The sequence below is a fragment of the Streptomyces qaidamensis genome (assembly GCF_001611795.1).
Lineage (GTDB): Bacteria > Actinomycetota > Actinomycetes > Streptomycetales > Streptomycetaceae > Streptomyces > Streptomyces qaidamensis.
The window spans coordinates 8,943,304-9,000,974 of the sequence record NZ_CP015098.1 but is presented as its reverse complement, the minus strand read 5'-3'; the positions used below and the strand labels follow the sequence as shown (position 1 = coordinate 9,000,974).

Sequence of the window (57,671 nt, the reverse complement as noted above, 5' to 3'; positions counted from 1 at the left end):
GATGGAGTCGTAGCGTCGCCGAACCGGTGAGACGGGACTTACGCGGTTCTGGCGTTGTCCAGTTGCAGGGCCGCGCGCAGCCAGTCGTCCGCTGAGCCCGGGGTCGGCCGGGGACTGCTGCCTGGCGGCGTCAGAACGACGGCGGCGAGTTCCCAGTACTGGTTCAGGCGCGCCTCGGCAGAGAGCCGGGCAGCCAGAGAGCGCCGGAACTCGTGGGTGTCGCGGCTGCGAAAGGCACTCGCGTACGCGGCGACATAGGCATCGAGGGCCTCACCCGGGTGCGGGTCGTGTGCCCGGCGCAGGTGTGGAGCCGCGAGTTCGAATGCTTCGGCGAGGCCCGCGTACAGCAGCACGGCGCCGTCGGCACCTGCTGCTCGGTGCACCTCCGGTTGGGGCTGTCGACCGTCCGGGCAGGGGGCGGTCGTCATCGCATGCAGCCGGGCGAAGGCGAGTACCTGGGTCGGGTGCGGCTCGTCGGGCGGCTGGGGAACGGCCGCCTCCAGGAATGCCGCAGTTGCCGGGCGCGGCATCCGTGGTGGCAGCCAGGCGCGCCAGAACCTGGCCAGTGGTGCGGTGCTCGGCGGGGTTCTCAGCGCGCTGAGCAGCCTCAGCCGGCCCGCGCGCTGAGCCGGCGGGCAGTCCCGCACCAGTTGGAGTGCGGCTTCCCGCCAGCGCAGGGTCTTCAGCTCGCTGCCGAGCCCACGCAGGCGGCTGTCGAGGGCGTCCTCCAGCACATGGTCGGCTGCCTCTTCGTCGTCGAGGATGCGGCGTATCTCGGGCAGGGGCAGGTCGAGGGCGCGCAGGGAGCGGATCAGCTGCAGTCGTTCCAGTGCCTGGGGGCCGTAGCGGCGGTGTCCGCCACTGCTGCGGGCGGCTTCGGGGAGCAGGCCTTGGTCGGAGTAGAAGCGGACGGTCTTCACCGTGGCGTCGGCGCGCTCTGCGAGTTCCCCGATGCTCCACAACAGCTCGTGTGACGTCGACAGTTGAACCTCCCTTAAGGGGAGTTCCTACGGTACCGGTGCGCGGGCGAGGCAGGCACGGCGGCCCGCGGACACGGCGTTCGCGACCCGCGCGGCGTCATGGGGCGAGTTCGGCGAGTTCGGCGAGTTCGGCGAGTTCGGCGAAACCTGAGAGTCCGGGGAGGACTTTGTGAGCGTGTTCATCATGGTTGCGGGTGTGTTCACCGGGGCCCATGTCTGGGAGGAGACGGCCGCACGGCTGATCGCGGCGGGCAGCACGGCACACGCCGTCCCGCTGACGGGCATCGACCCGGCTCGGCCCGCCGCACCATCGCACGTCGGTCTGGAGACGCACATCGAGGACGTGATCGCGGCGATCGACGCGGTGGACGTGGCATCCGGGCGGGAGATCGTGCTCGTCGGTCATGACTACGGGATCCACCCGGTGCTCGGCGCCGCTGATCGGCGAGCGGAGCGCATCGCACGCGTCGTGTACCTGGACTGCGGGATGCCGCAGAACGGTGTACCGGCGCTGGCCGCCGTGCCGGACCAGGCGCTGCGCGCGCAGCTGGCAGCACGCGCCGAGGCGGGCGAGCGCGAGGGCGTGCTGGCGCCACCGGGACGTGACGAGTGGGAGCGCTGGGGCAGTACCGCCGACGTCGGTGAGGCGGGCCTGGAGCGGCTGACCGCCCTGTCGGCGCCACAGCCGCTGGGCACTCTGCTTGAGCCGCTGCGGCTGACCGGGGCGGTGGCCGCGGTTCCTGTCAGCGGCGTGCTGTGCGCCCGCAACGGCGCCGGTATCGACCAGGTGCAGAGGCTCGTCGACTTCGGCGACCCCGCGCTGGCCGCCCTGACCGAACCTCAGGTCACCTTCTTCGAACTTCCCACCGGGCACTGGCCGATGCTGTCCTGTCCCGACGCACTGGCCGACGTCCTGCTGCGGGCCGCCGCCGGTGAGGGACACCGCCTGCGGCCGGCCGGCGACGACGCACCGGCGCCTGCCCACCTGCGCCCGTTCCCGCTGGACGTCCCCGAGCTGCCTCGCGACCGTCAAGGTCATGTCGATCTGTACGTCCCCGACGGCGAGGGCCCGCGACCGGCCGTGGTCTTCGTGCACGGCGGACCCGTACCCGCGGGAGCGCGGCCGCTCCCGCGCGAGTGGCCGACCCTGGTGGGGTACGCCCGCTGGGCCGCCGCCGAGGGAATGGTCGGCGCGACGCTCGACCACCGCCTCCACGACGTCGCGGACTATGACCGCGCGGCCGCGGACATCGCCACCGGGGTGGACCTGGTGCGGTCCGACGCCCGGGTGGACGCCGACCGGATCGCTCTGTGGTTCTTCTCGGGCGGCGGCCTCCTCACCACGGACTGGCTGACACGGCCGCCCGCCTGGCTGCGCTGCCTGGCCGCGTCCTATCCCGTCCTGGCGCCCCTTCCCGCCTGGGGCATGGCCGGCAGCCGCTTCCACCCCGCCCGGGCGGTCGGACAGGCGGGCTCCCTGCCCATCGTCCTCCTCCGCGCCGGGCGAGAGGCTCCCGAGCTCGCCGCGACGGTCGATGCGTTCGTGACCGCGGCGGACGAGAGCGCTGCGCGACTGGAGTTGGTCGATGTCCCCAACGGCCACCACGGGTTCGAGACCCTCGACGCGCCGGAGGAGACGATCCCCGCCCTGCACGAGGCGATGCGCTCGGTGGTCACCCACCTGACCAGGTGAATCCCCAGCCGCGTCAGGTCTCCCCTGCGCGGCATGTCAAGCCGGGCGGATCGCGCCCTTGATGGCCGACTGCCCGGCGAAGAACACCGACTCCTCACGGATGAGCGCTCCCGGGCCGGACGCGTGAATCATCATGCCGTCGCCGCTCCAGATGCCGACATGGCCGAGGTCGTCGTGGAAGAAGACCAGGTCCCCGACCTGGGCATCAGCGAGCGAGACCTGCTCCCCCGCACTCCACTGGGCCTGGGTGGTCCGGGGAAGCATGACACCGACAGCCTTCCAGGCGGCCTGGGTGAGCCCGGCGGCGTCGTACGATCCCGGCCCGACCGCGCCCCATACGCACGGCAGACCGATCTGCGCGCGGGCGAAGGCGATCACCCGCTCGGCCTGGCTGCTGCGGCCGGCGGCCGGCGTCAGCCAGGATGCGCCGTGAGTGTCGGGCAGACCGGCGCCATAGGTCGTCATGGTCATGTCGGCCGGTGGACCGGAGGCTTGGTAAGCGGTGAGATCCGCTGCCAGGGGCCTGACATACGGTGCGGTCGCGCCGGTCACTGGACCGGAACCGTACGCCTCCGTCCCGCTTGTCAGAAGATCCACCTGGTAGGCACCCTCGGTGGGAGCTGGGACGGCGGGCAGCGCCGCGAGGGACGGTGGGCCGGACTCCAGGGCGGGCGCTGGTGCGGGCTCGTACAGGGGCCAGGCCGCCAGATCGCCGTAGAGACCCGGCTGTGCGCCACCTGTCGCAACCGGTGCGGCACGCTGGTCGGAGAGCTCCGGGAGGACTTCGGCGGCAGGCGCCTGAGCTGATCCGACGGGCAGCTCCCACGCACCACCGGTGGGCGCCGGGGGCGCTTCGAGGGCGCGGAGTTGCGCGGGGCGTTCCGCCGGGGGCACTTCGAGGGCGCGGGATTCCGCGGCGCGTTCCGCCGGGGGCGCTTCGAGGGCGCGGGATTCCGCGGGGCGTGCCGCCGGGGGCACTTCGAGGGCGCGGAGTTGCGCGGGGCGTTCCGCCGGGGGCACTTCGAGGGCGCGGGATTCCGCGGCGCGTTCCGCCGGGGGCACTTCGAGGGCGCGGGATTCCGCGGGGCGTGCCGCCGGACGCACAGGTCGTGCCGCCTCGGGTGCGCGCTCGGGCCGGACCGGCACCTTCCGGTCCGACTGCCACGCCGGCACGGACGGTCCCAGCTTGGCGCGGGCGACGTCGAACCACTGCCGGGCAAGGGCTCCGACCGCCGGCGGTGTGTCCCCCTCGGACCGGCCGCGGGCGACCGTGCCGCGCTGACGCGGTATCGCGGCGGCGCGGGTCGCGTTGAAGGTGCCGGTGTCGCTCTCGGCCCGGTCGTAGAGACTGTCGATCCTCCGCCGGACCTCGTCAGGGCTCGGCCCCTCGCCGTCATGCGCCAACGCGGGCACCAGCCAACTGCGAGAGCCGGGCCTCGGTCACTCCGAGGCGCGAGGTTCGTTCCAGCGCCATGGAAAGGGCACTCCTTCAGTCCGGGAGCGCACGAAACCACCTACCCATCGGCGGAAGTCGTGCATGCTGTAACCAACTTAGCCAACTTGTGAGCCTTCCGTGAAGATCGAAGTCGCGAATTGCCCGATATGCCGCTGTGACGTTCACCCCTACTCGGCGGGTTCGGCGATCAGTGCCGTTCCGACCCTGCGGAAGCCGAGGCGGGCGTAGAGCCGTGCGACATCGTCGTCACTTGCCGACAGGAAGACGGTTGCCGCTCCCCTCGATCGGGCGTCGGCCACCAGTGCCTCCGTGACCGCGAGTGCGAGACCACGGCGGCGGGCCGCGGGGAGCGTTCCGACGCCGACGATCTCACTGACTCCTGCGAGCGGTTGGTGCTGGCCGGCGGACAGAACCGACCCGTGCTCGACGGCTGCCGCGACCACGGTCAGACCTGCCCGGATACGTACGATCGCGCGTTCCACCGATCCGTCGGCGACACGGGCGTTGATCGCTTCCGTCAGTTGTGGTGTTCCCGCGAGACCGACGTGGGTCCCGGGCTCGGCGAAGGCGAGCTGAGGAACGGCCAGGGCGCCGGGCAGGATCGGATCGTCCGCGCCGATGATCCGCACGGACACGTTGCCGGACGATCCGTCCACACCGGCTGCCGGAGTACCGGGATCGAGGACCATGAGCGGGTGTTCGTGGACCACGAGTCCCGACTCCTCGGCTGCTGCCCGGAGCGTGGGTGTGGTCTCGGCGACCCATTCGAAACTCTCCGGGATCCCCAGTTCCCGCTGGCGAGCACGGACCTTCTGAACGTCGGTGGGCCGCAGCGGTCCGGACCCTCCCCGTGCGGGACGTGCGTAGAACGGCCAGCCCTGGCCCTCAGGCACGAACAGGGTGAGCGGCCCGTGGTCCTCGACGCGGGCGCTGTGCCGCGGGACGTCGTCGTAGTACTCCTCGAGCCGGTCCAGCAGTGCTCGCTCAGGATGGTCGCCAAAGTCAGGAGAAGTCATGTCGGGCATCCAAGCAACAGGGCACCATAGCCGCCACTTTGTTTCATCGCGACGGGGATCGGCGGCTCAGCACAGGACTCGCAGTGCGCCGGGCAGCACTCTGGCCGTCACCGGGAGGACGGCCTCGATCTCGCCGTCCGCGCCGTAGGGGACGTCCCGGTCGGCCTCGATGCGTATCTCCCGGCCGCGCACCACCTGCACCTGGGGGCGGTGGATGTGGGCGCCGGTGTCGAGCTCCTTCATCAGGGCGAAGAACAGGCGGCGCGGGGCGTCGCGGATCATCACGACGTCGAGCAGACCGTCGTCGAGACGGGCCTCGGGAGCGATACGCCGCGCGGAGCCGTAGTAGCTGGAGTTCGCGGCCACCACGGTGTAGCCGCTGTAGGCGTGGTCCCGGCCGTCGACGGTGATCCGGTAGCGGACGGGGCGCCAGGTGCTGATCGCGCGTAGGGCACCTGCGTAGTAGGAGGCCGAACCGCGCAGCATTCGGGAGCGGTTGGCGTGGAGGTTGGCGAGCGCGTCGACGCCCGCGTAGACGCTGCCGAGCACGACGGTGCCGGCGTGGACGGACGACGTGACCTCGATGGTGTCCACGGCGCGTGGTGTGCCGTGGAGCAGCACCCGGGCGACGCCGTCGGGGTCGCCGGGCAGGCCCAGGGCCCGGGCGAAGTCGTTGCCGCGGCCGGCCGGGACCATGCCGAACAGGGCGCCGGTGCCGCTGAGGGCTCCGCCGATGCTTCCGGTGATCCCGTCGCCGCCGACGGCGAGCACCACCCGGCCGCGTTCCCCGGCGCGCCGGGCGAGTTCGCGGGCGTGGGGGAGGCTGCGGCTGTACTCGGTCTCCAGCTCGGCGCCCGCCTCCCGGAGGAGGCGGGCCACCTTGTGCAGCGCCGCAGCGCTGGTGGCTCCGCCCGCGGTCGGGTTGACGACGGCGGTGAACTGTCGCATCGATGTGCCTCCGGGCTGACGGGTGGTGCCGGGCTGTCGTCTGGTCAGGGGTGGTGCGGGCTCGGGCGGAGAGCGGGGCTGCGGTCAGTCGGCCGGCAGCAGGACTCCGGGGTTCAGCAGGCCGTCCGGGTCCAGCCGTCGCTTGACGGCGCGCAGCGCCGCGACACCGAGGTCCCCGGCCTCCCGTACGTACCAGTCGCGGTGGTCGGTGCCGACCGCGTGGTGGTGGGTGATCGTGCCGCCCGCGGCGAGGATCGCCTCGTTCGCGGCGTGCTTGGCACGTGTCCAGTGCTCGACGGGGTCGGCGCCCTGGGCGGAGACGATCGTGAAGTACAGCGAGGCGCCGTTCTCGTAGACGTGCGAGATGTGGCACATGACCAGCGGCGGGGTGCCGTTGTCGGTGAGCGTGGCGGTGAGCGCGTCGCGGACGGCGGCGTACAGGCCGGGCAGTCGCGACCAGTAGGCGGCGGTCTCCAGCGTCTCGGCGAACGCGCCCGCTTCGAGGAGCGAGTCCCGCAGGTACGGCGCCGCATAGCGGCCGTGCGCCCAGCGCTCCCCCGGCTCGTCGCCCGCGAACTCGCCACCGCTGTCGGTGAGTACGGCCGCCGCGGCCGCCCGCCGCCCCGCGGTGTCCTGCTCGGTGCCCTCGAAGCCGACCACGGCGAGGCATCCGGCGCTGTGCTGCTCGACGGCGGAGCCGATGGCCGCGGGCTGGGCGAGGCCGATCAGGGTCTCGGTCTCGTCGGACAGCCTGAGGACGGTGGGGCGGGGGCCGTCCTGTGCGAGGCGGCGCAGCGCGGCGGTGCCCTCGTCGAAGGAGGCGAAGCGCCAGGCTTCGTAGCGGCGCGTCCGCGGGACGGGCCGGATGCGGACGGTCACGGAGGTGATGACGCCGAAGGCGCCCTCCGAGCCGAGCAGCAGCTGCCGCAGATCGGGTCCGGCCGCCGAACGGGGTGCCCGGCCGGTGTCGAGGGTGCCCTCGGGTGTGGCGAGGGTGAGTCCGAGGACCATCTCGTCGAAGCGCCCGTAGCCCGCGGAGGCCTGCCCGCTGGAGCGGGTCGCGGCGAAGCCGCCGATGGTGGCCCACTCGTAGGACTGGGGGAAGTGGCCGAGGGTGAAGCCGTGTTCGGCCAGGAGCGCCTCGGCCTCGGGTGCGCGCAGACCGGGCTGGAGGGTGGCGGTCCGGGAGACGGGGTCGAGGTCGAGCATGCGGTTCATGCGCCGCAGGTCCAGGGCGATGAAGGGTGCCTTGCCGGCGGGGGCGAGGCCGCCGACGACGGAGGTTCCGCCGCCGAACGGGACGAGGGCGAGGCGGTGTTCGGCGCAGACGCGGAGCACGGCGAGTACCTCGTCTTGGCTCTGCGGGAGGGCGACCGCCGCCGGGGCGTCGGTGGTGTCGGCGGCGCGGATGCGCAGCAGGTCCGGGGTGGACTTGCCGCGGGTGTGCCGGATGCGGCTCTCGGGGTCCGTGCGGAGACTCTCCGCGCGATCGCCGAGTGCGGCGTGCAGCGCGTGGCGGGCGGAGTCCTCAAGGGCGGGCGTGGAGATCGTGATCTCCTCCAGCCGGGCTGATGCCGTGGGCTGGGGCTTGACGCCGAGCCAGTCGCGCAGCAGCCCGGTGACGGTGTCGGGCAGCGGCGTCGCCCTGGCCGGGTCGCCCCAGCCGTTCCACAGCATGTCCATGCGTGTCGTCCTCACCGGTCGTCGGGGGTTGCCGCTGGAGCGGCCTCGGGCGTTACACTGTTACACATGACGCCTAATCGTCACAACAGCTCGGCTCAGCAGAAGTCCTCCGACAACGACGTGGTGCTCGACGCCGTCCGGGACTGCGTCCTCGCGGTCGGTGTCCGCCGCACGACCATGACCGACGTGGCCCGCCGCGCGGGCGTCTCACGGATGACGCTCTACCGCCGCTGGCCCGACGTCCGTTCCCTGGTCGGTGATCTCATGACGCGCGAGTGGATCGCCGTCGCGACCGGATCCATGCCCGAGAGCCGGCCCGACGTGGGCACGCGCCCACCGCTGATCGACGGCCTGGTGGCGGGCGTGGAGGCCTTCCGCGCCCACCCGCTCTTCCAGAAGATCGTCGACGTCGACCCCGAACTGCTCCTGCCCTACGTGCTGGACCGCCGCGGCGCGAGCCAGGAGGCCCTGCTGGAGCTGCTCGCCGGGGCGCTGCGGGAGGGACATGCGGACGGCTCGGTGCGGGTGGCCCCCGCCGAACGCCAGGCCCGGACCGTGCTGCTGGTCCTCCAGTCCTTCGCCCTGTCCCTGCGCACCATGACCGAGGAGGACGACGCCGAGCTCACGAGCGCGGCCTTCCTCGCCGAACTGCGCACCGTTCTGGAGAGGACCCTCACCCCATGAGCCTGACCGGCACCCCCGCCGCCGGGGCCTCCCTGTCCGCAGCGCGGCGCACCCGCGACCTGACCGAGGCGACCGACGGCCGCGTGGTGGACGTGCTGGTCGTCGGCCTCGGTGCGACCGGCGCCGGAGCGGCCCTCGACGCCGCCGCCCGCGGTCTCGACGTCGTCGCCGTCGACGCCCACGACCTCGCGTTCGGCACGTCGCGCTGGAGCTCCAAGCTCATCCACGGCGGGCTGCGCTACCTGGCCTCGGCCCAGTTCGACGTCGCCCACGAGAGCGCGGTCGAACGCGGCGTGCTGATGGAGCGGACGGCACCCCATCTGGTGCGCGCCCAGCCGTTCGTGCTGCCCCTGACCGGACTCGTCTCGCGCGGCCAGGCCGCTCTCGCCTGGGCCGGTTTCCGGGCCGGCGACGCCCTGCGGCTGTCGGCCCGCACGGCCCGCGCCACGCTGCCCGCCCCGCGCCGGCTCTCCCCGGTCGAGACCCGGCACCTGGCCCCGGCGTTGCGCCCCGCGGAGCTGCGCGGCGGCCTGCTCTCCTGGGACGGGAGGCTCACCGACGACGCCCGGCTGGTGACCGCCCTCGCCCGTACCGCCGCCGCACGGGGGGCCCGCATATTGACCCGTGTCCGGGCCGTGGAACTCTCCGCGTCCGGGGCCCGGATACGCGACGAACTCACCGGCGAGGAGGGCGAGATCCGAGCCCGAGCGGTGATCAACGCATCCGGAGTGTGGGCCGGTGACCTCGTGGAGGGCATCAGGGTCCGGCCCTCTCGCGGCACCCATCTCGTCCTGCGCTCGCAGGACATCGGCCCGCTGCCCGCCGGTCTGCACATCCCCATCCCCGGCGAGACCAACCGTTTCGTCCTCGTCCTGCCCCAGGACGACGGCCGCGTCTACGTCGGGCTCACCGACGAGCCCCTGGACGGGCCCGTCCCGGACGTCCCCGAGGTGCCGGAGACGGACATCGGCTTCCTGCTCGACGTCCTCGGCTCGGTTCTCGACGTCCCCGTCCGTCGCAGCGACGTCGTCGGCGCGTTCGCCGGGCTGCGGCCCCTGTTGGACACCACCCCCACCGCACAGCCCGGCGCCGCCTCACGCACGGCCGACATCTCCCGCCGGCACGCGGTGCTGACCTCGCCGGACGGCGTGGTCAGTGTGGTCGGCGGCAAGCTCACCACCTATCGCAGGATGGCCGAGGACGCCGTGAACGCCGTGGTCGACGCTCGCGGTCTGACCGCCGGCCCCTCCCCCACCGCCACGCTCCCGCTGGTGGGCGCCGCGGCCCCCCGGACGCTCGCCGCGGTGCGCGCGCCCCGCCGCCTCGTCCAGCGCTACGGCACCGAGGCGCCCGCGGTACTCGCCCTGGCCGACCAGGACCCGCGGCTGGGCGAGCCCGTCGTGCCCGGCCATGCCGTGACCGGCGCCGAACTGCTGTGGGCGCTACGGCACGAGGGCGCCCTGGACGAAGCCGACCTGCTCGACCGTCGCACGCGCATCGGACTGGTCCCGGCGGACCGGGCCGAGGCGCTGAAGGCCGTACGCGGGCTGGTCGGCGAGACCCTGGGCACGGGAAGCCGAACCCGGTGAAGACGCCGGTGGGCCTGGTCTCGCCCGCTCACCGGCCGCTCTGCGGACTGTAGGGCTGCAGGAGCTGGTCCACGGGTGCGTGATCGTCGGTGAGGAGCCGGGCAGCGCCGGTCCAGGAGGTGAGGTCCTCGCCGGTGGCGATCTTCCAGCCGGTGTGGCGGGCGTCGAGCGCTCGTTGGACCGCCCGGAGGTCGACCGGCCGGTCGGAGGCCAGCACCACCAGGTTGCCGCCCTTGGACGCGGCGGCCGGGCCCAGGCCGATGTCGGCGGGTTCGCCGAGGAGCGCGACGTGCGGGAAGGTCTCGCCTAGCGTGGCCACTTCGGCGCGTGCGAAGTCCATGCCACCGTGATCGATGAGGTTGGCCACGTACAGGCCGCCGTCGTCGAGCACCCGCCGGACATCGGCCATCGCTTCCACGGTGGTGAGGTGCCACGGCACGCTGACGCCACCGAAGGCGTCGCCGACGACGAGGTCACGGCTGTCGGTGTCGAGTCGCCGCAGGCCGAGCCTGCCGTCCTCCACCCGCACGTCGATGCCGGCTTCCGGCCGCAGACCGAGTCGCTCGTGGTTGATGCGCACGACTCCGCCGTCGATCTCGGAGACGAGGCTTCGGGTTCCGGGGCGCGTGGCCGCGAGGTAGCGGGGAAGAGTGAGTCCGCCACCGCCCAGGTGGTGGGCCACCAGCGGTTCGCCCTGCGGGAAGCCGGCGTCGACCACCGACGCGACGGCGCGCACGTACTCGAACTCCAGATGGGCCGGGTCGTCGACGTCGACGTAGGAGTGCCGCAGGCCGTCCAGGACGAGCGTGCGGCCGTCGCGCTCACCGGGGTCCGCGACGACGCGTGCGCAGTGGTACTTGGTCTCCACGTCGCAACCCCCGGGCGCGACCGTGGCGGCGAGGCCGCCGGCCGCGACGACGAGTGCCAGGGCCGGGGTGCCGGTCCACCCGCGCGTTCGCCACTCGACCCATGCCGAGCCGGCCACCAGCAGCGCTCCGAGCCCGAGCAGGATGCCGCTGACCGGCAACCGCGACACGAGGACGAAGCCCGTGAGCACGGTGCCGACGATGGCGCCCACCGTGCCGATGCCCGACAGCCGGCCGACCACCGTTCCGGTCTCCGCCAGGCTGGTGAGACGCAGCTTCGTGACGAACGGCGTCACCGCGGAGAGCAGCGCACCCGGCACCAGGATGGTCAGCGACGCGATGACCAGGAGCACCGCCGGTGCCCATTCCGCCGTGCTCCGCAGCACCGCGGGAGTGAGCGCCACCACCGCTCCGGACACCCCCAGCGCAGGACCGATGAGCCGACGCGGATCGACCTGGTCCGCTATGTTGCCACCCAGCCAGGAGCCGAAGGCGATGGCCGTGAGCGCGATGCCGATCACCATGGTGCTGGTCTCGAGGGTCAGGCCGAGGTAGGGAGCCAGCAGCCGCAAGGCGACGATCTCGACCACCAGGACCGCCGCCGAGGACCCGAACACCAGTATCGCGGCGGCACGGGGGCCCAGACCATCACGGGGTGTGCTCTCAACGACGGGCGACGTAGACGATCCGGTCACGGGCGACATTCTCGCACGGGGTCATCGACGGAACGGCACCGTTCAAATCCTCATATGTGCTGTGCGGGTTGAGCGCGATCTCATCCAACTCGCGGAGCCGGGCCCTCCGGTGAGGATCCCGGATCCGCGAGGCCGGGTCAGACGCGGTCGGCCGCGATCAGGACGTACTGGAAGGAGCCGTCCCGGTAGGACTCGATGAACGCCTTCTCGATCCCGGTGACCAGCGAGGACGTGGCCCGCAACTCCCAGTAGGGCAGGGTGTCCGGCGTGAGGTCGACGACGGCCTGCGGCACGAGCCGGTTGTCGGCCATGGCGCGCAGATATTCGCGGCGGGAGTGGATGTTGCACTCGAAGTGGGCGTTGATCTGGGAGACCCACTTCGACGGCTGGCCGTAGCGGGGGTTCCAGCAGCCGGTGATCGTCACGTAGCGGCCGCCCACTCGCAGGAAGCGGGAGTGCTCGGCGAACAGGTCGCCGAGGTCGACGTACATGCTCGACTCGTTGTTCCACGAAGCGGCGATGCTGCCCTTCTCGAAGGGTGTGTCGAGCATGTTGCACACGCGGGAGCGGACGTGGTCCTCGATCCGTAGTTCCCGTGCCCGCCTGTTGCCGAAGTCGGCCTGGGTCGCGGAGAGGGTGACGCCCTCGACCTTGCAGCCGAAGCGTCGGTGGGCCATGACCATGGAGCCGCCGCGCCCGCAGCCGGCGTCGACGAGGGTGTCGCCGGGCCCGATGGGGCCGAGGTGGTTCAGGAGGACCTCGGCCTGTGCCGACTCCAGCCGGTGCAGCTCGGCGATGAGCTTCTTCTCGTACTCGCTGTGGGCCGGGTCGCCGAGCGCGGCCTGGTCCACCTCGCCGATGCCGTAGTGGTGGTGGTAGAGCCCGTCCACGTCACCGAGGCGGAGATTGACCGGCCGTGCCTCGTTGTTCCAGTAGCGGGCGATGTCCCCCTGGTACGGCGTCGCCGGGGCCGGGATCTTCACGGAGGCGGTGGTGGTCGTTTCCGTCGTCATTTCAGTGGTCACAGAAAGGTCCGTTCTTTACCAGAAGTCGGGCAGGCTGTAGCGGTAGGTGTTGGTGCGGTGCCAGTCGTGGTTGCCGTCGACCCAGGCGGCCACGCCCTTGAGGAAGCGCAGCACGGGGGGCAGGGGGCAGTCCGCCGCGAGGTCTGCCGCGGCGGCCTCGAAGGCGTGCTGGAGTTCGTTGTGGACCTCGACGGCCTTCAGATAGGCGTCGCGCTCGGACCGTTGCTCCCGTTCCGCGATCACCACCGGCAGGTTCAGGTGGCGGCCCGGGCTGTTGAGTTCCTTGGTGTACGAGTAGAGGTCGTTGACGATGGTGGTCGCGTTGCCGGCGAGGGCGATGACCCGTTGCATGTCCGGCCGGGCGTGCAGGTCCGCGGGCAGTTCGTAACCGCCGACGGTGTCGGTGATCGTGGGGCAGGGACGGAAGTTGTTGAACTGACGCATCGCCAGGTACTCCCACACCTCCGGGACATGACCGGTCTGCGCCCAGGCGGCCTCGGCGAGGTAGCCCAGGTGCAGCCGGGCCATGTCGTGCCGGTAGCGGTCGGACTGGGAGGGCGTGGCCGCGCGGACGAAGTAGTCCATCGCGCTGCGGTACGCCCGGCGCGGGGCGTCCGACCCGAGCGACTCCAGCCAGGCCGGCGCGTACTCCGCGGTCGTGTGGAAGTGGTCGATCGCCGTGTGCGCGAGGAGGAGGCGCCCGCCGAGACCGACGGGTGACCCGCCGTGGTCCTCGCAGTAACAGTCGTCCACCGCGTTCTCCGCGACCATCAGCCGTGTGGCGAGCATCAGGTGGTCGACCGTCGGGGCGTCGGGATGGCAGGCGACCATGTAGCGGCCGACGGAGAATCCGTCGAACTGCTTCTCCCATTCCTCGGGGTAGAGCTGGACCTCGTCCTCGGCCCAGTGCTTGATCCGGCGGCTCACCTCCTCGACGCGTACGGGGTCGGGTTCCGGGACGGGGTGGTAGTAGAGGCCGGGGACGGCTCGCCCCTCGGCGGGCGGGACGGGGGCCGGGGGCTCCGGATCCGGGAGCGGGGGTTGGAACCTCTCGGCCACGGAGAGCGAGACCGTGCCCGGCCCGGTGGGTCCGCGCAGGATCCGCTGGAGCGCGGAGCCGGCCCCGGCCGCGTCGGGCGTGTCCGGTACGGGGGCGGCCGCCGGGGGCGGTGGCGGGTCGGGGATCGTGACCGGCGGATGCAGTGCGGCGAGAAAGTGCCGCGCGGTCGGCCTGGCCGGAGGGCCTGGTACCACCGGCGCGGGGGCGTCCGGTACGGCGATGGGGGCATCCGGTACGGCAGTGGGCGGCGTCGGCCGCTGTTCGGGCGGGGATGATCCGAGGGGCCCGGAGTCGGGCATCGGCAGCTCCTTGCTGCGGTGGGGTGGGGCTCCGTCGTGCGGGGGTGTGAGGCGTGGACCCTGCACGGCTCAGGGGCTTCAGCGCGGCCTGGAGGCGATCTGCACGTTCTCCATCACGCCGAGGGCGTCGGGGAGGAGCACCGCGGCGGAGTAGTAGGTGCTGACGAGGTAGGAGTTGATCGCCTGTTCGTTGATGCCCATGAACCGCACCGAGAGCCCCGGTTCGTACTCGTCCGGCAGTCCGGTCCGCCGCAGACCGATGACGCCCTGGTTCTTCTCGCCCGTGCGCATCGCGATGATGGAGCTGGTCTGCTCCTTGCTGATCGGGATCTTGTTGCAGGGCAGGATGGGGACCCCGCGCCAGGCGGGCACGGATTGTCCGCCGAGGTCGACGTGGTCGGGGTAGAGACCGCAGGCGTTGAAGCCCCGTCCGATGGCGGCGATGGTCCTGGGGTGGGCGAGGAACATTTTGGTGCCGCGCCTGCGGCAGAGCAGATCGTCCATGTCGTCCGGTGTGGGCGGGCCGGAACGGGGCTGGATGCGCTGCTTGAAGTCGGCGTTGTGCAGCAGCCCGAACTCACGGTTGTTGATGAGCTCGTGTTCCTGGCGCTCCCGCAAGGCCTCGACGGTGAGCCGGAGTTGCTCCTCGCTCTGGTTCATCGGACCGTTGTAGAGGTCGGCGACCCGGGTGTGGATCCTCAGTACGGTCTGCGCGACGGAGAGTTCGTACTCGCGCGGCTGCTGTTCGTAGTCGACGAAGGTGCCCGGCAGTTCGGCCTCGCCGACGTGGCCGGCCGACAGGGCGATCTCGGCCTCGCCGTGCTTGTTCTGCCGCAGTCGTGAGCGGGAGCTGAACGCTTCGACATGGGCCCGGAGGGCGGGCGCCGAGTCCTGCACTGCGGCGAAGTCGGATCGGGAGAGCGTGAGGAGGGTGCCGGAGGTCTCGGCGGTGACCGTGCTGTCGTGACGGGCGTCGGAGTCCAGCAGGGCGTCCTCACCGAAATGGTCGCCGTCCGCGAGGACCGCGATGGCGATCTCTCCGCCGTACTTGCCCGCGGAGGTCCGGCTGACCCGGCCGTGGGCGATCAGGTGGATCCGGTCGGCGGGGCTGCCACGCTCGACGAGGACGTCACCCGCCGCGAAGTCCCGCTGCGTGCAGCGGCCGGCGAGTGCGGTGAGGACGTCGGTGTCCTCGAACCCGCGCAGCAGGGCCAGTTCACCGAGTTCCCTGGGGATCACCCGGACCGTTGCGCCCTCCTGGACGAACTCGATGCGCCCGTCGCCGAGGGTGTGGCGCAACCGCCGGTTGACCCGGTAGGCGCCTCCCTCGGCCTCGACCCAGGGCAGCATCCGCAGCAGCCAGCGGGAGGTGATCTCCTGCATCTGCGGTGCGGACTTGGTGGTGGTGGCGAGGTTGCGGGCGGCGGCGGTGCTCAGCGACTGCTGCGCCGCGTCGGGTGCGGTCCGGGTTTCCGGGATGCTGTCGACGGTCATCGGGAGGGAGTCTCTCCTTGCACGACGGGGCGTCCGGCGCACAAGGGTGCGCCGACCGGGAGACAGGGAGGAGTGGGCAACGGGGCGGGAAGGATCACGGCGATCCGTCCACCTGCAGAAAGCTAGCCGCTGGACGGGCCGCAACCACCGGGGAGACGAGATGCTTACCTCGAAGCAGTGACAATCGGTGGAATGCGGTTTATCGGTCCGTCCCGCGGCATGGCCCCGCCTCCCGGCGCGCCGCTTCGCCGACAGAACCTCGCCGACGGTGAGCCGTGCCAAGTTGAAGACGAAATCTTACGGTTGAACCGTGAAATTCATTCCGTCGTGGGCCACTTGCCACCCGGCTCTGAGCAGCGGAAACTGTAGATACTGACGTAGAGCCCACCGATACCTCGAACTCTGCGCCGCCCCGAAGAGCACGAACGAAGGGGCTGACACGGTGGAGAACGAACTGCAGATCCTCCTCACCGAGGAGGACGCGGAAGCAGAACGCGTCGCCGAGCTGACCGGCTACCTGCGTGAGGAGTTGCTCGATCTCGACGTGGACGACGTAACGACACTCCCCGGCGGGGAGGTCCCTCCCGGAGCCCGGGCCGTGGACATCACTCAGATCGGTGCCCTGCTGGTGACTCTGGGCAGCTCGGCCACCGCCCTGAATCAGGTGATGACCGTCATCCGGTCGTGGTTGGGCCGTCGCCATGACACGCACCCGTCCTTGCACCTGCGGATGGGCGACGACGTCCTGGAGGTGTCCGAGGCGAGCGACGACCAGGTCGCCAAGGCGTTCGAGATCTTCGTCCAGCGCCATTCCCCGGCTGGAGCCGAGCCATGACGGATTCCAGACACGCGCTGATCATCGCCAACGACCGGTACACCGACCAGGGGCTCAAGAAGCTCAGGGCGCCTGCCCAGGACGCCGCGGCCCTTGAGAAGGTGCTGCACGACCCGCAGATCGGCGACTTCGAGGTGGAGGTCGTGCACAACGCGTCGGCGGACGTCATGCGCCGGCGCATCCAGGGCTTCTTCAACGACCGCCGCCGCGCCGATACGCTCCTGCTGCACTTCTCCTGCCACGGCCTCAAGAGCGAGTCGGGCGAGCTGTACTTCGCCGCGAGCGACACCGAGCCCCCGCTGCTGGCCGCCACGGCGGTCCCCTCCCAGTTCGTCCGCAGTTGCCTGTCCGTCACGCGGGCGGGCCGCACCGTGCTGTTCCTCGACTGCTGCTACGGCGGGGCCTTCTCCCGGGGCTCGTCCTCCGTGCGCGCATCCGGAGACGTCAACGTCCTCGAGTCCTTCGCGAAGGACGAGCCGGTCAGCGGGCGGGGCTGGGCGGTCATCACCGCGTCCGACTCCATGGAGTACGCATTCGAGGGCAGCCAACTCGCCGACGACTCCTCCGCTCCGCAGCCTTCGGTGTTCACCCACGCAGTGGTCGAGGGCCTGGAGACCGGCGAGGCCGACCTCGACGCGGACGGCAAGGTCTCCCTCGACGATCTGTATGAGTATGTCTACAGACAGGTGCGGGAGCAGAATCCCCATCAGACGCCGAAGAAGGCGGCGGAGCTGCACGGGGAGCTGCATCTGGCGCACAGCCGGCGCGGCCGCATCAAGATCGTTGCCGTCCCCTCGCCGCCCTCCCTGCGGTCTGCCCTGAACAGCGAAGAGTTCCTGACCCGGCAGGGTGCCGTGCTGGAGTTGCAGAAACGACTGCAGCACACGGAGCTGCCCGTGGCGGAAGGGGCGCGTCAGCACCTGGAGGAGGTCGCGCGCAACGACATCCAGCAGATCGCCGTCATGGCGTCCGACGCCCTGGGCAAGATCCGACTGGCACCATCCCCGGACCACCTGGACTTCGGCGTGATACCGAAGGGTTCCACCCCTCACAAGCAAGCCGTGACCATGCACGGCCCGCCGCTGGCCCGACATTGCGTGGCCCAGCCCAAACAGTCGTGGCTGCGGGTCGACCCGACCGGCAGCGGCCTGGAGGTCCACGTCGACACGGCCAAAGAGGGACGCCTGTCGGGTGACATCGTGCTGAAGGGTGTGGCCGACGAGTCGGTGATCCATGTCGAAGCGGAGGTGGCGCCGGCGCATGGGACCGGGCCCACCGAGCCTGAACCGGGTCCAGCGAGCGACCCCACAACGCCGCCACATGGAACGGACGGCAAGCGCGAGACGGTGGTCATCGACCCCCGGCGTATCCCGTCCCGTCCCAAGACGCCGCCCCTGACCACTACACCCGCCCAGCGAACGGACAGACGGGCCCCCGCCCTTGCCGGTGCCGCACTCGCCCTGGCCGTCGCAGCCTTCGGCACACTCGTACTGGCCATGCAGAGGGCGGTTGCCGCCCTCATGGAACGGGGCGATGCAGGGGTGTACGGCAACGTCGAGGACAACGTCCGCGAGCACGGAGTGCTCACGCCTCTCATCGTGTGTCTGATCACCGGTGCGGTGGCGCTGGTGGTCGGCGCGGTCGCCCGGCACGACCTCGGAACACGGCGGGAGCACTACACGCGGCAGGCGGCGGGCAGTACGCGCACGCTGACCTCGATCGCGAAAGGGCTGGCGATCCCTGCGCTGATCCTGGCCGTCCTCGCGGGCATCGCCTACCTGGTGGGCAGCCCCCATTGGTGACATGAAGTAGGCGCTGAGCGCGCGGTCCAGGGCACGCAGAGCGTCACCGTGGGGGGGCAAGGCAGCTGACCGGCAGCCGTCGAGTTCGATCCTTCTGGCCTCCTCCGCCTTGCCTCGCGCCCATGGGGCCCGTGTTCGTGCGGGGCCCACGTCCCCTGGAAGAGGGTTCAGCGGATCAGTTCGGCGGGCTTGGTCGCCTTGGTCACCAGCCAGTCCAGAGGGCTGGGCCGCAAGGAGCGGCACCAGAGCGTGGCGAGGACGGTCACGGCGAGGGGGGAAGGCGTCCATGGCGGTGAGGCAGCCGGCCAGGACCGTCTCCGAGGGTGTTCAGCGCGCCGGGGAGCAGGTGCAGGGCCAGGAAGGAGCCGCCGTAACCGAGGACGGCCAGGCTGCGCCGGTGATCGCCAGGCGTATGTGTACGGCGGTGGCAGCGAGGTCGAGGCGGCGACCGCCATACCGGCCACGACGAAGGGGATCCGGGTCAGGGCCGGGTAGCTGCCGGTGAAGAGGAGCGACGGCAGACCGTCGCCGCCCGTCGGCCACGTCCAGGGGCCGACGGACTCGCGGCCGGCGGCGACCTGCTGGACGACATACAGGATCTGCGGCCTTACAGAGCAAGCCGAACTCCTGAGTGCCGATTCCGAGTCGGCCAACTCTGCTCTGTGCTCTGTCCGTTGACGCCGAAGGTCGCAGTCGTGAGGCCGGCGCCGGGAAAGAGGACACCATTCAGCGGGAACAACTGGCCCCGCATGTCCGTACCATCTCTCACCAGGGCAGCCTGCGGGACATACAACTCCCCCACCGGGCCGCCGAAGCCCGCCCTGGGACAGGCATCACCCGCAGCATGCCTTCGACGCCGAGGAAAGGTCAGTGCCATGCCCGAGACAAAGATTCCCGCCACCGAACTGGCATCGCAGTACATCGCCCAGGTGACCGGCGATCTCGAAGCGAACGTCAAGGAGCAAGAACGTATCGGTGCGGAAATCACCACCCTGAAGGAGCAGCTCGCCGCTCTTCAGCACGACCACGACGTGCTGAAGAGCATGCAGCAGGCCCTCGGCTTCACCACGCCGCCGAACGGGTCCGCAGCCGAGTCCGAGAGTGCCGTGCTGCCTTCCCCGCGTGGGAAGAAGACCGGTCCGGCGGCCGGCGAGAAGCAGAAGGCACCCAAGTCCACCGCCACGCCGGCGAAGAAGGCAGCCAAGAAGCCGGCGGCCGGTAAGCCCGCAGCCGCGAAGTCCGCAGCAAAGAAGCCCGCAGTCAAGAAGCCCGCGGCCAAGACGGCGGACAGCCCCAAGGCACCCGAGCCCACCCTGGTCGAGCTCATCCGCCGCCATCTCGCCGAGCAGAAGGAACCACGCTCCGCGGCCGAGATCTCCACCGCGCTCGGCGAGGCCCACCCCCACCGCGGCATCGCGGCCAAGGTCGTGCGCGTCACGCTCGAAGGACTCGTGGCCAAGAGCCAGGCCGAGCGCTCCAAGCAGGGCAGGTCCGTCTTCTACACCGCCCCTGCCGCGGAATCGGCGGCTGCGTCCGAGGCCGAAGCCCAGCCCGAGGGCACCGACAACTGACAGTGCGCCCGGCCCTCGAACGCGCCGCGGCGGACTCGGCGCCTCAAGCCAGGGCCTGCACGGCGTAGAGGGTGCCCAGGCCTGCAGCCAGGCCGCCGAGGAGGAGGCGCAGGCCCGTCTCCGGCAGGCAGGGCTGCAGGCGGGTGCCGATGGAGCCGCCTACCAGGCCGCCCGGTCCGCAGGCGAGCCCGAGCCACCGGTCGGGTACGACATCGCCAACGCTGGTCAGGGAGAGCAGCGCATACACAACGGCGCCGACGACACACGTGGCGAACGTCGCCGCGAGTGCAGCCGGGGCCACCCGCGTCATGGGCAGGCCCCGGGCGGCGAGGATCGGTCCGAGGAGGGATCCGCCGCCGATGCCGTAGACACCTCCCACCACGCCCACCGCCACCGCCAGAGCCGTAGGCGCCACCGGGGACGGCTCCGCCTCCGCGACAGCACGGCCGCGGGCCGGGCTGAGGGTGCGGACACACAGCCGCACCCGGAGCGGCAGGAGCAGGGCGGCGATCAGGAGCCGGAAAAACACCCAGTCCGGGCAGAGCACCGTCGCGGCGGTACCACCAGATCGAACCCGGCCCAGGAGCCGGTGATGATGCAGCTCTGGGATCGCGGCCGCATGCGCCGGGCCCGACCTGGCCCCGGCGTCGACACCGCGCGCCCGATGTCTGACCAGGCGATCACCGCAGGGCACGGCGCCCCGCCGCCGGACAGCGCACGACAGCGCCCTGATCGAGGTCCGCCGCCGTCTTGACAACACCTGAACCCGCGAGAAAGGCTGTTGCACATAGAGAGTTCAGTTGCTCAATAGGAAACGGGAGCCCGCTCGTGGCCATCTCCGTCTTCGACCTCTTCTCCATCGGCATAGGGCCGTCCAGTTCACACACCGTCGGCCCCATGCGCGCCGCCGGCAGGTTCGCCGGACGACTGGAGGAGGAGGGACTCCTCGCCCGCACGGCAGCGGTGCGGGCCGAGCTCTTCGGCTCCCTCGGCGCCACCGGACACGGCCATGGCAGCCCCAAGGCGGTGCTGCTCGGCCTGGAGGGCAACGAGCCGCACACGGTGGACGTGGCCGAGGCCGCACGGGACGTCGAGCGGATCACCTCGACGGGGCGGCTGCGACTGCTGGGCCGCTACCTCGGGGATGCCCATGAGATCGGCTTCGACGCGGCCGGCCAGTTGGTGCTGCACCGCCGCCGTTCGCTGCCGTACCACGCCAACGGCATGACGTTGTCCGCGTACGACGCCGAGGGCACACCGCTGCTGGAGAAGACGTACTACTCGGTCGGCGGCGGGTTCGTCGTCGACGAGGACGCGGTCGGCGCGGACCGGGTCACGCTGGACGACACCGTGCTCAAGTACCCGTTCACCAGTGGTGACGAGCTGCTGCGGCTGACCCGGGAGACGGGCCTGTCGATCTCGGCGCTGATGCTGGAGAACGAACTGGCCTGGCGCAGCGAGAAGGAGATCCGTACCGGCCTGCTGGAGATCTGGCGGGTGATGCGGGAGTGCGTCGCGAACGGACTGTCCTGTGAGGGGATCCTGCCGGGCGGGCTGAAGGTCCGCCGCCGGGCCACCGCCGTGGCCAAGGCGCTGCGGGCCGACGGCGACCCGGCCGGGCGGGCACTGGAGTGGGTGACCCTCTACGCCATGGCGGTCAACGAGGAGAACGCGGCCGGCGGCCGTGTGGTCACCGCCCCGACGAACGGGGCTGCCGGCATCATCCCGGCCGTTCTGCACTACTACGTCAATTTCGTCCATGGAGCCGACGACGACGCAGTCGTCCGGTTCCTGCTGGCGGCCGGTGCCATCGGCCTGCTGTTCAAGGAGAACGCCTCCATCTCCGGCGCCGAGGTCGGCTGCCAGGGCGAGGTCGGTGCCGCCTGCTCGATGGCCGCGGGCGGCCTCGCGGAGGTCCTCGGCGGTTCACCGGAGCAGGTGGAGAACGCCGCCGAGATCGGCATGGAGCACAATCTGGGTCTGACGTGCGACCCGGTCGGCGGCCTGGTCCAGATCCCCTGTATCGAGCGGAACGGCATGGCGGCGGTCAAGGCCGTCACCGCGGCGCGGATGGCCCTGCGGGGCGACGGCCGCCACCACGTCTCCCTGGACAAGGTCATCAAGACCATGAAGGAGACCGGCGCCGACATGAAGGTCAAGTACAAGGAGACGGCCCGCGGCGGGCTCGCGGTCAACGTCATCGAGTGCTGACGAAGCAGCGGCAGGGCCCGCGTCGGCGTTGCACGAGCGGGAGTGACCGGCAGGCAGGTCAGCGTGCCGGTTCCAGCCGGACCACGATCGACTTGGACGTCGGCGTGTTGCTGATGTCCGCGGTGGAGTCCAGGGGGACGAGGACGTTGGTCTCGGGGAAGTAGGCGGCGCAGCAGCCCCGCGCGGTGGGATAGGCGACCGTTCGGAAGGCCAGTGCCCGGCGTTCGACCCCGTCGGTGAACTCGCTGACGATGTCCACCGTTTCGCCGTCGGCCAGGCCCAGCGCGGCGAGGTCGTCCGCGTGGACGAAGAGCACTCTGCGGCCCTGGTGGATGCCGCGGTAGCGGTCGTCCAGGCCGTAGACGGTGGTGTTGTACTGGTCGTGCGAGCGGATGGTCTGGAGAAGCAGCCGCCCCGGCGGTACACGCAGAACGTCCAGCCGGTTGACGGTGAAGTTCGCCAGTCCGGTTCTCGTGGGGAAGCGCCGCTCGTCCCGGGGCGGGTGCGGCAGGGCGAAGCCGCCCGGCGCCCGCACCCGGGCGTTGAAGCCCTCGAAGCCGGGGATCACCCTGGCGATCCGGTCCCTGACCCGGTCGTAGTCCGCCTCGAAGTCCGCCCAGGGCACGGGTGGACCCTCGCTCGCGAGGGCCGCGTCCGCCATCCGGCAGATGACCGCGACCTCGCTCAGCAGGGCGTCGGAGGCGGGTGTCAGGCGGCCGCGCGAGAGGTGCACCATGCCCATGGAGTCCTCCACCGTCACCTGTTGCTCTCCGGCGGGCCGGAGGTCGGCTTCGGTGCGGCCCAGACAGGGCAGGATGAGGGCTTGGCGGCCGGCCACCGCGTGGGACCGGTTGAGCTTGGTGGAGATCTGCACCGTCAGCTCGCAATTGCGCAGAGCGCGCTCGGTGAGAGCGGTGTCGGGGGCGGCGGAGACGAAGTTGCCGCCGAGGGCGACGAAGACCCGTACCCGCCCGTCCCGCATGGCCCGGATGGTCTCCACCGCGTCGTGGCCGTGGGGGCGCGGCGGCTCGAAGCCGAACTCGGCGCCGAGCGCGTCGAGGAACGCGGCGTCCGGCTTCTCGTGGATGCCCATGGTCCGGTCGCCCTGGACGTTGGAGTGGCCGCGCACGGGGCAGAGTCCGGCGCCGGGGCGTCCGATGTTGCCGCGCAGGAGCAGGAAGTTGACGACGTCGCGGATGGTCGGCACCGAGTGGCGGTGCTGGGTGAGGCCCATGGCCCAGCAGACGACGATCCTGTCGGCGGCCAGGACCTCCTGGAACGCCTCCCTGATCTGCTCCGCCGGCAGGCCGGTGGCCTCCAGGACGTCGTCCCAGGACGTCTTGCGGGCCTGGTCGGCGAAGTCCTCGAAGCCGTGGGTGTGCGCGGTGATGAAGTCGTGGTCGAGGACCGTGCCGGGGGCGTCGTCCTCCGCCTCCAGGAGCATGCGGTTGAAGGCCTGGAAGAGGGCCTGGTCGCCACCGAGCCTGATCTGCAGGAACAGGTCGGTGAGTTGGGTGCCGCCCCCCAGCACGCCGGAGGGCCGCTGGGGGTTCTTGAAGCGCAGCAGGCCGGCTTCGGGGAGGGGGTTGACCGAGATGATCCGGGCACCCCGGTCCTTGGCGGTTTCCAGTGCCGAGAGCATCCGGGGGTGGTTGGTGCCCGGGTTCTGGCCGACGACGAGGATCAGGTCGGCCTCGTAGAGGTCCTCCAGCCGGATGCTGCCCTTGCCGATGCCGATGGTCTCGGTCAGGGCCGCGCCGCTCGACTCGTGGCACATGTTGGAGCAGTCGGGCAGGTTGTTGGTGCCGAGGAGCCGGACGAAGAGCTGGTAGACGAAGGCGGCCTCGTTGCTCGCCCGGCCGGAGGTGTAGAAGGCCGCCTGGTCCGGTGAGTCGAGTGCGCGCAGCTCCCGGGCGACGACGGCGAACGCCTCGTCCCAGGAGACCGGCCGGTAGTGGTCGCTGTCGGCGGGGCGGTACATGGGGTGTGTGAGGCGGCCCTGCTGGCCCAGCCAGTAGTCGCTGCGTCCGGCCAGCTCCGCCAGGGTGTGCTCGGCGAAGAAGCCGGGGCCGACCCGGCGCAGGGTGGCCTCCTCGGCCACCGCCTTGGCACCGTTCTCGCAGAACTCGGCGCGGTGGCGGTGCCCGGGCTCGGGCCAGGCGCATCCGGGGCAGTCGAAGCCCGACTTCTGGTTGACGTTCAGCAGGGTGAGCAGACTGCGGCGGACGCCCATCTGCCCGTGGGCGTGGCGCAGCGAGGACGTGACCGCGGGAACGCCCGCGGCGTGGTCCTTGGGCGGGCCCACCCGCAGACGGGAGTCACCGGGGTCCTCGGCGGGTGCCTTGCGGGCCATCGACTAGCGCTCCGCGAGGTTCGTGCGGGTGCCGAGGCGGTCCTGGACCCAGTCGTGGAACTCGCCGATGTGGTGCTCGCTGGGCACCAGGACGCCGCCCTTGGCATACAGGCGGGAGCTCATGGCCGGCTGGCAGCGCTCGCAGGCGTCGAAGTCCTGCCGGTTGACCCGGTCGAACAGCTCCACGGACCGACTGACGTCCCGGCCGCTCTCCACTACGCCCTTCAGGTACAGCCAGTCGCACTCGACGATCGTGCGGTCGACCGCGACCGGGAACATCCGGTGGAAGATCACGTGGTCGGGGACCAGGTTGATGAACACCTGCGGGCGCACCGTGATCGCGTAGTACCGGCGGTCCTGTTCCTCGGAGACCGTGGGGATGCGGTCCAGGCCCTCCGAGCCGTCCACGGTGAAGCCCTGGACGTCCGCGCCGAACTCGGCGCCGTGCCCCACGTAGTACTGCGCCGCGAACCCGTCGGCGAACTCCGGGAGGACCTCGGTCAGCTCGGGGTGGATGGTCGCGCAGTGGTAGCACTCCATGAAGTTCTCGATGATGAGCTTCCAGTTGGCCTTGACGTCGTAGACGATCCGCCGGCCGACCTCCAGGCTCTCGACGTCGTACCGCTCGATGGACTCCGCGTCGCCCAGGCGCGCGACCACGTCCGCGATCACCGACTCTTCGAACGGCGGCGGGTTCTCGGCCAGGCACACCCACACGTAGCCGAGCCACTCGCGCACCGCCACGCTCGCCAGGCCGTACTCGGTGCGGCCGATGTCGGGCATCTTGGTCAGGTTCGGGGCCGCGACGAGTTTGCCGTTCAGGTCGTACGTCCAGGCGTGGTACGGGCATTGGAAGGCCCGCTTCACCTCGCCGGACTCCTGTGTGCAGAGCTTCGCGCCCCGGTGCCGGCACACGTTGAAGAAGGCCCGGACGGAGCCGTCCCGGGAGCGGGTCAGCAGGACGCTCTCCCGTCCGACGTCCACGGTCCGGAACGCGCCCGGTTTCGCCAGTTCCGACGAGCGTGCCGCGCAGAACCACATGGACTCGAAGATGTGCTCCTGCTCCAGGCGGAAGATCTCCGGGTCCGTGTAGTGGTCGCCGGGAAGGGTCGCGATCAGGCTGTCCGGCAGGCCGGTCGTAGTCATGGTTCACCTCGGAGTGAAGCGCCCCGGTCGGGCGAGTGGTTGCCTCATACGCAACGGACCTCTTGCTACGCAACTCACAGTGCAGTCCGCCCGAAGCACTGTCAAGACCTTGACCGCGGGCCGCCGGAGCCGGGACCATGTTGCGTATCAGTCCCACTGTTGCGCAATACGCACTTCCCTCAGGGAGGGCTCAGTGTCTCTTGGACCCACCACCGGCCGTGAGTTCGTCCTCACTCTGTCGTGCCCCGACCGCTCGGGCCTCGTCCACGCCGTCACCGGCTTCCTCGTCCGGCACTCCGGGAACATCCAGGAGAGCCAGCAGTTCGACGACCGGCTCAAGGACCGCTTCTTCATGCGGGTGCACTTCGACGTCACGGACCCGGGCATGACGCTGGAAGACCTGAAGTCCGGCTTCGCCCCGGTGGCGGAGGCGTACCGGATCTCCTGGCAGCTGTACGAGGCGTCGACCCCCACGCGCACGCTGATCATGGTGTCGAAGTTCGGGCACTGCCTCAACGACCTGCTCTTCCGCTGCCGTACCGGCGCGCTGAACATCGAGGTGCCGGCGATCGTCTCCAACCACCGGGACTTCGAGCCGCTCGCCGAGAGCTACGGGATCCCGTTCCACCACGTGCCCGTGACCCGGGAGACGAAGCCCGAGGCGGAAGCGCGGCTGCTGGAGCTCGTCGACGAGCTGGACATCGACCTGGTGGTCCTCGCCCGCTACATGCAGATCCTGTCGAACGACCTGTGTAAGCAGCTCGAAGGCCGGGCGATCAACATCCACCACTCGTTCCTGCCGAGCTTCAAGGGCGCCCGGCCCTACGTCCAGGCGCACGAGCGCGGCGTCAAGCTCGTCGGGGCGACGGCCCACTACGTCACCCCGGACCTCGACGAGGGGCCCATCATCGAGCAGGACGTCGTCCGGGTGAGCCACTCGCAGGGACCGGACAGCCTGGTCGCCCTGGGGCGTGACGTCGAAGCGCAGGTCCTGGCCCGGGCGGTGGAATGGCACAGCCAGAGCCGCATCATGGTCAACGACAACCGTACGGTCGTCTTCCGCTGAGGAAAACGGCCCCCACCCCCTCACGCCCGTTGACCATTTCACCTAGGGTTTCGCCATGAGCAACCACGGTGCCGAGTCCGCAGGCGCTCCGAATGGCGGAGTGCAGTCCGTTGACCGTGCTGTCGCCGTGCTGGAGATCCTCGCCCAGCACGGCGAGGCGGGCGTGAGTGAAGTGGCCGCGGCGATCGACGTCCACAAGTCCACCGCTTTCCGTCTCCTCGGCGCGCTGGAGGCGCACGGGATGGTCGAGCAGGAGAGCGAGCGCGGAAAGTACCGTCTCGGCTTCGGAGTCGTACGCCTGGCAGGCGCGGTGACGGGCCGTATCGCCGTCACCCGGCACGGACGGGGCATCTGCGAGCGCCTCGTCGACGACGTGGGCGAGACGCTGAACATCGCCGTGCTCGAATCCCACCACGCGATCAACCTCTACCAGGTGCGCAGTACCTCGGCCATCGCCGCGCAGAACTGGGTGGGACGGCAGACGCCGCTGCACTGCACGTCGAGCGGCAAGATCCTCCTCGCCCACCTCGACCGAAAGGACCGCGACGAGCTCCTCACCGAGACCGGTCTGCCCCGTGTGACACCGCACACGGTGACCTCCAGGAAGAAGCTGGAGGCGGACCTCGCCGTGGCCCGTGAGCAGGGCTACGCCATCACGATGGAGGAGTACGAGGAAGGCCTCAACGCCCTCTCCGTGCCCGTGCGTTCGGACGAGGGCGAGGTCGTCGCCGCCCTCAGCGCGTCGGGGCCGGCCTTCCGGCTGACCGAGGAGCGGATGCACGAACTGGCACGGGTTCTCGTCGCGGGAGCGGACGAGCTGAGCCGCCGCCTCGGCTATACAGGCTGAGGCGCGGCCGGGTCCCTGACCAGGGCAGGACCGGCACGCCGAGCGGCGGTCGGAGAACGGTGTCCGGTTCTCCGACCGCCGCTTTCGTGGTGTCCCGGGGGTTCAGCCCGTCCACTCCACGGCAGCGTCCAGCAGCCAGTCCGACAGATAGCCGGCGAAGGAGGAGCGGACCAGCACCCAGAACCCGGCCCTCGGGTCGTCACGGGCCACCAGGACGACCTGGGTACGGCCCAGGGTCGTCTGGGCGCAGCGGCCCGGGCCGAAGACGCGCGGGTGCAGGTCGAGCGAGCAGCCGTGGGCCAGCAGGTCGTGGGCACGGGGGCCGGCGACGAGGAGGGTGGTGCGCTGGGCCGAGACGTCGACGACGGACACGGGCTCGTCGCCGGCGGCCTCACGGATCCGGTTCTCCAGCCCGCGCCGGCCGCCCGGCGGGCCCACCACGAGCCACTCGTCGGGGCCGAGCCACAGCGCGGTCAGCTCTCCGGCGCGGACGACGGTGCCGGGCTCGACGGGCAGTTGCAGGCCCAGCGCCAGCCCCACGGCGTCCGCCGCCGCTCCCTTGGGATCGAGGCGGACGTTGACCTGGGTCAGGAAGGGGAGTTCCGCCAGCCGAACGGCGCCCCCGGAGGTGCGGGTGGCGGCGGCCAGCCGGTCCGTGGCGTGCGACAGGGGGCTGCGGAGCGGGGCGGTAAGGGCGGTGTCAGCCATCGCGGCGGGCTCCCTCGGGGTCGTAGAGGACGGGGCTCGCGACGGTCACCGGGACCAGCCGGTCACCGACGGGGGCGTAGAGGCGCTCACCGATGCGCTCGCGTCCGCCCTTGACCAGCGCGAGCGCGAAGGTCCTGCCGAGGGCCGCGCTGCGGTAGCTGGACGTGACATGGCCGAGCATCGGAACGGGGGGCGCGGGCAGCACGCTGTCGGCGACCAGGTGCGTGCCCTCGGGGAGGAACGTGCCCGGGTCCTCCGGGAGCAGACCGACCAGGTGCTTGCGGTCGGGGCGGACGGTGTCGGCACGGGCGAAGGAACGCTTGCCGATGAAGTCGGGCTTCTTCTTCGACACTGCCCAGCTCATGCCGAGGTCCTGCGGCGTCACCGTGCCGTCGGTGTCCTGGCCGACGATCGGATAGCCCTTCTCCGCGCGCAGGACGTGCATCGTCTCCGTGCCGTACGGGGTGATGCCGTACGGGGCGCCCGCCGCGTACAGCGCCTCCCACAGGGCGAGGGCCTCCCACGGCGACACGTTGATCTCGTAGGCCAGTTCGCCGGAGAAGCTGATCCGGCACACCCGGGCCTCGATGCCCGCGACCGTCGTGTCCCGCCACGCCATGAACGGGAAGTCGTCGTTGGCCACGGCCAGTTGGGGTGCTAGCGAGCCGAGGACCTCGCGGGACTTCGGACCGACCAGGGCGACAGTGGCCCACTGTTCGGTCACGGAGGTGCAGTGGACCTTCAGCTCGGGCCACTCCGTCTGGAGCCACTCCTCCATCCAGTCCAGCACGGTGGCGGCGTTGCCCGTCGTGGTGGTGACCAGGTAGCGGTCCTGGTCGAGGCGGATGACGGTGCCGTCGTCGAAGACCATCCCGTCCGGGCGGCACATCACGCCGTAGCGGATCATGCCGACCTTCAGGGTGCTCATCATGTTGGTGTAGAGCAGGTCGAGGAAAGCGGCGGCGTCCGGGCCCTGGACGTCGATCTTGCCGAGGGTGGAGGCGTCCATGAAGGCGACGCCCTCGCGGGCGGCGGCGCATTCGCGCAGCACGGCCGTCTCCATCTCCTCGCCGGCCCGGGGGTAGTACCAGGGCCGCTTCCACTGGCCGACGTTCTCGAAGAGAGCGCCGTGCCCGACGTGCCACTCGTGCAGGGCGGTGGTGCGGACCGGGTCGCTCAGCACGCCGCGGTCGCGGCCTGCGAGGGCGGCGAAGGAGACCGGGGTGTAGGGCGGCCGGAACGTGGTCGTGCCGAGCGCCGAGATGTCCACGCCGAGCAGTTCGGCGACGACGCCGCTGGCCAGGACGCCGGAGGTCTTGCCCTGGTCGTTGGCCGTGCCGGCCGTGGTGTAGCGCTTGGTGTGCTCCACCGAGCGCATTCCGGCACCGGTCGCCCGGGCGAGGTCGTCGACGGTGACGTCGCGTTGGAGGTCGACGAAGCGCGGGGCGCCTTCCCGGCCGGGAACGGTGAACACCGGCATGGGCGGTGTCTGCGGCTGTGCCGCCACCTGCGGCAGGCGGGGCGGCTCCGAGGTGTAGCCCTCGGCCTCGATCGCGCGGGCTCCCGCGGCCGCGCCCTGCACGAGGACTCGGGCCAGGTCGAGGACGCCGCTCGCGGCGCCCGCGACCTCGACGGCCTGGCGTGAGGAGTCGGGGACGAAGCTGCCGAGCTCCTCGTCGTGGCGGAGCTTGCCGCCCGCCTGGCTGAACAGGTGCGCGACCGGGTTCCAGCCGCCGGAGACCAGGAGCAGGTCGGCGGCGAACTCCCGTCGCCCTGTCGTCTCCCCGTACGGGGCGACGGTCACGGCGGTGAGACGGGCGGCGCCTTCCGTGGCCGTGACGGCGTGACCCGTCAGCACCTCGATGCCGGCCCGGCGGGTGCGCTCGGCCCACTGCCCCGGCTCGGGACGGGTGTCGACCACGGCCTCGACGGCGACGCCCGCCGCGGCGAGGTCCAGCGCCACCGCGTAGGCGCTGTCGTTGGTGGTGAAGACGACCGCGTGACGGCCGGGCAGGACGCCGTGGCGGTTGACGTAGGAGCGGGCCGAAGCGGCCAGCATCACGCCGGGCCGGTCGTTGTCCGCGAAGGCCAGTGAGCGTTCGTGGGCGCCGGTGGCCAGGACGACGTGGCGGGCCCGGATGCGGTGGACGCGTTCCCGGGAGACCTTGCCGGGAGCCGCGGCGCCGAGGTGGTCGGTGCGGCGCTCGACGGCGAGCAGGTGGTTGTCGTCGTAGTAGCCGAAGACCGTGGTGCGGCGCAGGACACGTACGTCCGGGGCGGCGTCGAGCCGGGCGGTCGTCGCGGCCACCCAGTCGAGGAGTTCGCCGGTGCCGAGGAGGCTTCCGCCGGGGTCCGGCTGGTCGTCGGCGAGGATGACGCGGGCGCCGGAGCGGGCGGCGGCCGCCGCTGCGGCGAGGCCGGCGGGGCCGGCACCGACGACCAGGAGGTCGCAGTGGGTGTGCACGGCGTCGTAGCGGGCCGGGTCCGGTTCGGTGGCGAGGCGGCCCTGGCCGGGGAGGCTGGTCGCGACGAGGCCGTCGTAGAGCTCGACGGTGGTGGCCGGGAGCATGGGCTCGGGGAACGGTTCCTCGATCTGGATGACCGCGTTGGGTTCCTCGACGCCGGCCGAGAAGATGCCGCGGGGGCGGCCCAGTTTGATGCTGGTGCCGGTCTGGATGACGCCGTTGGCGAGGAGGGCGGAGGCGAGGGTGTCGCCTTTGCAGCCCTGGTATTCGGTGCCGTCGAAGGTGAAGGTGAGGGGTTCGTCGCGGTGGATGCGGCCGCGGGTGGGGTGGCGGAAGGGCTGGTTGTTCTCCCCCGCCCCGCCCCTTCCCGAAACCAGGGGCTCTGCCCCCGGACCCCACTGGGGGCTCTGTTCCCAGACCCCCGTATCGGCCTGGACGGCCTCGTCCTCAAGCGCCGGACGGGCTGGAATTGCTGGACGCGGCTGCAGAGTGACCGAACGCGGCTCAACCGTCTCCGGGCGCTCCTCCCCCGCCCGGTACACCGTGAGGATCTCGTTCGTCGACGTGTCCCGGACGGCGTTGAACCAGCGGCGGCAGCCCGCGGTGTGGGTCCAGCGCTCGGCGAAGGGGCCCCTGGGGTTGTCGCGGAAGAAGAGGTAGCGGGCCCACTCCTCGTCGGTGAGGGACGCCGGGGCCTCCGGGTACGGCACATGGGCCTGGCCGCCGTAGTGGAACTCGGCCTCGTCGCGAGGTCCGCACCACGGGCAGGGGATCAGCAGCATGGATCGGCTCCCAAAGCTTCCAGTGGTCCTAGTGGGCCACCGCGGCCGCGCCGTGCTCGTCGACGAGCGCGCCGGTGGTGAAACGGTCGAGCGAGAAGGGGGCGTTCAGCGGATGCGGTGTGTCGTGGGCGATGGTGTGGGCGTAGACCCAGCCGACACCGGGGGTGGCCTTGAAACCGCCGGTTCCCCAGCCGCAGTTGAGGTAGAGGTTGTCGACCGGACTGAGGCCGATGATCGGTGAGGCGTCGGGACTGACGTCGACGATGCCGCCCCAGGTGCGCAGGACGTGGGCGCGGGCGAAGACCGGGAAGAGTTCCAGGGCCGCCGCCATCTGCTCTTCGATGATGTGGAAGGCGCCGCGCTGGGTGTAGGAGTTGTACGCGTCGATGCCGGCGCCCATCACCAGCTCGCCCTTGTGCGCCTGACTGACGTACACGTGGACCGCGTTGGACATGACGACTGTCGGGTGGACCGGTTCCAGCAGCTCCGACACGAGCGCCTGCAGGGGATGGCTCTGCACGGGGAGGTCGATGCCCGCCATGGCCGCCAGGACCGAGGTGTGGCCCGCCGAGCAGAGCGCGACCTTGCCCGCGACGATCGGGCCCCGGGTGGTCTGGACTCCCACCACCCGGTTGCCGACGACGTCGAGGCCGGTCACCTCGCAGTTCTGGATGATGTCGATCCCGGCGGCGTCGGCGGAGCGGGCCAGGCCCCACGCCACGTGGTCGTGCTTGGCGATGCCCGCGCGCGGCTGGTAGGTGGCGCCCAGGACGGGGTAGCGCACGTCCGGGGAGATGTTGACGATCGGGCAGACGTCCTTGACGCCGTCCGCGTCGAGCCACTCGGCGTCCACGCCGTTGAGGCGGTTGGCCTCGACGCGGCGCACGCTGTCGCGGACGTCCTGGAGACTGTGGGCGAGGTTCAGGACGCCGCGCTGGGAGAAGAGGATCGGGTAGTCGAGCTCGTCCGCCAGGCCCTCCCACAGTTTGAGGGCGTGCTCGTAGATGCCCGCGCTCTCGTCCCAGAGGTAGTTGGAGCGGATGATCGTGGTGTTGCGGGCCATGTTGCCGCCCGCCAGCCAGCCCTTCTCCAGCACGGCGACGTTGGTGATGCCGTGGTTCTTCGCCAGGTAGTGGGCGGTGGCCAGGCCGTGTCCGCCGCCGCCCACGACGACGACGTCGTAGGAGCGCTTGGGCTCGGGGTTGCGCCACAGCCAGTCGGGGTGTTCGGGGAGCTCGGCGCCGGGGGTGCGGGGGCTCATCGGGCGTCTCCGTCCTCGGACAGGTGCGGGTAGAGCGGGTGCTTGGCGGCCAGGGCCTCGGTGCGGGCGCGCAGGGCGGCCACGTCCGGTGCCCGCTGGAGGGCGAGGGCGATGACGTCCGCGACCTCGGCGAAGTCCTCCTCGGTGAAGCCGCGGGTGGCCAGGGCGGGGGTGCCGATGCGCAGGCCCGAGGTGACCATGGGCGGGCGCGGGTCGAAGGGCACGGCGTTGCGGTTGACGGTGATGCCGATCTCGTGGAGCAGGTCCTCGGCCTGGCGGCCGTCCAGCTCGGAGTCGCGCAGGTCGACCAGGACGAGGTGGACGTCCGTGCCGCCGGTCAGCACCTTGACTCCGGCGGCTGCCGCGTCCGGCCGGGTGAGGCGTTCGGCGAGGATGCGGGACCCCGCGAGCGTCCGGGCCTGGCGTTCGGCGAACTCCGGTGTCGCGGCGACCTTGAACGACACCGCCTTGGCGGCGATGACGTGTTCCAGGGGGCCGCCCTGCATGCCGGGGAACACCGCAGAGTTGATCTTCTTGGCGAGGTCTGCCTCGTTGGTGAGGATGACGCCGCCGCGCGGACCGCCGAGGGTCTTGTGCGTCGTCGTGGTCGTGACGTGGGCGTGCGGTACGGGACTCGGGTGCAGTCCTGCCGCCACCAGCCCGGCGAAGTGCGCCATGTCGACCATCAGCAGGGCGCCCACCTCGTCGGCGATCCTGCGGAAGGCCGCGAAGTCCAGCTGCCTGGGGTACGCCGACCAGCCCGCGATGATCATCTTGGGGCGGTGCTCCTTGGCCAGCCGCCCGACCTCGTCCATGTCGACGAGGTTGTCCGCCTCGGACACGTGGTACGGCACGACGTTGAGCATCTTGCCGCTGTAGTTGATGCGCATGCCGTGCGTGAGGTGCCCGCCGTGCGCGAGGTCGAGGCCGAGGACGGTGTCGCCGGGCTGGAGCAGGGCGAAGAAGACCGCGGTGTTCGCCTGGGCGCCCGAGTGCGGCTGGACGTTGGCGAAGCCGGCGCCGAACAGGGACTTGACACGCTCGATGGCCAGCCGCTCGGTGACGTCGACGTGTTCGCAGCCCCCGTAGTAGCGGCGGCCCGGGTAGCCCTCGGCGTACTTGTTGGTCGCGACCGACCCCTGGGCCTCCATCACGGCGGAGGGCGCGAAGTTCTCGGAGGCGATCATCTCCAGGGTGGACTGCTGGCGGTGCAGCTCGGCGCGGAGCGCGGCGTGGACCTCGGGGTCCAGCTCCGCCAGGGGGGTGTTCAGCGCGTTCATACGGCGTTCGCGTTCCTCTCGGCGGCCTCGACGACATTGGCGAGCAACATGGCACGGGTCATGGGGCCCACGCCCCCGGGCATCGGCGCCAGCCATCCGGCGACCTGGGCGGCGTCCGGGTGGATGTCTCCGACCAGGCCCTGGTCGGTGCGGGTGATGCCGACGTCCAGGACGGCCGCGCCGGGGCGCAGCATGTCCTTGGTGATCAGTCCGGGCGAGCCGGCGGCCGCGACGACGATGTCCGCCTCGCGTACGTGCCAGGCCAGGCCCTTGGTTGCGGTGTGGCAGAGGGTGACGGTGGCGTTCTCGGAGCGGCGGGTGAGCAGGAGCCCGATCGGCCGCCCGACCGTGATGCCCCGCCCGATCACACACACCCGCGCTCCGGCGAGCGGCACGTCGTGACGGCGGAGCAGTTCGACGATGCCGCGCGGGGTGCACGGCAGCGGCGCCTCGACACCGAGGACGAGGCGGCCGAGGTTGACGGGGTGCAGTCCGTCGGCGTCCTTGGCCGGGTCCATGCGCTCCAGCACGGCATTGGCGTCCAGGGGACGGGGCAGCGGGAGCTGGACGATGTAGCCGGTGCAGGCGGGGTCGGCGTTGAGCTCGTCGATCGTCTCCTCGACCTGCTCCTGAGAGGCGTCGGAGGGCAGCTCCCGCCGAATGGAGGCGATCCCCACCTGGGCGCAGTCCCGGTGCTTGCCGCCGACGTAGGCGTGGCTGCCGGGGTCGTCACCGACCAGGACGGTCCCCAGTCCCGGTGCCCGGCCGGTGGTCGCGGTCAGCTTGGCGACGCGCTCGGCGAGTTCACGCCGGATGGCGGCTGCGGTCGCCTTGCCGTCGAGGAGTTGTGCAGTCACCTCAAGGGTTCCTTCCAACGAGGGTGTAGCCGAACACCCCTTTGAGGGGCGCGGGGAACTGCGCGACGAGCCACGACGCACTCGCAGACGACGACTCAGCCACGAAGCCGCGACATCGTCGGATCGAACAAGGGCTCCTCAGCCACGACCGCCTCGACGGACTGGTCGAAGTACCCGATGTGCACAACGGTCCCCGGAGCGGCCAGCTCCACCGGCAGCCACGCATAGGCGATGCCCTTGCCGATCGTGTAGCCATAAGCCGCACTGGTGACGTACCCCACCGCACAGTCCCCGTCGTACACCGGCTCCTTGCCCATGACGACGGCCTCGGGGTCGTCGATCGTGAGACAGGTCAGCTTCCGCCGTACATCGGCCTTGCGCCGCTCCAGCGCCGCCTTTCCGACGAAGTCGTCCTTGTCGAGCTTCACGGCGAAGCCGACGCCGGCCTCGTACGGGTCGTGTTCGTACGTCATGTCCGTGCCGAAGGACCGGTAGCCCTTCTCCAGGCGGAGACTGTTGAACGCGCCCCGCCCGGCCGCGATCCCGCCCAGCGGCTCGGCCGCCCGCCACAGCGTGTCCCACAGCTTCTGGCCCAGGTCCGCGGTGGTGTACAGCTCCCAGCCGAGCTCGCCGACGTACGACAGGCGCATCGCGGTGACGGGCACGGAGCCGATGTGGGCGCGCTGGGCGCGGAAGTACTTCAGGCCGGTCGCCGAGAAGTCGGCGTCGGTGAGCGGCTGGAGGACGTCGCGGGCGCGCGGCCCCCACAGGCCGATGCAGCAGGTGCCGGGGGTGATGTCACGCACCTGGACCGTGCCGTCGGCGGGGAGGTGCCGGGTGAACCAGTCGAGGTCCAGGTTGCCGTTGGCGCCGACCTGGAAGAGGTCGGGAGCCAGCCGGGCGACGGTGACGTCGCTGCGGATGCCGCCGTCGTGGTCGAGGAGCAGCGTGTACGTCACCGAGCCGACGGACTTGGCGACCTTGCCGGTGCACAGCCGCTCCAGGAACTCGCCGGCGCCGCGCCCGCTGACCTCCAGCCGCTTGAGGGCCGTCATGTCGTACATGGCGACGGTCTCTCGGGTGGTCTGGGCCTCGGCGGCGACGATGGGCGACCAGTACCGCGCGGCCCAGTCGTTGGGGGTGACGATGGAACGGCCTTCGACCAGGCCGGCGTTGGCCTCGTACCACTGGGGCCGCTCCCAGCCGTTCGCCTCCAGGAAGAAGGCGCCCAGCTCCTGCTGGCGGGTGTGGAACGGGCTGGTGCGGATCGGGCGCGGGTCCCCCGACGGCTGGAGGGGGTGGAGGATGTCGTAGACCTCGACGAAGTTCTGGCAGTCGCGGGCCAGCACGTACTCCGGCGAGAGCTGGTGCGGTTCGAAGCGGTTGACGTCGCACTCGTGCAGGTCGAAGGAGGAGCAGTAGCCGTCGACCAGCCACTCGGCCATGGCCCGCCCGACGCCGGCGGAGTGCGTGACCCAGACGGCCTCGGCGACCCAGAAGCCCTTGACGTCGGGGGATTCGCCGAGCAGGGGCAGGCCGTCGGTGGTGAAGGAGAACAGGCCGTTGATGCCTTCCTCGACCTTGGCGTCCTTCGTCGCGGGCAGGAGTGACTGCGTCTCGGTCCAGGCCTTCTCGAAGTCCTCTTCGGTGAACTTCAGGACGGAGGGCATCGCGTCGGACTCGTCCACGGAGAGGATGTCGTCGGCTGAGATCGGCATCGGGCGGTGTCCGTAGTAGCCGATGCCGAGCCCGTCGAAGCGGTCGCGGTAGTAGAGGTCGGCGTCCTGGTGGCGCAGGATCGGGCGGACCGCCTCCTCGGTCTGGCCTGCCAGAGCCGGGACCGGGCCCGTCCAGGCGAGCTGGTGGGCGAGCGGGGTGAGCGGGAGGTTCATGCCGGCCATGCGGGCGATCTTCGGGCCCCAGATGCCGGCGCAGCAGACGACGATGTCGGCGGGGATCTCGCCCTGGTCGGTCAGGACGCCGGTCACCTCGCCCTCGGCCTGCCGGACGTCGAGGACTTCGTGGCGGGCGAGGAAGCGGACGCCGCGCTCGGTGGCCCGGCGGATCTGCGCCTCCACGGCGAGGACCGCTTTGGCGAGGCCGTCCGTCGGCACGTGGAGGCCGGCGAGGACCTTGTCCGGGTCGACGAGCGGGTGCTGTGCGACGCACTCCTCGGTGGTCAGCAGCCGGGACTCGATGCCCCAGGAGGCCAGCCAGCCGTGGCGCCGCTGCAGTTCGGTGACGCGCTCCGGGCTGGTGGCCACCTCCAGGCCGCCGACCTGGAGGAAGCAGGGCTGCCCGTCGACGTCGAGGGAGCAGAACTTCTCGACGGTGTAACGGGCCATCTCGGTCATGGTCTTGGAGGGGTTGGTCTGGAAGACCAGGCCCGGGGCGTGCGACGACGAGCCCCCGGTGGCGGGCAGTGGGCCCTGGTCGACCACGGTCACTTCGGTCCAGCCGCGCGCGGAGATCTCGTCGGCGAGCGCCGCCCCCACGACGCCCGCTCCGATGATGACCACCCGGGGTCCCGCCATCGCCGCACCTCCGACGTTGAAAGCGATCCAGTTGCTGTCTACGCAACAGGGTTCAGGTTGCGCAACTCAATGTGCCCGCCGCGCATCGGCGTGTCAAGGGGTCCGCGACGCCGGAAAAACACCCGGGCACGACGGGGAGGAAACAGCGCAAAACCACGAGGCCCGGCAGGCTGACGACACAGCCTGCCGGGCCTCTCCGGCCGGACTCACACGGGTGTTCCCGCGGTCTACTTGATCCAGGCGTCGACCTTGCCGCGGTTGGCCTCGACCCACTTCTTCGCCGCGGCCTCGGGCGCCATCTTGTCCACCGCGATGTACTTGGCCACGGTGTTCTGGTCCTCGTTCGTCCAGGTGAAGTTCTTCACCAGGTCATAGGCCGGACTGCCCGACTTGGCGAACTTCGCACTGACGATCTTGTCGAGTTCGTACACGGGGTAGTCACAGGCGACCTTTTCCGCGTCGGCGTCGCAGCCCTCCTTGTACTCGGGCAGGCTGACCTTCTTCAGCGGCACCTCGGACATGAACCACTGCGGCTCGTAGAAGTAGCCGATCACCCACTGCTTGTTCTTCTCGGCGTTGCGGTAGGCCTGGATGAGCGCGGTCTCACTGCCCGCGTACACCACCTTGAAGTCCAGCTTCAGGTTCTTGACCAGCGCCTCGTCATTGGTGACGAACGACGGGTCGCCGTCGAGGAGCTGCCCCTTGCCGCCCGACTCCGAGGTCTTGAACTTCGAGGCGTACTTGTTGAGGTTGTTCCAGTCGGTGATGTCCGGGTGCGCCTTCGCCAGCCACGGCGGCACGTACCAGCCGATGAGGCCCTTGTTGCCGGTCGGGCCGGCATCGACGGCCGTCTTCTGATCGGTGATGTACTTCTTCTTCAGGTCGTCGTGGCCCCAGTTCTCCACGACGGCGTCGACCTCGCCCGTGCCGAAGCCCTGCCAGGCGATCTCCTCCTTGAGGTCCTTCTGCTCGACCTTGCAGCCGAGGTCGTGCTCGGCGACGTACGCGAGGACCGCCGCGTTCGCCTCGTAGCCCACCCACGGGTTGATCGCGAGGTTGAAGGTGCCGCACTTGCCCGAGCTGCCCGAGCCGGCCGCGCTGTCGTCGCCGACCTTCGCGCCTCCGCAGGCCGTGAGGGTGAGGCCGAGGACGGCCAGGCCGGCCGCGCCGGCTCTGAAGTGTCGTGCCATGGTGAGGTGCTCCTTATGCTCCGGCGCGGCGAGCCGCTGCCTGAGTGATCCGGTCGAACATGACTCCGAGCAGGACGATGGCGAGTCCGGCCGCCAGGCCCTTGCCGTACAACTGGCCCTGCGAGAACCCGGCCACGACGTCGTAGCCGAGGGCGCCCGCTCCCACCAGACCGCCGACGACGACCATCGACAGCACGTAGATGAGGCCCTGGTTGGTGGCGAGGGTCAGGGCGCCGCGTGCCATCGGCAGCTGGACCTTGGTGATGATCTGCCAGGTGTTGCATCCGGTGGACATCGCCGCTTCCACGGTGGTTCCGGGCACGGCCCGCACCCCGTCGGCGATGATCTTGATGGCGACGGGTGCCGCGTAGACGATCGCGGCGACGATCGCCGTGAACCGTGTCGCGCCGAACAGCGCGAGGAACGGCACGAGATAGACGAACGGCGGCATGACCTGGGCCGCGTCCAGGGACGGCCTGAGCAGCCGGTCGACGAGCGCGCTGCGTCCCATCCACACCCCGAGGACGACGCCGAGCAGCATCACGAGCACGGTGGCCACCGTGGTGGACGCCAGGGTCGTCATGGCGTCCGACCACACGCCGGTGCCGATGAGCAGCCCCACGCACACGGCGGAGGTGGCCCCGGCACGCCATCCGCCGAGCACCGTGCCGAGCGCGACGAGGGCGGCGCCGACGAGCCACCACGGGGAGTCGGTCAGCAGGGTCTGGAAGGGGTTCAGGAGGCCGTTGGTGAGGGCGTCGCGGAAGGCGTTGGTCAGACCCGAGAGGTTGTCCTGTGCCCAGGTGGTCACGTCGGTGGCCGCCTTGGCGATGGTGCTGCCGGTGCCGCCCTCGCCGGGGAACTCGGCCGCCCACAGGTAGGTGCGCGACAGGTACACCAGGACCGCGGCCACCACTCCCTGGGCCACCACCAGGTGCCGCCGCCACTTGAGGAAGGGACTGTCCGAGCCCCGGGCCGTGTCGGCCCGTACGCTCGCGGCGGTGGTGACCCGGTCGAGCACGATGGCCATGACGACGATGGCCAGTCCGGCGTTGAACGCCGTGCCGACGTCCAGCGACTGCAGGGCCTGGACGACCGTCGCACCGAGGCCGGGCGCGTTGATCAGGGCCGCGATGGTCACCATGGCCAGGGCGGCCATGATGGTCTGGTTGACGCCCATCACCACGGTCCGTTTGGACATCGGCAGCAGCACCTTCAGCAGCGCCTGGCGCCGCGTCGCGCCCATCGAGTCCGCCGCCTCGACGGTGGTCTCGGGTACCGAGCGGATGGCGTGGGCGGTGATGCGGATCGCGGGTGGCGCCGCGTAGATCGCCGTCGCGATGGTGGCGGAGGCCGGACCGATCAGGAAGAACAGGGTCAGGGGCGCCAGGTAGACGAAGGTCGGCATCGTCTGCATGAAGTCCAGGAAGGGTGTCACGATCCGGTTGACCCGGTCGGACAGCCCGGCCCACACCCCCAGCGGGAGGGCGAACAGCAGCGCCACGCAGACCGCGGAGAGGGTCAGCGCCAGCGTGTCCATGCTCTCCTGCCAGAGCCCCTGGAGGCCGAGGAAGGTGAAGCCGGCGACGGCGAGCAGCGCGACCCGCCAGTTGCCCAGGGCCCAGGAGACGTAGCCGACGATGCCCACGACACCGAGCCAGCCGATCTGCGGAACCGGGCGGCCCGCGGGCGGCTGTGAGATCAGCTCCTGGACGAAGGTCACCAGAGTGTCGATGACCAGGCGGATCTCGTTGAAGAAGTAGAGGAAGAGCGGGTTGGAGTTGCGGTTCGCTCCGATGGAGTCGTTGACGTCGTTGAACCACCGGTGCAGGTCGGTCAGATCGGCCGCGGCGAGGGACAGGGTCTGCTTGCCGCGCAGCACGGCGAAGAGGACGAGCCAGACGACCAGGATCCCGGCGACGATCACCGAGCGGCTGACCGTACGCGCCCGCCGGGCGGGGGCGGGCGGCTCCTCGCTCCCGGTCCTCTCCGGTCTCTGCGTCTTGTGCACGGCGACGGTCATCACGCGTCGCCTTCCTGCCCGGCGACCACCGCGAGGATCTCCTCGTCACCGACGATGCCGAGCAGTTTGCCGTTCTCGACGACCTTGACCGGCTTCTCGGCCGCCAGCACCGCCCGCGTGGCCTCCTTCACCACGACGTCCGGGCCCAGCTCGGGACCGTCCAGCGGGTCGTCGGGCTCCGCCGGGCGCATGATCCACCGCAGGGTCAGGACGTCACCGCGGGGCACGTCCCTGACGAAGTCGCGTACGTAGTCGTCCGCGGGGGCGCCGACCAGTTCGTCACCGGTGCCGCACTGGACCATCGCGCCGTCGCGCATGATGAGGATGCGGTCGCCCAGCCGTAGCGCCTCGGACAGGTCGTGGGTGATGAACACCATCGTCTTGCCGACCTCGTGGTGCAGACGGACGACCTCGTTCTGCATGTCGCGGCGGATCAGCGGGTCGAGCGCCGAGAACGGCTCGTCGAAGAGGAGCACGTCGGGGTCGCCGGCCAGGGCGCGGGCGAGACCCACGCGCTGCTGCATGCCGCCGGACAGCTGGTCCGGGTAGGAGCTCTCGTAGCCCGAGAGGCCGACGAGCTCGACGACCTCCAGTGCGCGCTTGGTGCGCTCGGCTCTGCTCATGCCGCGGATCTCCAGCCCGAAGGCCACGTTCTCGACGACCCGGCGGTGCGGCAGCAGCCCGAAGTGCTGGAAGACCATGGAGAACTTGCTGCGGCGCAGCTCGCGCAGGCGGCTCGCGTCCGCGTCGCGGATGTCCTCGCCCTCGAAGAGGATCTCGCCGGCGGTGGGTTCGATGAGCCGGGTCAGACAGCGCACCAGGGTGGACTTGCCGGAGCCGGACAGGCCCATCACGACGAACACCTCGCCGGGCGCGACCTCGAAGTTCACGTCGCGCACGGCGGCCGTGCATCCCGTGCGGTCCATCAGTTCGCGGCGGGTGAGTCCGCGCAGTTCCTCGGAACCGGGCACCTGGGCCGCCTTCGGCCCGAACACCTTCCACAGGTCGCGTACGGAGATGACCGGGGTGGGTGCCGAGTCCTGGGGGGTGTCGCGCCGCCGCGGCGCCTCGGTCGTTGCTGGGGTCATGTTCGACCTCTTTCGGCGTTCAGCCGCGGAACCAGTGCTGCGGCCGGGGTTGGATGTTCTGCCAGATGTGTTTGGGCTCCCGGTACTCGTCCAGGCCCGTCGGTCCCAGCTCCCGGCCTACGCCGGAATGCCCGAACCCACCCCATTCCGCTTGCGGCACATAGGGGTGGTAGTCGTTGATCCACACCGTGCCGTGGCGCAGCCGGCGGGCGACCCGCTGTGCCTTGCCGGCGTCCTGCGTCCAGACGGCACCGGCGAGTCCGTACTCGGTGTCGTTGGCGATGCGTACGGCGTCGTCCTCGTCGGTGAAGCGCTCCACGGTGAGGACGGGCCCGAAGGACTCCTCGTGCACCACGCTCATGTCCTGACCGCACGCGTCGAGCACGGTCGGCGGGTAGTAGTGGCCGTCGGCCAGGGCCGGGTCGGCGGGGCGTTCACCGCCGCAGCGCAGGACGGCGCCCTGCGCGAGTCCGGCCGCGACGTATGCCTCGACCTTCGCCAGGTGCTGGGCGGAGATCAGCGGGCCGGTGTCGGCCTGCGGGTCGAAGGGGCCGCCGAGACGGATGCGCCGGGCGCGGCGGACCACTTCGTCGACGAACCGGTCGTGCAGCGCGTCCTCGACGATCAGCCGGGCGCCGGCCGAGCAGACCTGGCCCGAATGCAGAAAGACGGCCGTGAGCGCGAAGTCCACGGCCGTCTCGAAGTCGGCGTCGGCGAAGACGACATTGGGGTTCTTGCCGCCGAGCTCCAGCGCGACCTTCTTCACGGTCGCGGCGGCGGTGGCCATGATGCGTCTTCCGGTGTCCAGGCCTCCGGTGAAGGAGACCATGTCGACGGCGGGGTCCTCGGCGAGCGGTGCTCCCACCTCGGGCCCGGCCCCCAGGACGAGATTGGCTGCGCCGTCCGGAAGTCCGGCCTCCGCCAGGGCTCTCATCAGCAGGATCGAGGTGGAGGGGGTGAGTTCGCTGGGTTTGAGGACGATCGTGTTGCCTGCGAGCAGCGCGGGTGCCACCTTCCAACTCGCCTGGAGCAGCGGGTAGTTCCAGGGGGTGATCAGTGCGCACACGCCGATCGGCTCGTACACGACGCGGCTGACGGCGTCGTCGCGGCCGGTGTCGATCACCCGGCCGGCGTCGGTGCCGCCGAGCCCCCCGTAGTAGCGGAAGCAGGAGACGACGTCGGCGATGTCGTACGCACTCTCCACGAGCCGCTTGCCGGTGTCCAGTGATTCGGCGCGGGCGAACGCGTCGGCGTCGCGTTCGAGGATGTCGGCGGTGCGCAGCAGGAGCGCGCCGCGCTCGCGCTCGGGGGTGCGCGGCCAGGGCCCCTCGTCGAAGGCCCGGCGGGCCGCTGCGATGGCCGCCTCGGTGTCGGGCCGGGTGCCTTCGGACACGGTCACGGAGAGTGTGCCGTCGGCGGGGCAGCGGATGTCCCGATGGCCTCCGGCCACGGGATCCCGCCATTTTCCATGCACGTACAGGTCTGCCACGTCGGGACCCTTCGAGCGAATCGCGTTGCGCATCGCGCACCGTATTGCTTGTGGTGGAACACTCTGGAGAAGGCGGGAACCCACGTCAAGGGGTTGACGATGACGGTTTCACCAAGGAGGCAGCCCCTTGGAACCCGAGGCCGACCGGCCCGGAACGCCGTGTTTCCGGGCCGGTCCGCTGTCTGAAAACGGGCGGTTACGCGGGTGCTTCGCGGTGTCGGTAGTACGCGGCGGCGGACGGCGGCAGCGGCTCCTTGCCGAGGATGAGGTCGGCCGCCTTCTCGGCGATCATCATCACCGGCGCGTAGATGTTGCCGTTGGTGATGTAGGGCATCACGGACGCGTCGACGACCCGCAGTCCCTCCACGCCGTGCACGCGCAGGTCGGCCGGGTCCACGACGGCCATCTCGTCGGTGCCCATCTTGCAGGTGCAGGACGGATGCAGCGCGGTCTCGGCGTCCTTGGCGACCCAGGCGAGGATCTCCTCGTCGGTCTCCACGGCCGGGCCGGGCGAGATCTCCCCGGCGTTGTACGGGGCCATGGCGGGCTGGTTCAGCAGCCTCCGCGCGACCCTGACGGCCTCGATCCACTCGCGGCGGTCCTGCTCGGTGGAGAGGTAGTTGAAGCGCAGCGCGGGGTGTTCGGCGGGATCCTTGCTCTTGATCTTCACCGAGCCGACGGCGTCGGAGTACATGGGCCCGACGTGCACCTGGTAGCCGTGCCCGCCGGCGGGCACGGAGCCGTCGTAGCGGACTGCGATGGGCAGGAAGTGGAACATCAGGTTGGGGTAGTCCACGTCGTCGTTGCCGCGGACGAATCCGCCCGCCTCGAAGTGGTTGGTCGCGGCCGGGCCCGTACGGAAGAGCCACTGCAGGCCGATGAAGGGGGCCCGCCACTTCGCGAGGTACGGCTGCATGGAGACGGGCTGCTTGCAGCCGTACTGGATGTAGACCTCCAGGTGGTCCTGGAGGTTCTCGCCGACGCCCGGCAGATCGTGTACGACGTCCACGCCGAGCGCCGCGAGCTCCTTGGCGTTGCCGACGCCGGAGAGCTGGAGGAGTTGCGGGGAGTTGATCGCACCTCCGCAGAGGATGACCTCACCGGCCCGCACCCGCTGGGGTCCGCCTCGACCGCGCCGGTACTCGACGCCGACGGCCCGCTTGCCCTCGAAGAGGACGCGGGTGACCAGGGCGCGCGTGGTGACGGTGAGGTTGGGCCGCTTCCGTACGGGCTTGAGGTATGCCTTCGCGGCCGACAGCCGGCGACCGCGGTGGACATTGCGGTCGAACCTGGCGAAACCTTCCTGTCGATAGCCGTTCACGTCGCTGGTGGGAGCGTGCCCCGCCTCCTCCGTGGCCTTGAGGAAGGCCTCGAAGAGCGGGTTGGTCCCCGGACCCCGTTCGAGGACGAGAGGGCCGTCGTGCCCGCGGAACTCGTCGTCCGGGTCGGCTGCCAGGCAGTTCTCCATCCGCCGGAAGTACGGCAGACAGTGCGCGTAGTCCCAGTTCTGCATTCCGGGGTCGGCCGCCCAGCGCTCGTAGTCCATGGGGTTGCCGCGCTGGAAGATCATGCCGTTGATGCTGCTGGAACCACCCAGGACCTTGCCGCGCGCGTGGTAGACGCGCCGGCCGCCCATGTGGGGCTCGGGTTCGGACTCGTACTTCCAGTCGTAGAAGCGGCTGCCGATCGGGTAGGTCAGTGCCGCGGGCATGTGGATGAAGACGTCCCATGGGTAGTCGGGTCTGCCCGCCTCCAGAACCAGGACCCGGTTGCCGGGATCCGCGGAGAGCCGGTTGGCCAGTGCACTGCCGGCCGATCCACCACCGACGATGACGAAGTCGTACTGCAAGTCAGCCATGAGGCCTCGTCTCGCTCGCGCCGTAGAGAATGCGCGGCATGCTAGTACCGGTATCTCTATGCGCACCAGGTTGCGGACAACGCAACTTCCGTTTTCTCGGGACAAGGCCGTGACCTGCACTGCTGTCGGCTATGTTAATCGCCCGTATAGTTGCGACGTGAGCAACTACCATCCAGATACCGAAACGACAAGCGCGCCGACCGGTGGGGTGCAGTCGGTCGACCGGGCCATCACCGTGCTGGAGATCCTGGCCCAGCGCGGCGAGGCCGGAGTCAGCGAGGTAGCCGCCGAGATCGACGTCCACAAGTCCACCGCGTTCCGGCTGCTGGGCGCCCTGGAGGTGCGCGGCCTGGTGGAGCAGGCGGGTGAGCGCGGCAAGTATCGCCTCGGCTTCGGCATCGTCCGTCTCGCCGGCGCGGTCACCGGGCGCATCGACATCACCCAGCAGAGCCGCCCGGTCTGCGAGCGTCTCGCCGAGGAGATCGGCGAGACCGTGAACCTCGCCGTGATGCAGGAGAAGTACGCGATCAACCTGTACCAGGTGCGCGGTCCGGGCGCCGTCACGGCGTTCAACTGGGTCGGCCAGCTGACGCCGCTGCACGCCACCTCCAGCGGCAAGATCCTGCTGGCCCACATGCCGGCGAAGGAGCGCGCCGCGCTGCTGTCGGACGCGGGACTGAAGAAGATGACGCCCCGCACCCTGACCGCGAAGACGAAGCTGGAGAAGAACCTCACCGAGGCGCTGGAGCGCGGCTACTCCTGGACGCTGGAGGAGTTCGAGGCGGGGCTGCACGCCATGGCCGCCCCGGTCCGCAACCGGGACGGCGAGGTCATCGCGGCGATCAGCGCCTCCGGACCGGCGTACCGGCTCACCGAGGACCGGATGCACGACCTCGCTCCGGTGCTGGTCAAGGGCGCGGACGAGATCAGCCATCGGATGGGCTACCTGGGCTGAGCCCGCAGCGCCGCCTGCTCCGGCCGCCCCTCGCGCCGGGGCCGGGAACCGGAGGCCGGGAGCCGCCTTACCGCGGCCGCCCCACGCCCAGGCGCTCCTGGACGAAGGTGTGGAACTCGCCGATGTGGTGCTCGCTCGGCACGAGGACCCCGCCCTTGGCGTACAGCCGGGAGCTCATCGCGGGCTGGCAGCGCTCGCACGCGTCGAAGTCCTGCCGGTTGACCCGGTCGAAGAGCTCCACCGACCGGCTGACGTCCTTGCCGCTCTCGACGACGTGCTTGAGGTAGAGCCAGTCGCACTCGACGATGGTGCGGTCCGCGGCGACCGGGTACATCCGGTGGAAGATCACGTGGTCGGGCACGAGGTTGATGAACACCTGCGGGCGGACGGTGATCGCGTAGTAGCGGCGGTCCTGGTCCTCGGTGACGCCCGGGATGCGGTCGAGGCCCTCCGAGCCGTCGACGGTGAAGCCCTTGACGTCCGCGCCGAACTCCGCGCCGTGCCCCACGTAGTACTGGGCGGCGTAGCCGTCGGCGAACTCGGGCAGCACCTCGGTGAGTTCGGGGTGGATCGTCGCGCAGTGGTAGCACTCCATGAAGTTCTCGACGATGAGCTTCCAGTTCGCCCGGACGTCGTAGACGATCCGTCTGCCGATGTCGAGGTCCTCGATGCCGTAGTGCTCGATCGACTCCGTGTCGCCGAGACGCGCGACGACGTCCTGCACGACCTCGTCGAAGGGGGGCGGGTTCTCGGCGAGGCACACCCACACGTAGCCGAGCCACTCGCGCACCGCCACGCTCGCCAGGCCGTACTCGGTGCGGCTGACGTCGGGCATCTTCGTGAGGTTGGGCGCCGCGACGAGTTTGCCCGTCAGGTCGTACGTCCAGGCGTGGTAGGGGCATTGGAAGGCGCGCTTGACCTCGCCGCTCTCCGCCGTGCAGAGCTTGGCCCCGCGGTGCCGGCAGACGTTGAAGAAGGCGCGTACGGACTGGTCGCGTGCACGGGTGATGAGGATGCTCTCGCGGCCGACCTGCACGGTCCGGAACGCCCCGGGGCCGGCGAGGTCGGCGGCGCGCACGGCGCAGAACCACATCGCCTCGAGGATGTGTTCCTGCTCCTGTGCGAAGACCCCGGGATCCGTGTAGGCGGAGCCGGGCAGGGTGGCGATGAGACTTTCCGGCAGGCCGGTCGAGGTCACTGTGCACTCCTCACAGAAACGTCGTGGATCGGGGCATGCACGCGCCGGGACGAGCTACACCGGACGTCGTCGGTTCAAGGAGCAACGCACTGCTCAGGGCGTGTTGGCCGCGAGCTGCTTGCGCCAGCGCATGAACAGCCGGGGCTGGTTCATCCCGAGTACGGCGACCGGGTGCCCGGCACGCCGGTAGACGGCCAGGACGTCACGGTCGTCCGCGCTGCCTTCCTCGATCGTGACGCTGTCGGCACGGGACGCGTTGCCGGCGAACTGGATCTTCACGCCGTACTGGTCGGACCAGAAGTACGGCGGCCTCGGTACGCCCGGTTCGGACTCGCCCCAGGAGAGCAGGGCGGCCACCGCCGCATCGGGGCGTTCCCGGGCGCCGGTCCAGTGCTCGACACGGCGGTGGGCGCCCGCGCGCGGGTCGTACCAGGAGGCGCAGTCGCCGACCGCGACCACCCCGGCCAGGCTGGTACGGCCGTCCGCGCCGCACTTGACGCCGTCGTCGAGTTCGACACCGGAGCCTGCCAGCCAGTCGACGCAGGGGCGGGCCCCGACACCCACGACGACGATGTCGGCGGGGATGCTGCGGCCGTCCTCCATGAGGACGGCTTCGACACGGGTCTCGCCGCTCAGCCCCTTGACGCCCACGCCGCACAACAGGCGCACGCCGTGGTCGGCGTGGAGAGCGGAGACGATGCCGCCCATGGTCGCGCCGAGCGGTCCGGCCAGGGCGGTGGGCGCCGCCTCGACGATGGTCACGTCGAGGCCGAGCGCGCAGGCGGTGGAGGCGACCTCGGCGCCGATGAAGCCGCCGCCGATCACGACCAGGCGTCCGCCCCGGGCCAGTTCGTCCCGCAGGGCGCGGGCGTCGTCCAGGGTGCGCAGGGTGTGCACACCGGCCAGGCCGTCCATGCCGGGCAGGGTCCGGGCGGAAGCACCGGTGGCGATGACGATGCCGTCGGCTCTCACCTCCCGGCCGTCGGCGAGCCGCACGGCGCGGGGGGTGGTGTCGAGTCCGGCGGCGCGGGCGCCGAGCAGCCACTCCGCTTGCAGGTCCTCGCCGTCCGGCTCCAGTGCGAGATCGGCTTCGCCGATGCCGCCGGCCAGGAACTCCTTGGACAGGGGCGGCCTGTCGTACGGGCGGTGGAGCTCGTCGCCTATGACGACAAGCCGTCCGTCGTATCCCTGTTTGCGCAACGAGCGCGCCGCCGACAGACCGGCCAGCGACGCGCCCACCACGGCCACTGTCCTCACGCGACGCCCCCGGCGAGCCGGGCGGCGATGCAGGGAGGCAGGTTCGGGGCTGCCGTGGACAGCCGGACGTAGATCATGCCGTCCTCGACGAAAACCTCGTGCGTGCGCACCGGGAGCTTGGCCGGCGGGGCGTCGACGGCTCCGGTCTTGAGGTTGAACTTCGAGGCGTGCAGCGGGCATTCGACCTCGCAGCCCTCCAGCCAACCGTCGGCGAGCGAGGCGTCCTGGTGGGTGCATGTGTCGTCGATGGCGAAGAGTTCGCCGTCGTCGGTGTGGAACACCGAGACCGGCGGGTCGATGTCGAGCCTGTGGGCCTCGCCTCGGGGCAGATCCACGAGACGGCACGCGGGAATCATCATGACACCTCGGTGCGTATAGCGAAACGGATTGCGGTGAACGCAACGCCAGTTTGGGGTCGCCCACAAACCCTTGTCAAGGAGTTCACGGTCGCTCGACACCCATATTTTTCGTTGCGTGATATGAAACGCCCTGCGTCATGAGAAACGCAGGTCAGAGCTGTGCACCCCTCAGAACCGGGGCGCCGGCGGCGGTGTCGGCGCGTTCTCGACGCCCCAGCGGGCGGTCACGCGCACCGCGTCGGCCGTCGACGCGACGTCATGGACGCGGACGCACCAGGCGCCCTGCGCGGCGGCCAGGACCGACACCGCGGCGGTGGCGGCGTCCCGCAGGTGCGCCGGGCGGGGCCGGCCCGTCTCCGGGTCCCTCAGCAGGTGGCCCAGAAACGCCTTCCGTGCCGCACCCACCAGAACGGGCCGGCCGAGTGCGGCCGTGACCTCCCGGAGGCGGCCGAGGAGTCGCCAGTTGTGCTCGGCGTGCTTGGCGAACCCCAGCCCCGGGTCGACGACGAGACAGTCCGGCGGGATTCCGGCGCTCACGGCCGCCTCGACTCTCGTCCGCAACTCGTCGACGACGTCGGTGACGACGTCGTCGTAGACGGCGTGCGCCTGCATGCCGGCGGAGTGCCCGCGCCAGTGCATCACCACGTAGGGCGTACCGGCCCGCGCCATGATCGGCAGCATGGCCGGGTCGGCGAGTCCGCCGGAGACGTCGTTGACGAGAGCCGCGCCGGCCTCGACGGCGCGGGCGGCGACCTCGGCCCGCATGGTGTCGACACTGACCTTCGCGCCCGCTGCGGCGAGCGCGCGGACGACCGGCAGCACGCGCCTCAGTTCCTCCTCGACCGGCGGGCGCGTGGCGCCGGGGCGGGTCGACTCGCCGCCCACGTCCAGGATGTCCGCGCCCTCTTCGAGCAGTGCGAGTCCGTGCGCGACGGCCCGGTCCGGGTCGAACCACCGCCCGCCGTCGGAGAACGAGTCGGGCGTGACGTTCACGATGCCCATCACCAGGGTCCGCTCCAGGCGGGGCAGACCTCGCGGGGAAAGGACGGGAGCGGCCCGGTCGGTCCGGGCGGCGGTGCTCATGCGACGCGGGGCGGGTCGGCGAGGGGACGCACGGGAGTCGTCATGGGCTTGTCCACCTCGTTGCATATAGAGGAACCATGTGCGATATGGGCAACGAGTGTCGGGACGCCGCGAGGCGCTGTCAAGGCGGGTGGGACTGCAGGCCCTGGGATCGGAAGGGTGCCCGGATGCATCCGGGCCGGGACGGCCGGGGTGGGTCGTGCCCATGGGTCCCGCCAGGAACCTGGAGGACGAGGGCGTTCGGCCACCCCGGCCGGTACGGCGGGGATCGTGTCACCAGCCGCGGGCGGCCCACTCCTGCAGGTGCGGAGCTTCCGCCTCGACGGTGGTCGTGTCGCCGTGTCCGGTGTGCACGACCGTCTCGCCGGGGAGCGTCAACAGCCGGTCGCCGATCGAGGTGATGATCGTGCCGAAGTCGCTGTACGAGCGGCCGGTCGCGCCGGGCCCTCCCGCGAACAGCGTGTCGCCGCTGAACAGTGCCCCGAGGTCGGGGGCGTACAGGCACACGGCCCCGGGTGCGTGGCCGGGCGTGTGGAGGACGCGCAGTCCGATGCCCGCGACGAGGAGTTCGTCGCCGTCGGCGAGCGGGCCGTCGGGGCGGCGGTTCGGGTGCACCATCTTCCACAGCACCTGGTCGTCGGGGTGCAGCAGGACGCGCGCGCCGGTGGCGAGAGCGACGTCCGGTGCGGCGCGCACATGGTCGTCGTGGGCGTGGGTGCACACGACGGCGGACAGGCGGCGGTCACCGACGGCCTCCAGGACGGCGTCGGAGTCGTGCGCCGCGTCGATGACGAGCACCTCGTCGTCGTCGCCGACGATCCAGACGTTGTTGTCGACGTCCCAGGTGCCGCCGTCGAGGCTGAACGTGCCGCTCGTGACGAGGCGTTCGATGCGCGGTGCGCCGGCCATCACAGCACCACCACGGAGCGCAGCACGTCGCCGCCGTGCATCTTCTCGAATGCCTCCTCCACGTCCCCGAGTCCGATGGTCTCGGTGACGAACGCGTCGAGGTCGAACCGGCCGCCCAGGTACAGGTCGATGAGGGCCGGGAAGTCCCGCGAGGGCAGGCAGTCGCCGTACCAGCTGGACTTCAGCGCGCCGCCGCGACCGAAGACGTCGAGCAGGGGCAGTTCCACCTTCATCTCCGGGGTGGGCACGCCGACCAGCACGACGGTGCCGGCCAGGTCCCGGGCGTAGAAGGCCTGCCGGTACGTCTCCGGGCGGCCGACGGCCTCGACGACGACGTCCGCGCCGAAGCCGCCGGTGAGTTCGCGCACCGCCTCCACGACGTCGCCCTTGGCGCCGTCGACGGTGTGGGTGGCTCCCATGGTCATGGCACGGTCCAGCTTGCGCTGGTCGATGTCGACGGCGATGACCTTGGACGCGCCGGCGAGCCGGGCGCCCGCGACGGCGGCCATGCCGACACCGCCGCAGCCGATGACGGCGACGGAGTCCCCCCGCCCGACGGCGCCGGTGTTGACGGCGGCGCCGAAGCCCGCCATGACACCGCATCCGAGCAGCCCGGCTGCCGCCGCCGGGGCCGCCGGGTCCACCTTGGTGCATTGTCCGGCGGCGACCAGGGTCTTCTCCGCGAAGGCGCCGATGCCGAGGGCGGGCGAGAGCGGGGTGCCGTCGAGCAGCGTCATCGGCTGCGTCGCGTTGTGCGTGGCGAAGCAGTACCAGGGCTTGCCCTTGCTGCACGCCCGGCACTGGCCGCACACGGCACGCCAGTTGAGGATGACGAAGTCCCCGGGCTCGACGCCCGTGACCCCCTCCCCCACCGCCTCCACGCGACCGGCCGCCTCGTGTCCCAGAAGGAAGGGGAACTCGTCGTTGATCCCGCCCTCGCGGTAGTGGAGGTCGGTGTGGCAGACGCCGCACGCCTCGACCTTGACCAGCGCCTCCCCCGGACCGGGATCGGGGACGACGATCGTCTCGACGGAAACCGGGGCGCCCTTCTTCCGGGCGACGACGGCACGTACCTCGTGAGCCATGAGCTGCTCCTCAGACGGGAAAGTCGCGCGGGTACGCTGCTTCGAGAGTTGCCTCATCAGATACACGCACCGCTATACGCAACTGAGCATCGGGGAGGAGGACACCGGGGGTCAAGGGGTCGGCCGGTACCGGACCGACTCGGCGGATGCACAGCTCGCGGGCTGCGAGTCCGCCAGCGCCTCGGTCGGCACCACACCGGGGCCCTCCCTCGGCTCGACCGCGGCGTCGGCGTCCCCCTCGTGCTCGCGCGCCGCTTCGGGAACGTCCGCCGGCTCGGCGCGCAGCGCCTTCACCAGGGAGACGCACAGGCCGATCATCACGAAGAGGAAGGGGAACGCGGCGATGATGGCCACCTGCTTGACCGCTTCGAGCCCGCCCGCCATCAGCAGCACGGCCGCGACCAGACCGGTCAGCGCGCCCCAGAGGATCACGACGGGGCGTCCGGGGCTCGTGCTGCCACGACAGGAGAGCATGCCCAGCACCACGGAGGCGGCGTCGGCGCCGCTGACGAAGAACAGGCCGACGAGCACGATGACCAGGACCGAGGTGACGGAGAACCAAGGAAGGTTCTGCAGGGTGGCGAACAGACCCGCCTCCTCGCCCTGGGCGACGGCCGACGCCAGATCGGCGCCGTGCATCTGCTGGTTCAGGGCGGTGCCCCCGAGGATCGCGAACCACACGACACTGACCAGGCTCGGCGCGACGATGACGCCGACGATGAACTCCCGGATGGTCCGGCCGCGGGAGATCCGCGCGATGAACGTCCCGACGAACGGTGTCCAGGAGATCCACCACGCCCAGTAGAAGATCGTCCAGCCGGAGAGCCACTCGCCGCCGCCGAAGGCACCCGTCGTGAAGCTCATCCTCGGCAGCGAGGCCAGGTAGCCGCCCAGTGCCTCGGTCTGGCTCTCCAGGATGAACACGGTGGGGCCGACGACGTGGAGTTCCTGGACGGAGTCGAAGGACCACAGGCGCTGCGCGTGGGCCAGCGTACGGGCGCGCTCCTGGCCGCCCACGTGACCTCGGGCGGCAAGGCGCTGCTGGCCGAGCTGCCGCCGGAGCGACTCCGGGCGCTCTACCCGAGCGGACTCCCCGGAGGAGAACCCAAGGCGCTGGAGGACGTCCAGCGTCTGGCGGCCGGGCTGACAGCGATCCGCCGCACACCGGCTGGGCCCTCAACCTCCAGGAGAGCGAGCGGGGTGTGAACGCGGTCGGTGCGTGCGTCCGCGATCGCACCGGTACGGCCGTGGCCGCCGTCGCCGTGGCGGCACCGTCCGCGCGCTGCCCGAAGGGCCGGCTGAACCGACTGGCCTCACCGCTGCTGCTGGTGGCACGGGACATCGGCCAGGAACTGTGACCGTCGCAGGGCGACGGGGCGGGGCCTCATGACGACGGCGTAGCCACCGCGGACGGTGTCATGGGTGGCTGGACGCTTCAGGGCTCACCGCCCGGAGTCACTGCCGGCCGTTGCCCGCGATGGCCAAGGCGGTGCGGGTTGCCGCGGGTTCGTGTTCGGGGGCGATGTCCGCCAGCACGCTCAGAGCGGTGCGCGCCAGATGACGGGCGACCACGCGTGCGGCTTCGGCCGGATCGCCGCTGCGCAGCGCGTCGAGGAGTGCCTCGTGCTCCGCGGACGCCTTGCCCCACGAGGCGGGTGCGCCCAGCTGGGCCAGGCGGATGTAACGCTCGCTGTGTTCGCCGAGCGAAGCGATCATGCGCTGGAGGTGGGGTCCCACCGCCTGGGTGGCGATGCTGTGGAACTCGTGGTGCGCCGCGTGCCACTCCTCCGGCTGGTCGTCGACCGTCAGGCCCCGCATCCGCTTCAGGGCGTCGCTCATGCGCTCGATGTCCTCGGCCGTGAACGACTGGGCCGTCATGCTCACGGCGAGCGTTTCGAGCAGGATGCGGGCCCCGTAGACGGCGTCCAGGTCCTCGGGGTGCACCGACCGCACCCGGGCGCGCTGGTCGGGCCGCGCGTCGATGAGCCCCTCTTCCTGGAGCAGCCGGAACGCCTCGCGCATCGGTGTGCGGCTGACGCCCAGTTTCCGGGCCATCTCGGCCTGGAGCAGCACCGATCCGGGAGGCAGCTCGCCGTTGAGGATCATGGCACGCAGCTGTCCGTGGACGTCGAGAGCCAGGCGGCGCCCGCCCGCGGCGGCCGCGGGGCCCTCTTCCGACGGCGCGGCTCCGGCCTGCGCCTCGGTCTCGTCGCGGGCCGGCCGCTGTTCCTGGCGGGACTCGCTTCTGCTCCTGCTCACGCCGCGAGACTACCCAGGTGTATGCAGCCGACGCATAGACACCCTGCAACTCCACGGCATGGGCTGTTGTGCCCGTCTCCGGCCCGCTTCAAAAAGAGGGTCGACTGTATCCACCTGTTGACGGCGGTGAACCCCCGGCCGGGGCCGTGACCCCTGCCGCTCATCGCTCCAGAACGAGGGAGGCTCCTGTCCCACGCCGATGCGCAGGGTAGCCACTCCGACACCCGAGCCGCGTGCTGGCACGCATAGTCGGTGGGCAGGGGTACTTCACCGCTCCGTCAGGGTTGTCGACTACCTCACCAAAAGCATACACCGAAAGTGTATACACCTTACGACTGCACCCGGGTGTTGTCCCTCACTGGCGGCGGACCCTACCCGCCGCCATGTGTATGCAGCTTCCGACCCGGCACGCGCTTCCGGCCTCAGGGACGGCCGAAACGGTGGCATAGACCTTTTCGTGCTCCATGGCTAGGCTCTGCCGCGCGCACCACGAGAGCGCTCTCAGGCTCTGCTGTTCCACCCCACTCTGCTGGAACAACGAAGGGGCATCCCTTGAGACGCACCACAGCTCTGCGTACCGCACTGTCCGCGCTCCTCCTGCTCGGCACCTGGACCACCGCCTGCGCCCTGCCCGCTTCCGCGGCGGACGCTCCCGCACGCTCCACCGAAGCACCCGCCTCCCCCGCCCTCCTGTCCGCGATGCAGCGCGACTTGGGGCTGACCCGGGACGCGGCCGAGGCACGGCTGGCCGCGGAGAAGACCGCGGCAGCCGTCGAACGCGAGGCCCGCAGTGCCGCCGGTTCCTCCTACGGCGGCTCGTGGTTCGACGCCGGCCGCGGCGAACTCACCGTCGCCGTCACCCGTGCCGCGCGGGCCGACGCCGTACGCGCGACCGGAGCGACCGTACGCCTCGTGCGGTACGACGCACGGCAGCTCGATGCGGCGAAGAAGCGCATCGACGCACTGTCCGCGCCTGCCGACGTGGGCAGTTGGCACGTGGATCCGAAGGCCAACAAGGTCGTCGTGAACGTCGTCGACGGGCACCGGGACGACAACGATGTCCGGGCCTTCCTGGCCCGGGCCCGCGAGGCCGGTCCCGTGGCGGTGCGGCAGACCCCCGCCGCACCGCGTACCTTCGCCGCCGGCACCGTGGGCGGTGACCCGTACTACACCGGCAACGTCCGCTGCTCCATAGGCTTTTCGGTGCACGGCGGCTTCGTCACCGCCGGGCACTGCGGCTCGCCGAGCGCGGCCGTGTACGGCTGGGACCGGTCCTACATCGGCAACTTCCAGGGGTCGTCGTTCCCGGGCAACGACTACGCCTGGGTGAACGTGGGCAGCGGCTGGTGGACCGTGCCGGTGGTGCTCGGCTGGGGCACCGTTCCCGACCAGCTCGTCCGCGGCTCCGCCGAGGCCCCGGTGGGCGCCTCCGTCTGCCGTTCGGGCTCCACCACCCACTGGCACTGCGGCACCGTCCTGGCGAAGAACGAGACGGTGAACTACAGCCAGGGTGCCGTCCACCAGATGACCAAGACCAGCGTCTGCGCCCAGCCCGGTGACTCCGGCGGCTCCTTCATCAGCGGCGACCAGGCCCAGGGCGTCACCTCCGGCGGCTGGGGCAACTGCAGCAGCGGCGGAGAGACCTGGCACCAGCCCGTCAACGAGGTCCTCAACAGGTACGGGCTGCGGCTGCACACCGCCTGACCACTGAACGGCGCCCCGTGCGGGGGACGTGCTGTCCGGCGGACAGCACGTCCCCCGCATCATCGGCTTTCACCGTCGTAGGCGACGAACTCTTGCCTCCCCGAGGCCACGCCGTACGTGGCACGGTCGCCCCGTACGCCCTGGAACACCGCGCCGTCCCGGGTCACTTGGGCCTTGCGTCCGCCGGTGGGTACCCGGACCTGTGCCGTGGTGTTGGCCGGGAGCTGGACGTCGAGCCGGAACCGGCCGTTATCGCGGAGCCACCGGGCGGACACCACGCCGTACGGGGTGTGGTGGTTGCCCTCGGCACGGGTGAGCCTTCCGACCGGACGGGGTCGATCAGCAGTTCGCGGTAGCCGGCACTGCCCGGTGCCCGGCGGATGCCGACCAGACCGCTGTGGAACCAGAGGACGTCGTCGCGGCCGCCCGCGTGCACTGCCCTGACGATGGGGGCCAGGCCGATGGTGCCACCGCTGAAGTGGGGGCCGCCCCCCCCAACGGCCGGTGGGCGTGGACGAGTTCGACCAGCGCGTCCAGGACCCTCCCGCGTTCCCCTTCGGGGACCAGGCCCTCGTCCAGCGCGAGCGCCTGGGCGGCCATGAGCACGCTTCCGGACCGCTCGATCACACCCGAGAGCTCCGCCCAGAAGCTGCTCGGCATCACCCCCCGGACCACCGGGCAGTGGCTGACCGACGCCGGCCTCTGACCGGGACCTCCTGGCCGGGTAATTGCCTTGCCTTCATGACGAGTTGCCGCTGCACTGTGCCCGGACACCACGAGCCGTGGTGCCGGTAGCCCGGGGAGGCAGCGGCAACGATGGAAATCCGTCCCACGACCGACAAGGATCTCGACGTCTTCGTCGACACCCTCCATGCCGCTTTCGGGCTCTTCCCGGAGACCCCGGTCGACGGCGGCGGGCTCTGGTGGTCGGCGCTCGAAATGGACCGCTGCCTCATCGCCGTGGCGGCGGACGGGCGGCCCGCCGGGACCGCCGCCACGCACTCCTTCGAGCTCACCCTGCCCGGTGAGACGCTCGTCCCGGCCCCCGGGGTGACCGCCGTGGGCGTCCTGCCCTCGCACCGGCGTCAGGGCGTGCTCAGCGCGATGATGCGGCATCAGCTCACCGAGCTGCGGGGCCGCGGGGAGATGCTCTCCGTGCTGCTGGCCTCCGAGGCACTGATCTACGGCAGGTTCGGCTACGGTCCGGCGACGTACACGGCGCAGCTGAAGGTACCCCGCCACAAGGCCGCCCTCGCCGCCCCCCGGGCGAGCGGAGTGGCCGAGGGAGCGGCGACCGGCTCGGTCGAGGTACTGCGCAGGGCCGAGTGCGGCGAGATGCTGGAGGAGGTCTACGACCGGTACCGCCGCGCCCAGCCCGGCGCGCTGTCCCGGCCGCACCGCTGGTGGGCCTTGCGCGCGGGGCAGCCGCCGATATCACCGGCACAGCGCTACATCGCCGTGCACCGGGGCGCCGACGGCGTCCCGGACGGGTACGCCAGCTACTCGATCGACTCCGGCACCCTGACGGTGGACGAGACGATTGCCACCGAGGACGCCGTCTTCACGGCCCTGGCCCGGTTCCTCCTCGAACACGACCTGGTATCCCAGGTGGTGTTCAAGCACGTCCCGTCCGATCACCCGCTGCGCTGGCAGTTCGCGGACTACCGGGCCGGCGAGGTCCGCGGCGACATGGACTGGCTCTGGGTGCGGCTGCTGGACGTCCCGCGTGCGCTGACCGCGCGCGGCTGGTTCGCGGACGGCGAGCTGGTCCTCGACATCGACGACCCGTTCCTCGGCCAACACGACCGCTACCTGCTGACCGTCCGGGACGGCAAGGCCGACTGCGTCCCGACGGACCGGGACCCGGACCTGTCCCTGGACGTCCGCGACCTGGGCTCCGTCTACCTCGGCGGCACCGCCCCGAGCACACTCGCACGGGCCGGACACATCCGGGTCCACCACCCGGGCGCAGCCACCCTCGCCGACGCGCTCTTCCGCACCGAGCGCT

46 protein-coding genes (1 of these 46 running past the window's edge) are annotated in these 57,671 nt (G+C 70.9%); 14 read left to right on the top strand and 32 right to left on the bottom strand.

All coding sequences use genetic code 11. The features are described 5' to 3' along the window. Positions 1-38 precede the first annotated feature (38 nt). The gene (locus tag A4E84_RS39465; protein ID WP_062931139.1) at positions 39-983 is read right to left on the bottom strand and encodes a helix-turn-helix domain-containing protein; all 945 of its coding nucleotides are present in this window, start codon (positions 981-983) and stop codon (positions 39-41) included. A gap of 166 nt (positions 984-1,149) precedes the next feature. Here A4E84_RS39465 and A4E84_RS39460 point away from each other — a divergent pair, with 166 nt between their 5' ends. Next, positions 1,150-2,673, top strand: a complete 1,524-nt coding sequence (locus A4E84_RS39460) for an alpha/beta hydrolase (RefSeq protein ID WP_062931138.1) — start codon at positions 1,150-1,152, stop codon at positions 2,671-2,673. Positions 2,674-2,709: 36 nt separating this feature from the next. Here the strand turns inward: A4E84_RS39460 and A4E84_RS45085 are convergent, their stop codons facing one another. The 4 genes from A4E84_RS45085 to A4E84_RS39440 all read right to left on the bottom strand — a co-directional run bounded on the left by A4E84_RS45085 (position 2,710) and on the right by A4E84_RS39440 (position 7,776). Then, positions 2,710-4,086, bottom strand: a complete 1,377-nt coding sequence (locus tag A4E84_RS45085; RefSeq protein WP_237305093.1) for a C40 family peptidase — start codon at positions 4,084-4,086, stop codon at positions 2,710-2,712. 210 nt (positions 4,087-4,296) lie between these two features. Beyond that, positions 4,297-5,145 (bottom strand): GNAT family N-acetyltransferase, encoded by an 849-nt coding sequence (locus tag A4E84_RS39450; RefSeq protein ID WP_062931835.1) that lies wholly within the window; start codon positions 5,143-5,145, stop codon positions 4,297-4,299. Positions 5,146-5,211: 66 nt separating this feature from the next. Continuing rightward, a complete protein-coding gene (locus tag A4E84_RS39445) occupies positions 5,212-6,093 on the bottom strand; it encodes a diacylglycerol/lipid kinase family protein (protein ID WP_062931136.1) in 882 nt (293 codons plus the stop codon). 84 nt (positions 6,094-6,177) lie between these two features. Continuing rightward, positions 6,178-7,776 (bottom strand): FAD-binding oxidoreductase, encoded by a 1,599-nt coding sequence (locus A4E84_RS39440; protein ID WP_062931135.1) that lies wholly within the window; start codon positions 7,774-7,776, stop codon positions 6,178-6,180. A 66-nt stretch (positions 7,777-7,842) separates the two neighbouring features. Here A4E84_RS39440 and A4E84_RS39435 point away from each other — a divergent pair, with 66 nt between their 5' ends. Together A4E84_RS39435 and A4E84_RS39430 are read left to right on the top strand one after the other, a co-directional pair. Then, positions 7,843-8,460, top strand: coding sequence for a TetR/AcrR family transcriptional regulator (locus A4E84_RS39435; protein WP_062931134.1), 618 nt, complete (start codon positions 7,843-7,845; stop codon positions 8,458-8,460). Then, a complete protein-coding gene (locus A4E84_RS39430; RefSeq protein WP_079129304.1) occupies positions 8,457-10,049 on the top strand; it encodes a glycerol-3-phosphate dehydrogenase/oxidase in 1,593 nt (530 codons plus the stop codon). Before A4E84_RS39435 ends, A4E84_RS39430 begins: the two co-directional genes overlap by 4 nt. A gap of 28 nt (positions 10,050-10,077) precedes the next feature. Here the strand turns inward: A4E84_RS39430 and A4E84_RS39425 are convergent, their stop codons facing one another. The 4 genes from A4E84_RS39425 to A4E84_RS39410 all read right to left on the bottom strand — a co-directional run bounded on the left by A4E84_RS39425 (position 10,078) and on the right by A4E84_RS39410 (position 15,488). Next, entirely contained in the window at positions 10,078-11,619 is a 1,542-nt protein-coding gene (locus tag A4E84_RS39425; protein ID WP_107308447.1) for a fused MFS/spermidine synthase, read from the bottom strand. A 128-nt stretch (positions 11,620-11,747) separates the two neighbouring features. Next, complete coding sequence (locus A4E84_RS39420; RefSeq protein ID WP_062931133.1) at positions 11,748-12,623, bottom strand: geranyl diphosphate 2-C-methyltransferase; 876 nt, start codon at positions 12,621-12,623, stop codon at positions 11,748-11,750. 27 nt (positions 12,624-12,650) lie between these two features. Beyond that, complete coding sequence (locus tag A4E84_RS39415; RefSeq protein ID WP_062931132.1) at positions 12,651-13,994, bottom strand: family 2 encapsulin nanocompartment cargo protein terpene cyclase; 1,344 nt, start codon at positions 13,992-13,994, stop codon at positions 12,651-12,653. Positions 13,995-14,072: 78 nt separating this feature from the next. Continuing rightward, complete coding sequence (locus A4E84_RS39410; protein ID WP_062931131.1) at positions 14,073-15,488, bottom strand: family 2B encapsulin nanocompartment shell protein; 1,416 nt, start codon at positions 15,486-15,488, stop codon at positions 14,073-14,075. A gap of 442 nt (positions 15,489-15,930) precedes the next feature. On the opposite strand from A4E84_RS39410, the gene A4E84_RS39405 reads away from it, so the two are divergent. The 3 genes from A4E84_RS39405 (at position 15,931) to A4E84_RS39395 (ending at position 19,696) form a co-directional block, all read left to right on the top strand. Further along, on the top strand, positions 15,931-16,323 hold the full coding sequence (locus A4E84_RS39405; RefSeq protein WP_062931130.1) for a hypothetical protein: 393 nt from the start codon (positions 15,931-15,933) through the stop codon (positions 16,321-16,323). Then, positions 16,320-18,125 carry a caspase family protein gene (locus A4E84_RS39400; RefSeq protein WP_062931129.1) on the top strand — a complete coding sequence of 602 codons (1,806 nt, stop codon included), beginning with the start codon at positions 16,320-16,322 and terminating at the stop codon, positions 18,123-18,125. The genes A4E84_RS39405 and A4E84_RS39400 overlap by 4 nt, the downstream gene beginning before the upstream one ends. 875 nt (positions 18,126-19,000) lie before the next feature. After that, a complete protein-coding gene (locus A4E84_RS39395) occupies positions 19,001-19,696 on the top strand; it encodes a hypothetical protein (protein WP_062931128.1) in 696 nt (231 codons plus the stop codon). Positions 19,697-19,739: 43 nt separating this feature from the next. Here A4E84_RS39395 and A4E84_RS45075 read toward each other — a convergent pair whose 3' ends face one another. After that, positions 19,740-20,225 (bottom strand): TSUP family transporter, encoded by a 486-nt coding sequence (locus A4E84_RS45075; RefSeq protein WP_418082247.1) that lies wholly within the window; start codon positions 20,223-20,225, stop codon positions 19,740-19,742. A 299-nt stretch (positions 20,226-20,524) separates the two neighbouring features. Between A4E84_RS45075 and A4E84_RS39385 the strand changes: the two genes are divergently transcribed. Continuing rightward, a complete protein-coding gene (locus A4E84_RS39385; protein WP_062931126.1) occupies positions 20,525-21,907 on the top strand; it encodes an L-serine ammonia-lyase in 1,383 nt (460 codons plus the stop codon). 58 nt (positions 21,908-21,965) lie between these two features. Here the strand turns inward: A4E84_RS39385 and A4E84_RS39380 are convergent, their stop codons facing one another. After that, a complete protein-coding gene (locus tag A4E84_RS39380; protein WP_062931125.1) occupies positions 21,966-24,260 on the bottom strand; it encodes an FdhF/YdeP family oxidoreductase in 2,295 nt (764 codons plus the stop codon). Positions 24,261-24,263: 3 nt separating this feature from the next. Continuing rightward, positions 24,264-25,406, bottom strand: a complete 1,143-nt coding sequence (locus tag A4E84_RS39375; RefSeq protein WP_062931124.1) for an aromatic ring-hydroxylating oxygenase subunit alpha — start codon at positions 25,404-25,406, stop codon at positions 24,264-24,266. A 193-nt stretch (positions 25,407-25,599) separates the two neighbouring features. On the opposite strand from A4E84_RS39375, the gene purU reads away from it, so the two are divergent. Both purU and A4E84_RS39365 read left to right on the top strand, forming a co-directional pair. After that, positions 25,600-26,472 carry a formyltetrahydrofolate deformylase gene (gene purU, locus A4E84_RS39370; RefSeq protein WP_062931123.1) on the top strand — a complete coding sequence of 291 codons (873 nt, stop codon included), beginning with the start codon at positions 25,600-25,602 and terminating at the stop codon, positions 26,470-26,472. Positions 26,473-26,527: 55 nt separating this feature from the next. Next, positions 26,528-27,319, top strand: a complete 792-nt coding sequence (locus A4E84_RS39365) for an IclR family transcriptional regulator (protein WP_062931122.1) — start codon at positions 26,528-26,530, stop codon at positions 27,317-27,319. A 102-nt stretch (positions 27,320-27,421) separates the two neighbouring features. Here the strand turns inward: A4E84_RS39365 and A4E84_RS39360 are convergent, their stop codons facing one another. The 11 genes from A4E84_RS39360 to betA all read right to left on the bottom strand — a co-directional run bounded on the left by A4E84_RS39360 (position 27,422) and on the right by betA (position 44,854). After that, the gene (locus tag A4E84_RS39360) at positions 27,422-28,027 is read right to left on the bottom strand and encodes a sarcosine oxidase subunit gamma (protein WP_062931121.1); all 606 of its coding nucleotides are present in this window, start codon (positions 28,025-28,027) and stop codon (positions 27,422-27,424) included. After that, the gene (locus A4E84_RS39355) at positions 28,020-31,274 is read right to left on the bottom strand and encodes a sarcosine oxidase subunit alpha family protein (protein ID WP_062931120.1); all 3,255 of its coding nucleotides are present in this window, start codon (positions 31,272-31,274) and stop codon (positions 28,020-28,022) included. The genes A4E84_RS39360 and A4E84_RS39355 overlap by 8 nt, the downstream gene beginning before the upstream one ends. A 28-nt stretch (positions 31,275-31,302) precedes the next feature. Beyond that, positions 31,303-32,535 (bottom strand): sarcosine oxidase subunit beta family protein, encoded by a 1,233-nt coding sequence (locus A4E84_RS39350; protein ID WP_062931119.1) that lies wholly within the window; start codon positions 32,533-32,535, stop codon positions 31,303-31,305. Next, a complete protein-coding gene (gene glyA, locus A4E84_RS39345) occupies positions 32,532-33,815 on the bottom strand; it encodes a serine hydroxymethyltransferase (protein WP_062931118.1) in 1,284 nt (427 codons plus the stop codon). Before glyA ends, A4E84_RS39350 begins: the two co-directional genes overlap by 4 nt. Then, positions 33,812-34,672 (bottom strand): bifunctional methylenetetrahydrofolate dehydrogenase/methenyltetrahydrofolate cyclohydrolase, encoded by an 861-nt coding sequence (locus tag A4E84_RS39340; protein ID WP_062931117.1) that lies wholly within the window; start codon positions 34,670-34,672, stop codon positions 33,812-33,814. Before A4E84_RS39340 ends, glyA begins: the two co-directional genes overlap by 4 nt. A 95-nt stretch (positions 34,673-34,767) precedes the next feature. Next, the gene (locus A4E84_RS39335) at positions 34,768-37,206 is read right to left on the bottom strand and encodes a GcvT family protein (protein ID WP_062931116.1); all 2,439 of its coding nucleotides are present in this window, start codon (positions 37,204-37,206) and stop codon (positions 34,768-34,770) included. 227 nt (positions 37,207-37,433) lie between these two features. Then, the gene (locus A4E84_RS39330; protein ID WP_062931115.1) at positions 37,434-38,396 is read right to left on the bottom strand and encodes an ABC transporter substrate-binding protein; all 963 of its coding nucleotides are present in this window, start codon (positions 38,394-38,396) and stop codon (positions 37,434-37,436) included. 13 nt (positions 38,397-38,409) lie between these two features. After that, a complete protein-coding gene (locus tag A4E84_RS39325; protein WP_062931114.1) occupies positions 38,410-40,419 on the bottom strand; it encodes an ABC transporter permease in 2,010 nt (669 codons plus the stop codon). Further along, positions 40,419-41,507: a quaternary amine ABC transporter ATP-binding protein gene (locus A4E84_RS39320; protein ID WP_062931113.1), complete on the bottom strand. Its 1,089-nt coding sequence runs from the start codon at positions 41,505-41,507 to the stop codon at positions 40,419-40,421. The genes A4E84_RS39325 and A4E84_RS39320 overlap by 1 nt, the downstream gene beginning before the upstream one ends. Positions 41,508-41,526: 19 nt before the next feature. Continuing rightward, a complete protein-coding gene (locus A4E84_RS39315; RefSeq protein ID WP_062931832.1) occupies positions 41,527-42,996 on the bottom strand; it encodes an aldehyde dehydrogenase family protein in 1,470 nt (489 codons plus the stop codon). 196 nt (positions 42,997-43,192) lie between these two features. Further along, the gene (betA, locus tag A4E84_RS39310; RefSeq protein WP_062931112.1) at positions 43,193-44,854 is read right to left on the bottom strand and encodes a choline dehydrogenase; all 1,662 of its coding nucleotides are present in this window, start codon (positions 44,852-44,854) and stop codon (positions 43,193-43,195) included. A 208-nt stretch (positions 44,855-45,062) separates the two neighbouring features. On the opposite strand from betA, the gene A4E84_RS39305 reads away from it, so the two are divergent. After that, positions 45,063-45,809 (top strand): IclR family transcriptional regulator, encoded by a 747-nt coding sequence (locus A4E84_RS39305; RefSeq protein WP_062931111.1) that lies wholly within the window; start codon positions 45,063-45,065, stop codon positions 45,807-45,809. A gap of 67 nt (positions 45,810-45,876) precedes the next feature. Here the strand turns inward: A4E84_RS39305 and A4E84_RS39300 are convergent, their stop codons facing one another. The 7 genes from A4E84_RS39300 to A4E84_RS39270 all read right to left on the bottom strand — a co-directional run bounded on the left by A4E84_RS39300 (position 45,877) and on the right by A4E84_RS39270 (position 52,717). Continuing rightward, positions 45,877-47,007 carry an aromatic ring-hydroxylating oxygenase subunit alpha gene (locus A4E84_RS39300; RefSeq protein WP_062931110.1) on the bottom strand — a complete coding sequence of 377 codons (1,131 nt, stop codon included), beginning with the start codon at positions 47,005-47,007 and terminating at the stop codon, positions 45,877-45,879. A gap of 93 nt (positions 47,008-47,100) precedes the next feature. Beyond that, a complete protein-coding gene (locus A4E84_RS39295) occupies positions 47,101-48,264 on the bottom strand; it encodes an NAD(P)/FAD-dependent oxidoreductase (protein ID WP_079129302.1) in 1,164 nt (387 codons plus the stop codon). Then, a complete protein-coding gene (locus A4E84_RS39290; RefSeq protein ID WP_062931108.1) occupies positions 48,261-48,623 on the bottom strand; it encodes a bifunctional 3-phenylpropionate/cinnamic acid dioxygenase ferredoxin subunit in 363 nt (120 codons plus the stop codon). The genes A4E84_RS39295 and A4E84_RS39290 overlap by 4 nt, the downstream gene beginning before the upstream one ends. Before the next feature lie 168 nt (positions 48,624-48,791). Continuing rightward, entirely contained in the window at positions 48,792-49,706 is a 915-nt protein-coding gene (gene folP / locus A4E84_RS39285) for a dihydropteroate synthase (RefSeq protein ID WP_079129301.1), read from the bottom strand. Positions 49,707-49,979: 273 nt separating this feature from the next. Next, positions 49,980-50,615 carry an MBL fold metallo-hydrolase gene (locus tag A4E84_RS39280; protein WP_062931106.1) on the bottom strand — a complete coding sequence of 212 codons (636 nt, stop codon included), beginning with the start codon at positions 50,613-50,615 and terminating at the stop codon, positions 49,980-49,982. Further along, positions 50,615-51,700, bottom strand: coding sequence for an S-(hydroxymethyl)mycothiol dehydrogenase (locus tag A4E84_RS39275; protein ID WP_062931105.1), 1,086 nt, complete (start codon positions 51,698-51,700; stop codon positions 50,615-50,617). The genes A4E84_RS39280 and A4E84_RS39275 overlap by 1 nt, the downstream gene beginning before the upstream one ends. A gap of 111 nt (positions 51,701-51,811) precedes the next feature. Next, positions 51,812-52,717, bottom strand: a complete 906-nt coding sequence (locus A4E84_RS39270; RefSeq protein WP_062931104.1) for a BCCT family transporter — start codon at positions 52,715-52,717, stop codon at positions 51,812-51,814. On the opposite strand from A4E84_RS39270, the gene A4E84_RS45070 reads away from it, so the two are divergent. After that, positions 52,682-52,906, top strand: a complete 225-nt coding sequence (locus A4E84_RS45070; RefSeq protein ID WP_237305092.1) for an IclR family transcriptional regulator — start codon at positions 52,682-52,684, stop codon at positions 52,904-52,906. The two genes, A4E84_RS39270 and A4E84_RS45070, sit on opposite strands and share 36 nt — an antisense overlap. Continuing rightward, entirely contained in the window at positions 52,903-53,058 is a 156-nt protein-coding gene (locus tag A4E84_RS45065) for an IclR family transcriptional regulator domain-containing protein (RefSeq protein WP_237305091.1), read from the top strand. Before A4E84_RS45070 ends, A4E84_RS45065 begins: the two co-directional genes overlap by 4 nt. Before the next feature lie 97 nt (positions 53,059-53,155). Here the strand turns inward: A4E84_RS45065 and A4E84_RS39265 are convergent, their stop codons facing one another. Further along, positions 53,156-53,959, bottom strand: a complete 804-nt coding sequence (locus A4E84_RS39265) for a GntR family transcriptional regulator (RefSeq protein WP_079129300.1) — start codon at positions 53,957-53,959, stop codon at positions 53,156-53,158. 552 nt (positions 53,960-54,511) lie between these two features. Here A4E84_RS39265 and A4E84_RS39260 point away from each other — a divergent pair. After that, positions 54,512-55,663: a S1 family peptidase gene (locus tag A4E84_RS39260; protein WP_062931103.1), complete on the top strand. Its 1,152-nt coding sequence runs from the start codon at positions 54,512-54,514 to the stop codon at positions 55,661-55,663. Between the two features lie 59 nt (positions 55,664-55,722). Here A4E84_RS39260 and A4E84_RS45060 read toward each other — a convergent pair whose 3' ends face one another. After that, positions 55,723-55,941 carry an alpha-L-rhamnosidase C-terminal domain-containing protein gene (locus A4E84_RS45060; protein WP_062931102.1) on the bottom strand — a complete coding sequence of 73 codons (219 nt, stop codon included), beginning with the start codon at positions 55,939-55,941 and terminating at the stop codon, positions 55,723-55,725. A gap of 538 nt (positions 55,942-56,479) precedes the next feature. On the opposite strand from A4E84_RS45060, the gene A4E84_RS39250 reads away from it, so the two are divergent. Continuing rightward, positions 56,480-57,671, top strand: partial view of a GNAT family N-acetyltransferase gene (locus A4E84_RS39250; RefSeq protein WP_062931101.1) — the 5' portion only. 26 nt of this gene lie beyond the right edge of the window; 1,192 of the gene's 1,218 nt are visible here — the first part of the coding sequence; it begins with the start codon at positions 56,480-56,482; its stop codon lies off the right edge, out of view.

What these genes read in the sequence shown, in the direction of transcription:
- glyA (WP_062931118.1), bottom strand. Translation starts at nt 33,815, where the DNA reads ATGAACGCGCTGAACACCCCCCTGGCGGAGCTGGACCCCGAGGTCCAC.
- A4E84_RS39380 (WP_062931125.1), bottom strand. Translation starts at nt 24,260, where the DNA reads ATGGCCCGCAAGGCACCCGCCGAGGACCCCGGTGACTCCCGTCTGCGG.
- A4E84_RS39320 (WP_062931113.1), bottom strand. Translation starts at nt 41,507, where the DNA reads ATGACCCCAGCAACGACCGAGGCGCCGCGGCGGCGCGACACCCCCCAG.
- A4E84_RS39275 (WP_062931105.1), bottom strand. Translation starts at nt 51,700, where the DNA reads ATGGCTCACGAGGTACGTGCCGTCGTCGCCCGGAAGAAGGGCGCCCCG.
- A4E84_RS39335 (WP_062931116.1), bottom strand. Translation starts at nt 37,206, where the DNA reads ATGGCGGGACCCCGGGTGGTCATCATCGGAGCGGGCGTCGTGGGGGCG.
- A4E84_RS39360 (WP_062931121.1), bottom strand. Translation starts at nt 28,027, where the DNA reads ATGGCTGACACCGCCCTTACCGCCCCGCTCCGCAGCCCCCTGTCGCAC.
- A4E84_RS39445 (WP_062931136.1), bottom strand. Translation starts at nt 6,093, where the DNA reads ATGCGACAGTTCACCGCCGTCGTCAACCCGACCGCGGGCGGAGCCACC.
- A4E84_RS39330 (WP_062931115.1), bottom strand. Translation starts at nt 38,396, where the DNA reads ATGGCACGACACTTCAGAGCCGGCGCGGCCGGCCTGGCCGTCCTCGGC.
- A4E84_RS39430 (WP_079129304.1), top strand. Translation starts at nt 8,457, where the DNA reads ATGAGCCTGACCGGCACCCCCGCCGCCGGGGCCTCCCTGTCCGCAGCG.
- A4E84_RS39290 (WP_062931108.1), bottom strand. Translation starts at nt 48,623, where the DNA reads ATGATGATTCCCGCGTGCCGTCTCGTGGATCTGCCCCGAGGCGAGGCC.
- A4E84_RS39450 (WP_062931835.1), bottom strand. Translation starts at nt 5,145, where the DNA reads ATGACTTCTCCTGACTTTGGCGACCATCCTGAGCGAGCACTGCTGGAC.
- A4E84_RS39375 (WP_062931124.1), bottom strand. Translation starts at nt 25,406, where the DNA reads ATGACTACGACCGGCCTGCCGGACAGCCTGATCGCGACCCTTCCCGGC.
- A4E84_RS39425 (WP_107308447.1), bottom strand. Translation starts at nt 11,619, where the DNA reads ATGTCGCCCGTGACCGGATCGTCTACGTCGCCCGTCGTTGAGAGCACA.
- folP (WP_079129301.1), bottom strand. Translation starts at nt 49,706, where the DNA reads ATGAGCACCGCCGCCCGGACCGACCGGGCCGCTCCCGTCCTTTCCCCG.
- A4E84_RS39325 (WP_062931114.1), bottom strand. Translation starts at nt 40,419, where the DNA reads ATGACCGTCGCCGTGCACAAGACGCAGAGACCGGAGAGGACCGGGAGC.
- betA (WP_062931112.1), bottom strand. Translation starts at nt 44,854, where the DNA reads ATGGCTGACTTGCAGTACGACTTCGTCATCGTCGGTGGTGGATCGGCC.
- A4E84_RS39415 (WP_062931132.1), bottom strand. Translation starts at nt 13,994, where the DNA reads ATGCCCGACTCCGGGCCCCTCGGATCATCCCCGCCCGAACAGCGGCCG.
- A4E84_RS39410 (WP_062931131.1), bottom strand. Translation starts at nt 15,488, where the DNA reads ATGACCGTCGACAGCATCCCGGAAACCCGGACCGCACCCGACGCGGCG.
- A4E84_RS39350 (WP_062931119.1), bottom strand. Translation starts at nt 32,535, where the DNA reads ATGAGCCCCCGCACCCCCGGCGCCGAGCTCCCCGAACACCCCGACTGG.
- A4E84_RS39400 (WP_062931129.1), top strand. Translation starts at nt 16,320, where the DNA reads ATGACGGATTCCAGACACGCGCTGATCATCGCCAACGACCGGTACACC.
- A4E84_RS39280 (WP_062931106.1), bottom strand. Translation starts at nt 50,615, where the DNA reads ATGGCCGGCGCACCGCGCATCGAACGCCTCGTCACGAGCGGCACGTTC.
- A4E84_RS39395 (WP_062931128.1), top strand. Translation starts at nt 19,001, where the DNA reads ATGCCCGAGACAAAGATTCCCGCCACCGAACTGGCATCGCAGTACATC.
- A4E84_RS39440 (WP_062931135.1), bottom strand. Translation starts at nt 7,776, where the DNA reads ATGGACATGCTGTGGAACGGCTGGGGCGACCCGGCCAGGGCGACGCCG.
- A4E84_RS39435 (WP_062931134.1), top strand. Translation starts at nt 7,843, where the DNA reads ATGACGCCTAATCGTCACAACAGCTCGGCTCAGCAGAAGTCCTCCGAC.
- A4E84_RS39355 (WP_062931120.1), bottom strand. Translation starts at nt 31,274, where the DNA reads ATGCTGCTGATCCCCTGCCCGTGGTGCGGACCTCGCGACGAGGCCGAG.
- A4E84_RS39420 (WP_062931133.1), bottom strand. Translation starts at nt 12,623, where the DNA reads ATGACGACGGAAACGACCACCACCGCCTCCGTGAAGATCCCGGCCCCG.
- A4E84_RS39365 (WP_062931122.1), top strand. Translation starts at nt 26,528, where the DNA reads ATGAGCAACCACGGTGCCGAGTCCGCAGGCGCTCCGAATGGCGGAGTG.